We start from the raw sequence: 56044 nt of genomic DNA on the forward strand, positions 1-56044 counted from the left end.
GTGTATAAGCTACAGTGTTGTTTCTGCGCGGGCGGGAGCTGGCCGAGGTCGGCTGAGCCGCCCGCCGCCCGCCGCCCGCCGCCCGCCGCCCGCGTTGCCCACCAGCCGCCGGTGTCACCTGCGCTGGGCCGGCCGGTCCCAGCGCGGAGCTGCCGCGCGCTCGCAGCCCCGGCGGCATGTGGGCCCCTGGGGGCCTGCCCTTCGCCCTCCTCCTCGCCCTCCGCCTTCGTGTCCGCGGCCCCGCCTCCCGTTGTGGGCAGGCCCAACTTCCCTTCCCGACGCGGCCCTCACATCCCTGGGCCCGCCTCCACCTCTGTCTCCTGCCCTGCCTTCCTCTCGTCCTTGGGCCCCGCCCTTGTGCGGGCCGCCTACGCTGTTCCGCTCTCGCCTACGGATCAGAGCCGGTTACCGGCTTCCGACTGCCTGTTCCCACACCCACGCCGCGACGCCCACCCGGTTACGGGCGCCGAGCTTGCGCTGGATGTTGGCGAGATGGTTCTTCACCGTTCCCGGTGAGATGAAGAGCCCGGCGCCGATCTGGGCGTTGGTCGCTCCATCGGCCACCAGCTCAGCGATCTCCCTTTCTCGCTCGGTCAGTTCCTCCACCGGGCCGGCTATCAACGGACCCGGAGTGCCCATCCCGCTCGCGGGACCGGGCGTCGGGGCAGAGCCCGGCAGCGCCATGTGCTGCAGCAGTCGGACGGTGATCTGCGGGCTGATCAACGCATCCCCGGCCATCGCCGCCCGAACGGCCTCGATCAGCAGCACCGGGCCCGAACGCTTCAGCAGGAAGCCAGCCGCACCGTTTCGCAAGGCCGTGTGCACGTATTCGTCCAGGTCGAAGGTGGTCACCACGATCACCTTGCATTGCCCGGCCAGTTGCCGTGTGACCTCCAGGCCGTCGAGTTTCGGCATCCGGATGTCCGCGAGCACCACGTCCGGCCGCAGCCTCTTCGCCTCCTCCACCGCCGCGGCACCGTTCGCCGCCTCAGCCACCACCACCATGTCCGGTTGGACGTCCAGGATCATCCGGAATGCGCTGCGGACATCTGCCTGGTCATCGGCGACCAGGATCCGAATCGGCCCCGCACTACTGCTCATCCGCTCTTCTCCCCTGCACCCGCGCTGGTCCTCATCAAGCCTTCCGGCTGTTCCCGCTCCTCCCGGCCTGCCAACGGCAGCCTCGCCGTCACGCGCCACGCCTCCTCCTCGTACGCACCGGCCTCGAACGTGCCGCCCAGTGCCTCCACTCGCGCGGCCAGCCCCGGCAGTCCGCTGCCACCGCCTCGGCGGGGGCGGCCGGTCGGCCCCGGTGCCCGGCCGTCGTTCGTCACGGTCAGCTCCAGCCATCCGCCGCCGCGGCGTGCCCGGACCTCGATCCGATGGGCGTCCTGAGCGTGCCGGCGGACGTTGGTCAGTGCCTCGACCACGATCCGGTGAACAGTCCCGCCCACTTCCCGCGGTACCGGCTGGTCCGGCAGCTCCAGCCGGACTTCCGCACCGCCCGAGGCCGTGAACCGCTCGACCACCTCGGCGAGTTCCGAGAGACCCGGCTGTGGGCTGCGCCCGCTCCCCTCCTCCGTGCGCAGCAGCTGGACCGTCCGGTCCAGCGATGCCAGGGCCCGTTGCCCGGCCTGCTCTATCCGTTCGAACAGGGCGACGGCTCGGGCCGGGTCGACCGAGGCCAGGTAGGCGCCCGCCTGGGCCTGAGCGACCATCCCGCTCACGTCGTGTGCCACGAAGTCGTGGAGGTCGTGGGCCAGTTCGAGTCGCTGCGCGCGCCTCGCCTCGACCACCGCCTGCTTGCGCCCTTCGTCCAGGCCTCGTAGGTAGAGCCCGATCAGGACCGTCGGCAGCGACAGAGCCGAGCCGAACCCGAAGACCGTGAGCATGTCCCCCGGCCCTTCGACGAACGCGAACCGCGTCAGCCACAGGGCGACCGCTCCGCACGCCGTCCAGGCCGCCGCGGCGCACCGCGGGCCGTCCTCGGTGCGCAGGCTGATGACCACCGACAGCAACAGGGCGGCCAGTTCGATCAGGCCCAGCAGCCCGGCCCAGCGGTCCCCCTCCAGCCAGCGGCCGAGGAACCAGACGGTGACCGTGACCGCGATCGACGCAACCCCGAGGGCCGTGGTCATGGCCGCCACCCCGTAGCGCGATCGCGCCAACCAGGCCGGCAGCGCCAGGACAAGGACCACCCCGGCCAGGATCTGAGTCATCGTCACCGCCTCCTCGACTCTTCGACTGCCGTCACACTACGACGGCGCCCGAGCGGCACACCTGTGCCGATCGGCATATTTCAAAGGCCGGTTGAGCAGGAGGAACAGCCCGATCGGCATCTGCCGCGAGCCCTGGTGGACCTCCAGTCTTGAGACATCGCACCGGCCACGGAGGTCGGAGCCGATGGGAGGCCACCACCATGTCGAAGCTCATGATCAACCCCCGCAGCACCGCCCGCCGGCCGGCCGGCGCTCTCTCCGCCGTCCCGCCCGCGCCGCGCTGGGCCCAGCTCGCCGCCAAGGCCGCCGTCCTCACCACCGTCCCCTCGGGGCTGTGGCGGGTCGCCTTCGGATTCGGCGTTCCGGTCGGCTTCACCGGCGCGACGGCCGCAGCGTACGCCGCCCACCAGCCGGGCTGGGGCACGGTCTACTGCGTGGCGCTGAGCAGCCTGGCCGAAGTCCTGGCCATTCTGACCGTCGGCCTGGTGCGTCCCTGGGGCCAGGTGTTTCCGCGCCGGATCCCGCTGATAGGCGGCCGTCGGATTCCGCCCCTCGCCGTGATCGTCCCGGCCCTGCTGGGATCGGTGGTGCTCACGCTCCTCGGCCTGGAGGGGCTGTTCGGCCGATGGGCCCACAACCTGGCCGAGCCGGACTCGCCGCATGGCGTCGCGGCCATCGTGATGACACTCGCCTACCTGCCCCTGGTCGCCTGGGGCCCGCTGCTGGGCGTGGTCACCGTCGACTACGCCCGCCGGACGCTGCGACGGCGCCGATGACCAGAGCGACGGGTCACACCGGAGTCGGCTCCGGGCTCACCCCCTCCGTATCGGGCGACCTCTCGCCCCCGCCGCTGGCCGGGCGCGGCGCGGGGGCGGTGCGCCGGCCCCATTCGGTCGCGACCAGTACCAGGGCTCCGCCGACCAAGGCGAGCGAGCCCATCCGGTTCCCGGCGAGGGTGATGCCGAAGACGGCGGCCCACAGCGGTTCGGTGCCGAGCAGCAGGCTCACCCGGGACGGAGAGGTGGCCCGGACAGCCCACATTTGGACGAAGAAGGCGAACAGGGTGCAGAACAAGGACAGGTGCAACAGCCAGGCCCACTGGCCGGCTCCGTACGAGAGGGCGACGCTCCACGGAGTGGGCCCGACGGCCAGTGCGACGATCATGAACACGGCGGTGGCAACCGCGAGTTGGACCCAGGTGACGGCGAGCATGTCGGTGTTGCGGACGGCCCGGGTGCGGGCCATGGCGAGGACGTACGCCGAGCGGACCAGGGCGGCGCCCAGCACCAGCAGGTCACCAAGCGTCGGAGGGCGCAGTCCGCCGTCGCCAGTGAGCAGGGCGACGCCGAGGACGGCCAGCCCGGCAGCCGCGAGGAAGGCGCGCGGTGGTGCGGTGCGGCCCAGGGCGCTCTCGCCGAGTGGGGTGAGCACCATGGCGAGGCTGATGATCAGTCCGGCGTTGGTGGCAGAGGTGTGGACGGCGCCATAGGTCTCCAACAGGAAGATCCCACTGAGGACCAGGCCCAGTACGGCGCCACCGAGCCACTCGGCGCGGCCCAGCTTCCGCAGGGCCCGCCAGGCGACCAGGCCGAGCAGCGGCAGCACCAGCCCGAAGCGCAGGACGAGCATCGCCACGACCGTCCCCGGCTCGGCCACCCGCTGGACGGCGAGGAAGCTCGACCCCCACACCACTGCCACGAGCAGGACCGGCAGATCACGAAGAACCGATGAGGACGAGGACGGGGAGGCAGACATGAGGAAGATCCCTCCGAGCGAACGGAACCGGCAGGTGCGAGGACCGTACGGCGTCGGACGGACCCAGAGGCTGGGCGTGTGGCTCAGCGGTGGACGGGGTGAGGGATGGAGCAAAGGTGCGCCATCTTCGCGCACCGGCCCGCCGGTGATCAATGCCCCTGGCCGGTGCCGACGGGTCAGGAGGCGAGCACGCCGTTCGTCTCGGCGATGGCCTCGATGTCGGCTGGGGTGCCGGACATGATGGCTCGGACGTGCTCGGTGACGAGTTCGACCGGCCAGTCCCACCAGGCCGCACGGAGCAGGCGTCCGATGTCGGCATCGTCGAAGCGGCGCCGGATCGGGCGGGCGGGGTTGCCGCCGACGATCGTGTAGGGATCGACGTCGGCGGTGACCACCGCGCCGGCCGCGATGATCGCTCCGTCGCCGATCCGGACGCCGGGCAGGACGGTGGCTCCGAATCCGAACCAGACGTCGTTGCCGACCACGGTGTCGCCACGGCTGGGCAGGCCCGTGACGATGTCGAGGGTCTGCTCGGTCCAGCTACCGCCGAACATCGTGAAGGGGAAGGTGGAGACGCCGATAGCGGGGTGGGCGGCCCCGGCCATCAGGAAGCGGGTTCCGGTGGCGATCGCGCAGTACCTGCCGATCACCAGTCGCTCGGGGCCGTAGGCGTAGAGAACGTTGCGTTCCTCGAAGCGGGTGGCTCCGTCAGGGTCGTCGAAATAGGTGAACTCGCCGACCTCGATCCTCGGATCGGTGACGAGCGGGCGCAGCAGGACCACCCGGTCGTGGCCGGCGAGCGGGTGGAGGACGGTCGGGTCAGGGATGGCGTGGGCGGTCAAGCGAGCTCCTCTCGTAATGCGACGAAAGTCGCATTATGATGAGCATGGCAGAACCGCCACCCCACAGCAAGCACTAATGCGACTGGAGTCGACTTTGAGCGAGGCCGCCCACCCTGATCAGCAACCCCGCACACCGACCCCGCGCCCGGGCGGCCGAAGCGCCCGGGTCCGTGCGGACGTGGTCGCCGCCACGCTCGCCGAGGTCACGGAGAAGGGCTACGACGGACTCACCGCCGAGGCGGTCGCAGTACGCTCCGGCGTCCACAAGGCCACCCTCTACCGGCGGTGGAGAGGGGTTGACGGCCTGATCGCGGACGCCCTGACCGCCTCCGCCGACCAGCTCTGGCCGCTACCCGACACCGGAGACCTCCAGCAGGACCTCCGCCGGATCACCCAGGAGGTGTTCAGCGTCTTCACCGACCCCGAACGGAGCCCCACGCCCATCGCGCTGATCTCCGCCGCCCAGCGCTCCGACACCGGCGCGGCCGCCCTGCGCGACTTCTTCGCGGCCCGCCACCGCCAGGCCGCCGAAGTAGCCGAACGGGCGGTCACCCGGGGCGAGTTGCCCATCGGGACGGACGGCGCCGAGGTGGTGCGGGCCGCCACCGCCCCGCTCTACTACCGACTGTTCGTCACCGGTGAACCCCTGGACGCCCGCACCGCGGAACGGGCCGCCGACGCCGCCGCCCTGGCCGCCCGCGCCGGGCTGTTCGCCTCCACCCCGCCGAACCCCGACACCACCCCGAACACCCCCGCCCCGTAGAGCCCGTACCCCGCCCCGAGCCTCACCCTAAGGCCCACCCGGCGCCGCACCCCGAGGCCCGGCAACCGCCGGATACCCGACCGCGCCCGGCCCCCGGCCCCCGGCAATCCCTCACGCATCCTTACGCGCCCTCACGCACCCTCAAGCCATAGGAGCCCCGACCGCCCCAACCCCTACCGGAGACCCACCCGGCCGTGGATGATGCCTCCATGACAAACATGCCATCCACCACCCCCCGGAAGGCCCGTCACATGAAGCGCAAGCACTGGGCCCTGGTCGCCGCCGCCACCGTCCTCCCGCTCGCGGCGAGCACCGGCACGGCCGTCGCGGCCCCCTCCGCCACCACCACCGCCCTGAGCGCGGCCTGCACCTACACACCGGCCGCCCCGGCCGACAACTTCAAGGGCATCCCGGTCTTCGACGCGCAGAAGGCCGCCAGCCCGTACCACGCGACCCTGCGGACCAACCAGGGCCCGATCACCTTCGAAGCACTGACCGACAAGGCGCCCTGCACCACCTTTTCGTTCCGATTCCTCGCCGAGCACGACTACTTCGACCGCAGCCACTGCCACCGCCTCACCACCCAGCGGATCTACGTCCTGCAGTGCGGCGATCCGACCGGGACGGGCAGCGGCGGTCCGGGCTACTCCTTCCCGGACGAGAACCTCACCGGCGCCACCTACCCGGCCGGCACCGTGGCGATGGCCAACGCCGGTCCGAACACCAACGGCAGCCAGTTCTTCATCGTCTGGAAGGACACCAAGCTCTCCCCCGCCTACACCCCGTTCGGCCGGATCACGGCCGGCCTGGACGTCCTGCAGAAGATCGCGGCCGCCGGCGAGGACGACCAGAACGGCCCCGGCGACGGCTACCCCAACGCCCCCGTGAACATCCGCCATGTGAAGATCAGCAAGCACTGACCTCCGGGGCGGGCCCACCCTGGCGGTCGACCGGCCCAAGCGGCGGACGGGCCCGGCGAACCGTCCGGCCCGCCCCCGTCGCCGCTCCCGTACGGTGGCAGCACCACCGACACCGCAGGGAGCAGCACCGCATGGACAGCCGGATCTGGGAGAGCGTCGACCACCTGGTCGCATGGCTGGACGAGCACAGCACCCAGTCGCCGCAGGAGGAGCGCCTGCTGCGGCTCCTCAAGCTCTCCGAGGAGATCGGCGAGGTCGGCGCGGCGGTGATCGGGGCGACCGGTCAGAACCCGCGCAAGGGTGTCACCCACACCTGGGAGGACGTCCAGCACGAGCTCTGCGACGTCATCTTCAGCGCCCTCGTCGCCCTCCGCACGCTCACCCCCGACGCGGCCCGGGTGTTCACCGAGCGCCTCTCCTACGTCGAGCAGCGCTCCGCAGACTCCCGCTCGGCCGGCTCCCGCTCCGCCGACTCCCGCGCCGCCGACTCCCGCTCGACCGACTCCCGGCCGGCCACCTCGAGCGCGGCCGCCTCCGACCCCGCTGCCTCCCACGACACCGTGGATCGGGAGGCAGCCCCGGAGGCAGCAGCGAAGACCGAACCGGAGGCACACCAAGCACCCGAGGCCCGCTAGGCGCCGCCCGGCGCCCCGCGGCGCGCGACGCCTCCGTCGCTGCCCGGCGCCACCAGCGCCAAGCACCGCCCTCGCCAGGCGCCAAGTACTGCCCCGCCCCCGCTCGACGCCAGCGCCCCCACCCCCGGCGTCAGGCGTTGGGCGCGACCTTCGCCAGCCCGTTGATCAGGCGGTCCATCGCGTCGCCGCCCTGCGGGTCGGTGAGGTTGGCGAGCAGCTTGAGGGTGAAGCGCATCAGCAGCGGCCGGGGCAGGCCGTGCTGGGCGGCGAGCTGCATCACCTTGGGGTTGCCGATGAGCTTCACGAAGGCGCGGCCGAGCGTGTAGTAGCCGCCGTACACGTCCTTGAGGATGCGCGGGTAGGCGTGCAGGGCGCGCTCGCGGCCGCCCTCGGTGACGCGGGCATGGGCCTGGACGATGACGCCGGCGGCGATCTGGCCGGATTCCATCGCGTAGGCGATGCCCTCGCCGTTGAACGGGTTGACCATGCCGCCCGCGTCGCCGACGAGCAGCAGGCCGCGGGTGTAGTGCGGCTGCCGGTTGAAGGCCATCGGCAGGGCGGCGCCGCGGATCGGTTCGGTCATGTTCTCGGGGGTGTACCCCCACTCGGCCGGCATGCCAGCGCACCAGGCCTTGAGCACCTCACGCCAGTCGAGTTCACCGAACGCGGGCGAGGAGTTGAGGATGCCGAGGCCGACGTTGGAGGTGCCGTCGCCCATGCCGAACACCCAGCCGTAGCCGGGCAGCAGCTTGCGCTGGCCGTCGCGGGTGTCCCACAGCTCCAGCCAGGACTCCAGGTAGTCGTCGTCGTGGCGCGGCGAGTTGAAGTAGGTGCGGTAGGCGACGCCCATCGGGCGGTCCTCACGGCGGTGCAGGCCCATGGCGAGGGAGAGCCGGGTGGAGTTGCCGTCGGCGGCGACCACCAGCGGGGCCCGGAAGGTGACGGGGCGCTTCTCCTCGCCGAGCTTGGCGGTGACGCCGACGATCCGGCCGGTGCGGTCGTCCAGGACCGGCCCGCTGACGTTGCAGCGCTCGTAGAGCCGGGCGCCGGCCTTCTCGGCCTGACGGGCGAGCAGTTCGTCGAAGTCGGCGCGCTTGCGGACCAGGCCGTAGTCGGGGAAGGAGGCCAGCTCGGGCCAGTCCAGCTCCAGTCGGACGCCGCCGCCGATGATGCGCAGGCCCTTGTTGTGCAACCAGCCGTTCTCGGTGGAGACGTCGATGCCCATGTCCACCAGCTGCTTGGTGGCGCGCGGGGTGAGGCCGTCGCCGCAGACCTTCTCGCGCGGGAAGGCGGTCTTCTCCAGCAGCAGCACGTCCAGCCCGGCCTGGGCGAGGTAGTAGGCGGTCGTGGCCCCGGCCGGGCCCGCGCCGACCACGATGACGTCGGCGGTGCTCTCGACCGTGCTGTCCGGCTTCGTCAGATCGGCTGCGGTCTCGGACACGTGGACACACTCCTGGAGCTGCGGCGGGGGATGGCGGCTTTTGTCTCCGGCAGTCTAGTTCCGCTCACGCCGCCGGAAGCCCCCGCGGCCCGTCCTGGAACCGCCACCCGCCGACCAGGAACCGCCCCCACCGCACCGCTACACCGCTACGCCACTACGCCGCAAAGCCGCTACGCCTGCTTGTACCCGCGGTGCAGCGCGACGATCCCGCCGGTCAGGTTCCGCCAGGCGACCTTCGACCAGCCGCACTCCTGCATCCGGGCGGCCAGCGCGGGCTGGTCCGGCCAGACCCGGATGGACTCGGCGAGGTAGACGTACGCGTCAGGGTTGCTGCTGACGGCGGTGGCGACCGGGGGCAGGGCGCGCATCAGGTACTCGGTGTAGACCGTCCGGAACGGCGTCCAGGTCGGCGTGGAGAACTCGCAGATCACCAGCTTGCCGCCGGGCTTGGTGACCCGGTGCATCTCGCGCAGCGCCTCGTCGGTCTCCTGGACGTTGCGCAGCGCGAAGGAGATCGTCACCGAGTCGAAGGTGTCGTCCGCGAACGGCAGTCGGGTGGCGTCGCCGGCCGTGAGGGGCAGCTCGGGGTGGCGGCGCTTGCCCTCGGTGAGCATGCCGACCGAGAAGTCGCACGGGACGACCTTGGCCCCGGCCTCGGTGAAGGGCAGCGAGGAGGTGCCGGTGCCGGCCCCGAGGTCGAGCACGAGGTCCCCCGGTCCGGCGGACACCGCCTCGGCCACCGCCCGGCGCCAGGCGCGGGCCTGGCCGAGGGAGAGCACGTCGTTGGTGAGGTCGTACTTGGCCGCGACGTCGTCGAACATGGCGGCGACTTCGTGCGGCTGCTTGTCCAGGGAGGCTCGGGTCACGCCCCCATTGTTCACCCTGGGACGGACACCCCGACCAACGGGGCACGACAACGGGGCACACCAGCCGGCCCCAGGGGCGCGTCTTCACGCGCCTGGGACACGCCCTAGTTGTATTGACCACGAGCGTTGTTGACGGCGGTCGGGCTTGATCATGGCGAGGACCTCCGGTGTGGTGGAGGTGTCTAGGCTCCACACCACGCACGAAGGTCTTCGTGTGCCACCGTAACGCCCGGTTGACCGTGCACGGCAGGCGGCTCCTGGTCGAACGGGTCCAGGCCGGCCGACCGGTCGCGCACGTCACCGCCGAGACGGGCGTCTCCCGGGCCACGGCCCACAAGTGGGTGCGGCGCTGGCGGGCCGAGGGCGAAGCAGGCCTGCTCGACCGCTCCAGCTGCCCGCGCACCACCCCACACCGCACTCGGAGGCAAACCCCCGATCTGCCGCGTGAACAATCCTGCGGGTCAATACACCTAGTGCGTCCCCCGGCGGCCGCCCGCCCGGCGCCGGCGCCGCGAGCGCTTGCCCTGGGTTATCGCGGGCATCCCCTCGGCCAGCGCCCCGGTGGCCATGGCGAGGTTGGCGGCGATCCGGCCCTGCCCGGTGCGGACCGCGACGGCCCGCCGGTGGCGCCGGATGCGCAGGATGCAGATCACGAAGAGCACGACGGCGACCGGCACGCTGAACCGGGCCAGGCCGACGCCGACCGGCTGGGGGTAGGTGTCGCCGCAGATCCGCACCGCGCCGGGGTCGTCGGCGGCGTGTTCCAGGCAGACCGCGTCGCCGACCTTGGCGCCGTCGGAGAGCGGCAGCGCGGCCGCGGTGTGCGGCTGGCCGCTGACCTTGTAGCTGACGGCGCTGTACGTGCCGCCGCCGGTCGGCAGTTGGGTGACGACGCCCTCGACTCTCACCGGGTGGGCCGCGATCCGGTCGGCCTGGTCGGCCTGGCGCCAACCGAGCAGGCACATCCCGACGGCCAGCACGGCGCTGAGCACGGCGGCGAGGTACCAACCACGGCCCAACCGCGGGGAGCGCGGCGGGGAGACGGTCGCGGTTCGCATGGTTCCTGTCCTGGCTTGCCTCCGGGGCCTGGGGCACGGCCCCGCCGCCCGCGGGCACGGGTGGTGGTGTGGTGAGGGTACGGAGTGAGCTGTCCGGGATCGTATCCGCTGGCGGGCCCTCAGGTCACGGCGAAGGGGCAATCACCGCCCTGAGTGGGCACGGCAGTTCGGGTGCACACGAAGGAAGTCCCGTACGTGGCAAGGCAATCCGCTTACTGATGAGTACGTCACATCGGGCCGGTCCCCGACCCCGGCCGGTCCTCACCGCCGCCGGTACACCAACCGTCCGCCCAGCACGGTCGCCAGGCTCCCGCCGGACGCCGGCTCCACACCGGCCGCGCCAGGACCCGCAGCCGCAGCCGAAGCCGAAGCCACACCCACCCCCGCGCTCACCGGGAACACCGGGAACACCGCGAAGTCCGCCCGCCCACCGGCCGCCATCCGCCCGTGCACGGCCCGCATCAACGGCAGCACAGTCAGCGGATCCAGCACAGCCAACGGATCCACAGCCAACGGCTCCAGCACAACCGACGGCTCCGGCAACGCCACCACCCCCGACCGCGCCACCGCCGTCCGCACCGCGGCCCGTTCGAACGGCCCGGCCACCGCCGTCACCCCGAACCCGAGCATCCGCTGCAGCCCGCGCCGCGCGCTGGCCCCGTACCGGGTCTCGTCCGTGCAGCCCACCAGCCCGTCCGCGACCGGTTCGACGCCGGTCTCCTCCCGCGGGTCCGGGTGGTAGTCCCGCTCCAACAGCCGCTGCCCCCAGGGGTTGCGCAGCCCGGGTGTGAGCACGGCGGTGCCCCAGTCCCGGACCCGCGCCGCCGGGTGGGCCGCCGCCAGTTCCGGGTACGGCCCGACGGCCTCGACCAGTTCGCCGCGCACCACCACCGCCCCGTCGGCGAAGGACGGGGCGGTGGGGTCGGCCGGGTCGGGCAGCAGGAACGCCGCCCGGTGGAGGGTCAGCACGGTGGCCGGGCCGCCGGGCTCAGTTGTCCAGGATCTTCAGCTCGGGGTGCGCGGTGCCGCCTTCGATGGCCGTGGAGGCGATGTGGGAGGCGACCCGCGCGTCGACCGGGTCGTTCGCCGGGTCGTCCAGCACCCGCAGGTGCTCGTACGTGGTGGAGCGCTGGGCCGGGACGCGGTCGGCGGCGCGGATGAGGTGGATCAGCTCGGTCAGGTTGGAGCGGTGCTTGGCACCGGCCGCCGAGACGACGTTCTCCTCCAGCATCACCGAGCCGAGGTCGTCCGCGCCGTAGTGCAGCGACAGCTGGCCGGCCTCCTTGCCGGTGGTGAGCCAGGAGCCCTGGATGTGGGCGACGTTGTCGAGGAACAGCCGGGCGATCGCGATCATCCGCAGGTACTCGAAGACGGTGGCCTGGGTCGAGCCCTTGAGGTGGTTGTTCTGCGGCTGGTAGGTGTACGGGATGAAGGCGCGGAAGCCGCCGGTGCGGTCCTGCACGTCGCGGATCATCCGCAGGTGCTCGATCCGCTCGGCGTTGGTCTCGCCGGTGCCCATCAGCATGGTGGAGGTGGACTCCACGCCGAGGCCGTGCGCGGCCTCCATGATCTCCAGCCAGCGCTCGCCGGACTCCTTGAGCGGGGCGATCGCCTTGCGCGGCCGCTCCGGCAGCAGCTCGGCGCCGGCCCCGGCGAAGGAGTCCAGGCCCGCCTTGTGGATCCGGGTGATGGCCTCCTCGATGGAGACGCCCGAGATCCGGGACATGTGCTCGACCTCGGAGGCGCCCAGCGAGTGGATCACCAGCTGCGGGAAGTCGGCCTTGATCGCCGAGAACGCGCGCTCGTAGTACTCCACGCCGTAGTCCGGGTGGTGGCCGCCCTGGAACATGATCTGGGTGCCGCCCAGCTCGACCGTCTCGGCGCAGCGGCGCAGGATCTCGTCGAGCTCGCGGGACCAGCCCTTGTCGCTCTTAGGCGGCACGTAGAAGGCGCAGAACTTGCACGCCGTCACGCACACGTTGGTGTAGTTGATGTTGCGCTCGATGATGTACGTCGCGATGTGTTCGGTACCCGCGTAGCGGCGGCGGCGCACCGCGTCGGCGGCGGAGCCGAGCGCGTGCAGCGGCGCGGAACGGTAGAGCTCCAGCGCCTCCTCCGGGGTGATCCGGCCGCCGGCGGCGGCCCGGTCGAGCACGGCCTGCAGGTCGGTGCTGGACGCATCGAGGGTGGTCGCTGCGAGCTCGGTCACCTGGCGGCCTTCTCTCTCTCAAGTGCTACTCGGGTACGGCCGAACCAGCCTACGCCAGGCGTTTCGGGCGCCCGCGTCAGCCCGCTGAACTGCACCTCGACCCGGCTCGCCCGCTTGACCGACGCCCCCACCTCAACCGCCCCCACCTCAACCGCGCCCACCTCAACCGCGCCCACCTCAACCGCCCGCACCGCCGACCCGGCGCAGCGTGCCGGCCGGGTTGCCGGCGGCCGGGTCGGCGGACGTGAAGCGGATCGTCCCGTCGGACTGCAGGGTGAGCGTCTCGGAGTTCGAGCCGCCGGTGCAGGCGCCGGGAATCGAGGAGCGCACCAGCCGGGACTGGAACACCAGCGTGCTACCGGAGACGGACTTGAGCGTCCAGGCGCCCTCGCAGCTGATCGAGATCAACCCGGAGAGGGCGTTGCGGCTGGTGGTGGCCTCCTGACCGAGCGCCGCCTGGTGGACGGTGATCGTGGTGGTGCCGCCGGGCAGCCCCTTGTCGGTGACCATGTCCCCGCTCCAGGTGCCCAGGAACGCCGCCGGCACCACGTCGCCCCCGCCCGCCCCGGGCACCGGGGAGACTCCCGACGGCGCCCCGGCCGCAGAGCCGGACGGCGACGCCGAAACGGATGCGGACGCGGAAGCGGACGACCCGTCCGGCACGAAGGCCCCGGGCGACGCGATGGCTGCACTCGGGTCGATCGCCGGGACCGGCCCGACGGAGGGCACCGACACCACCGGATCGGGCCGCTGGCTCATCGCGTACAGCCCGTACCCCACGCCCCCGATCAGGGCGACCGCCAGCACCACCGCCCCCGCGGTCACGGCCCGTCGACGCCGGCGCCGGGCAGTCTCCGGGTACGCCCCCGGTACGGGCGGGTAGCCGTGCGGCGGCCGCGGACCCGACCCCTGCCCGTCACCAGAGCCCCCCGAGTCCCCCGAGTCCCCCGAGGCCCCGAGGTTCCCCGGGCCCCCCGAGTAGGCCGAGCCGTCCGAGTACGCCGGGTCGTCCCCCGCCTCCCCCTCCAGGTCCAGCAGCTCCACCGCACTGCGCCCCACCCCCGCCGCCAGCGCCGGCGGCAACCAGTCGCCCCGCGCGAGCCGGCCACCGGCCGCGCCGTCCGGGTCCAGCCAGGCGGTCAGCTGTTGCGGGGTGGGCCGGGCGGCCGGGTCCTTGGCCAGGCAGCGGAGGACGACGGTCCGCAGCGCGTCGGGCACCCCACTGACGTCCGGTTCCTCGTGCAGCACCCGGTAGAGCAGGACGGCCGCGCTGACCCCTTCGCCGAAGGGGTGCACGCCGGTGGCGGCGAACGCCAGGACGGCGCCGAGCGAGAAGACGTCCCCGGCCGGTCCGGCCGGCTGCCCGTTCGCCTGCTCGGGCGACATGAAGCCGGGCGAGCCCACCACATACCCCGAACGGGTGAAACCGCTGGTGGCGTCGAGGGCCCGGGCGATCCCGAAGTCGATCAGCCGGGGCCCGTCCAGGGTGATCAGCACGTTGGAGGGCTTGACGTCGCGGTGCACCAGGCCGAGCCCGTGCACATGGGCGAGGGCTCCGGCGAGCCCGACGCCGAGGGCGCGGACGGCGGCCTCCGGCAGCGGGCCGTGGTCCTGGACGGCGGCGGCGAGCGCGGGGCCGGCGACGTAGCCGGTGGCAACCCAGGGCGGCTCGCCCTCGGTGTCGGCGTCCAGGACGGGTGCGGTCCAGGCGCCGCCGACCCGTCGGGCGGCGGCCACCTCCTGGCGGAACCGGGCCCGGAACTCGGTGTCGTCGGCGAGTTCCGTCCGCACCACCTTGACGGCGACGGCGCGTCCGCCGGCCGTCCGGCCGAGGTAGACCCGGCCCATCCCGCCCGAGCCCAGCCGCCGGAGCAGCCGGTAGGCGCCCACCCGGCGCGGATCGTCCGGTCCCAGTGCCCGCATGCCCCGCACGCTCCCCTCGCACGCGCCCGCGCGGCCCGGGCGGGTGCCCGGCCGCTACGCCGCTCCCGAGCCGCACCCCGCGCAGTACCCCGCCGGACGCGCCTCGGGAGCAGACCGTACCGGGCCGGGCCGACCCTCCGCCCGGCCCCGCCCACCGCGAAAGCCCCCGCCCGGCGGGAGAGCCCCTGCCCTACGGCCCGACCGGCAACTCCGCCGGCTCCAGCAGCCGCACCCTCACATCCGGCGCGAACCCGCTGTCGTGCGCCACCCGGCGGGCGAACTCGGCGACCCCGGCGAGCTGCCGCCCGCCGAGCGAGAAGTCCAGCGCCTCGCTGAAGTACCGCTCCAGCACGTCCGCCCCGAAGGCCTCCCAGCGGGCGGCCTGTTCGGCGACCTTGGCGGCCTCCACCAGCGACAGGTCGCGGGACTCCAGGAAGGCCCGGTGGACGGCCGCGGTCAGCTCGGGGCGGCGCTCGGCGAACTCGCGGCGCACGGCCCAGACCGCGAAGACGAACGGCAGGCCGGTCCACTCCTTCCACATCTCGCCGAGGTCGTGGACGGTCAGCCCGAGGTCTTCGGCCTGTCCGAGGTAGGCGCGCAGCGCCGGGTCGCCGATCAGGACGGCGGCGTCGGCCTCGGCGAGCATCGCGCTGAGGTCGGGCGGGCAGCTGAAGTAGTCGGGGCGGACGCCTTCGCGCTCCTCCAGGAGCAGCCGGGCGAGCCGGACGGAGGTGCGGCTGGTGGAGCCGAGGGCGACCCGGCGGCCGTCGAGGTCGGCGAGCGGGACCTTGCTGACGATCAGGCAGGACATCACCGGGCCGTCGCTGCCGACGGCGATGTCGGGCAGGACGAGCAGGTCGTCGGCGTTGCGCAGGTACTCCACGCAGGTGATCGGCCCGATGTCGAGGGAGCCGCCGACGAGCTGGTCGCTCAGCTTCTCCGGGGTGTCCTTGGTGAGGTCGAGGTCGAGCAGATTGCCGGTTCTGGCGAGGCCCCAGTAGAGGGGGACGCAGTTCAGGAACTGAATATGGCCGACCCTGGGCCTGACCGGGGTGTCCTGGAGTTCGAGCTCCCGCGTTTGTCCGTCCGGTGCTGCCACTGCGCCGCTCCCTTGCTGTTCGTGCGCTTCCCCGCAGCGTATGCCCGGTGTTCGCGGGGGCTCGCACCGGCCACCCGACACGCGCGCGGAGGTCTGCCGTCCGCTCCGGTGCGCGCCCCCAACACGCCTTCCTGCGCCCGTTCCCAGCCCACTCCGGGCCCCGCTCCGGGGGCTCACGACACGAGCTGTCCGGAGGGCGAGTGACCTCTGGTCGTCACAGCGACCGCATGCTAGCGTTGCCCTCAGTTGCAGTTTGATTCCCCTTGCAGTACTTGAAGCCTGCGGAGCATGTAACCGCAGGCTTTTTGTAATTTTTCAGCAATATCGAAAAACTTCGGACTCGTCCGGAGGCAGGGCGATCAGCGCAGCGGACCGGGGACCACACGGTGTGGCCCCCGACACGCATCGCAAGGAGAACGGCATGGCTCAGGGAACCGTCAAGTGGTTCAACGCTGAGAAGGGCTTCGGCTTCATCGCCCAGGAGGGCGGCGGCCCCGACGTCTTCGTCCACTACTCCGCCATCAATGCGAACGGCTTCCGTTCGCTGGAGGAGAACCAGGCGGTCACCTTCGACGTCACCCAGGGTCCGAAGGGCCCGCAGGCGGAGAACGTCACCGCCGTCTGACCATCCTCTGATGTTCTGATCGCTCGGGACCCCAACGGGTCCGCCGGCGGCTCCCGACAGCCGTCACCATGAGCACAAGAGCAGCACCCAAGGGGGCCTGCCCATCACGGGCGGGCCCCCTGCCTTTTCGGGCCGCGCCCTGAGCCCCGAGCCCCTGCAGCCGCACCCGAACAGGCACCGAACAGGCACCGGGAACGCCGGAGGGCCCTCCCCCGTCGCCCGGGGAAGGGCCTCCCGCATGTCCGTCCGGAATCAGGCCGCTGCCGGGACCACGGCCTTCGGCGCGTCCTCCTCGTACAGGTCCCCGGAGGGATTGTTGTACGCGGCCACGTCCAGGATCCGCTCCCGCGCCGCGACCACGACCGGCACGACCACCTGGCCGGCGACGTTCGTAGCTGTACGTTAAGCACCTACGTTGCACACCGTGGTCATTCGCGCTCAGACGGTGGCCATGCCCAAGGCTACGAGGGTCGGCATTTACGCCCGCATCAGCAAGGATCGCAAGGGACAGGAGCTCGGCATCCAGCGCCAGGAGAAGGCGTGCCGGGAACTGTGTGACCGCCTCGGGTGGACGGTCCTCAAGGTCTACCCGGAGAACGACGTCTCGGCGTCCACCACCAGCCGGAAGCCCCGGCCCGTCTACACCGAGATGATGAAGGACGCCCGCTCCGGGGTCATCGACGCCATCGTCGTCTACTCGATCGACCGCCTCACCCGCCGCATCACCGAGCTGACCAGCTTCCTGGACGAGCAGAAGGAGTGCGGCTTCGCCTTCGCCACCACCGAGGGCGAGGACACCTCCAGCGCTTCCGGACGCATGATCCTCACGATCAAGGGTGCGGTCGCACAGCAGGAGACCGAGCGCATGGCGGAGCGGGTCAACTCGGCTCTGCTCCAGCGCCGCGAGAAGGACAAGCCTCACGCCGGCGGACCCCGGGTTTTCGGGTTCGAGGCCGACTCCGGGTTTCAACGCATCGTCCCGGAAGAGGTCGAGTTGATCCGGCTCGGCTACGAGATGCTCATGGACCGCAAGACCCCGGGCGAGGTGGCCCGCGCCTGGAACGACAAGGGAGCCCGGTCGTCAGGCAGCGGAACGTGGTGGACGCCGAACAAGGTCAAGCGTGTGTACCGGTCCGAGCGCATCGGCGGGATCATCACCTACAAGGGCCAGGTGCTCGGCGACAGCATCTACCCTCATCCGCTCGTAGCCGACTTCAACGACCGCGCCCGGGAAGTGCTCGCCGCCTGATCAACAAAAGGAATCGGGCCCTCTCCCAGGCCAGGGAGAGGGCCCTCTCATTGAAAAGCCGCAGCAGCAACTGTGCGTCTAACGTCGGCGCCCTGCCCCCGCAGCACGGACCGCCAGCAACCTGTCACCTGGCATTATCCCGATCTCCTGCAGGCTGCGCGCGTCCTTATGATTTCTCCCTTGAGCCTGCGTTCCGATTTCCATGAAGGTTTGGCCGGTAGACGGGTCTCTAAGCACCCACTGTCGCCCATAGGCGTAGGCATCTACGTAGTCGTGAATTGCAAGGTAGATCGCGTCGAGCAAATTGGCGACAGTCAGTTGCCCTGCAGGAAAATCCAGGGTTTGACCACTCAGGCTCGAATCGATACCGCTGAGGTCAACCGTCACGGATCGGCTTTCAAGGTCCCGACGAGCGGCGCGGACAGCCTGCTCGATCACGACGTCGGCATCAGGCTTGGACCCTGGCGGGAGTCGAGGAATCACTACCCTCTCGACCGCCGCCCGCACCGCAGCCTCGACATTTTGCCGGTTCCCGGCGGCGGCCGATGACAACGCCGCTACGTAGGCCTCCATGCTGGGCGGGTTTGGATAATCCTTAGGGGCATACAGCACGAATGGCCGAGTAACCAGGATGCGAAAGAACGCAACGGCAACTGCGGAAGGAAACAGAACCGAGAAGATGGCGAAAATTCCTTGAATCCATCCCTTCGCCTGAGTCGCCGCTACTCCTACCGTGATCTCGGCCAAGCCAAGGAATAGTGAGATGATCCACATAGGGTTCAAGACTCGTTCTTCTGAACCCCTGACAGAACGGTCCGTGCCCTCAGCCACTCCAGCCCCCTCCAGAAGTCAGGCCGTCCACCCGACTGACTCGCGTCCACGATAGCGAGAGCACTGCGGGCGTTGTACTCATCAGCAAAACTAGGGCGGCTCTCGCCGGGCGACCATGCGCAACTCTCCTCGCCCACCCCGGGGATCCGCCCTTGCTTCCAACCAAACGAGCCCTCCCCCGCTTGAAGGGGGAGGGCTCGTCCAAGCTGTTTGCCTATGCGGCAGCAGCAGCCTTCACCGAGGCCGGTGCCGGGATGGCGGCCGGCTCGTCCAGCAGGTCACCGCTCGGGTTGTTGTAGGCCTCGCGGTCGAGGATGCCTTCGCGGGCAGCCACGACGATCGGCGTTACAACTTGACCGGCGACGTTGGTGGCGGTGCGCATCATGTCCAGGATCGGGTCGATGGCCAGCAGCAGGCCGACGCCCTCCAGCGGCAGGCCCAGGGTGGACAGGGTCAGCGTCAGCATGATGATCGCGCCGGTGAGACCGGCGGTCGCGGCCGAGCCGACGACCGAGACGAAGGCGATCAGGATGTAGTCCTTGATGCCCAGTTCGATGTTGTAGACCTGGGCGACGAAGATCGCGGCGACGGCCGGGTAGATCGAGGCGCAGCCGTCCATCTTGGTGGTGGCGGCGAACGGCACCGAGAACGACGCGTACTCGCTCGGGACGCCGAGGCGCTCGGTGACGCGGCGGGTGACCGGCAGGGTGCCGACCGAGGAGCGCGAGACGAAGGCCAGCTGGATGGCGGGCCAGGCGCCCTTGAAGAAGTGCACCGGGTTGAGGCCCGCGGCGAAGCGCAGCACCAGCGAGTAGACGACGAACAGCACCAGCGCGCAGCCGACGTAGATGTCGAGGGTCAGCGTGGCGAAGGGCTTGAGCAGGTCCCAGCCGTACTTGGCGACGGACTTGCCGATCAGGCCGAGGGTGCCGAGCGGGGAGAGCCGGATGACCCACCAGAGGGCGGTCTGGGTCAGCTCCAGCACGGACTCGCTGATCTTGAGGACCGGCTCGGCCTTGGCGCCGAGCTTGATGATCGCGGCGCCGACCACGACCGCCATGAAGACGATCTGCAGCACGTTCACCTTGACGAAGGCGTCGACGATGTTGGTCGGGAAGATCCCGGTCAGGAAGTCGATCCAGGTGCCCTTGGAGTCGAGCGCCTTGAGGCCCTCGGTCTTCAGGTTGGTGCCCTGGCCGGGGTTGGTCAGCAGACCCAGGCCCAGGCCGATGCCGACCGCGATCAGCGAGGTGATCATGAACCAGAGCAGCGTGCGGGTGGCCAGGCGGGCCGCGTTGGTGACGTTGCGCAGGTTGGCGACGCTCACCACGATCGCGGTGAACACCAGCGGCGGCACGGCCAGCTTGAGCAGCTGGACGAAGATCTTGCCGATGGTCTCCAGGGTGGTGGCGAGCCAGGAGATGTCGGCGGCGCGGGCCAGGTAGCCGAGGCCGATGCCGAACACGAGGCCGGCGACGATCTGCACCCAGAACGGCGTCTTGCGGATGCGGGTGAGCACGGACGGCGACGAGGTCGCCTCGGGCGCTGTGGACATGGGGGTGCGGCTCCGGGGGAGGGCGTTGCTGACGGTGGGAAGTGGAGCAGAGGAGGCGGCACGGCGCGGAGCCGGACGGGAGAGGGTCACCGACCCCGTTTCAGGGGCGTGCCGCCGCGATACAGCTCATGGCTGCACAGCTCATGGCGCGACAACGGCGCGGGCTGTCCACAGCACCGGTCAGAGCACCCGGGCGGGCGGCGCCGGGCAGCTGGCCCGGGCCGTGCATCCGCAGTGCTTCTGAAGTGGTCACGGCCGACACGTTAGCAGCAAAGGTTTGAGATGTTCAAAGTACTTGTTTGAGATCAGGCCACTCCGGACCCGCATCCAGGAGTGGGACAGGAGTGGGATCCGGACACGAACGAAGCTGACGCCCCATCAGATCCACCTTCCGGCCAGATTGACCGGCCGGCAGTTATACGTATAACTTTGACAGCGCCCCGCCCTCCCCTGCCTTGACCGGAGAAGACCACCGATGGGCTACCTCGCCCTGCTTCGCGCCCCGCACGTCACCCGACTCCTGCTCGGCACCCTGCTCGGCCGCCTGCCCGCCGGTATGACCGCCCTGGTGATCGCCCTCGCCCTGCGCGAGGCCGGCGTCCCCTACGGCCGGATCGGCCTGGCCACCTCCGTTTACGCGCTCGCCGCCGCCGTCGGCGGCCCGGTGCTCGGCCGGATCGTCGACCGCACCGGCCAGCCGCGCGTCCTGCTCGCCTCCGCCGTGGTGGCCGGCGGCGGGTACGCCTTGCTCGCCCTCACCCCCGGTTCCGCGCTCGCCGCCCCCCTGGGCGCCGCTGTCGCCGGCCTGGCGATGCCCCCGCTGGAACCCTGCCTGCGCTCGCTCTGGCCGGCCGTGGTCGACGAGGACCAGCTCGACACCGCGTACGCCTTCGACTCCGCCTCCCAGCAGATCCTCTACGTCGCCGGACCGCTGGCCGTCGCCGGCATCGCCGGACTCTTCAGCCCGGTCGCCGCGCTCTGGGTGGCTGCCGGACTCGGCCTGGTCGGTGCGCTGGTCGTGGCCACCGCGGCGCCCGCCCGGACCTGGCGCGCCCCCGCCCGCGAGCAGTCCGCCGGACTCCTCGGCCCGCTGCGCTCCCCCGGCCTGGTGCTGCTGCTGATCGGACTGGCCGGGGCCGGCTGGGCGGTAGGCGCCCAGAACGTGCTGTTCATCGCCTACGCCGAACAGCACTCCGGCACGCTGCCCGGCGGCGGGGGCACCCTGCTGGCGCTGGCCGCGCTCGGCGGACTGCTCGGCGCGCTGGCCTACGGCATGGTCGACTGGCGGCAGAGCACCGCGACCCGCACCTGGATGATGGCCCTCGCGATGGCCGCCTCCTACCTGCCGCTGGTCACGCTGCCCGGCCCGTACCCGATGGCCGCGCTGGCCTTCCTCTCCGGCATCCTGCTCGCCCCGCTGCTGGCCGCCGCCTTCGTCCTGGTCGCCGAACTGGCCCCGACCGGGACGGTCACCGAGGCCTTCGCCTGGCTGGTCACCCTGTTCGCCACCGGCAACTCGCTCGGCTACGCCGTCTCCGGCCACCTCGCCGAGGGCTCGCTGCGCTCGGTCGCGGTCTGCGCGGCGGGCGGGATCGCGCTCGGCGCACTGGTGCTGTTCGGCGCCCGGCGCTGGTTCCGCGGCGCACCGGTCGCGCCGCTCGCCGAACCCGTCCCGGTGGGCTGACCGCCCACCCCCACAGACGACTGCGCCCGCCGGGGTCTGGCCGGCGGGCGCAGTCATGTCCTTCCACTCATCCGGAGCGATCGCCCGAGCGATCAGCTGTGGCGGCCCCGACGACCCCAGGCGATCACGGTGAACAGCACACCGCTGCCCAGCACACCGGCCGCCAGCAGCACCGGCACCAGCCCGGACCCACCGGTGCCGGGCAGCTCACCGCCCCCGTGGCTCCGGGACGGCGACGGGCTGTGCGTCGGACTGTGCGACGGGCTGTGCGTCGGGCTCGGCGAGGGCGACCCGGACGACGTCGGGGACGGCGACGACGTGGGCGAGGGCGAACTCGTCGGAGACGGCGACGAGGTCGGAGAAGGGGACGACGTCGGAGACGGCGACGACGTGGGCGAGGGCGAACTCGTCGGAGACGGCGACGAGGTCGGAGAAGGGGACGAGGTCGGAGAGGGGGAGGAGGTCGGAGAGGGGGAGGAGGTCGGCGAAGGCGAAGGCGACCCCGCCAGCACCAGCCCCATGTCCAGGTTCAGGTCCCGCTGCCCGCCCGACAGCCGCACCGTCTGGGTGGTCCCCGTGACCGGGTCGGCGTCCGAGTCCAGCGCCGGATCCGTCCCGGCGTGCCGCACGGTGACCTTGGCCCCGGACGGAATGGTCGTCAGGTCGAAGCGCACCGTGTACTCCCCGTCCGGCAGCTTGTCGAACAGGTAGTGCCCGGTGGCGTCGGTGACCGTCGTGACCGGCTTGCCCATCTTGTCGCGGACCGGCTGCCCGGCGCCGTCCAGCAGTTCGACCCGGACGCCCGGTACGCCGGCCACGCCGGGCTGCTGGATGCCGCTGCCGTCGCGGTCGGCCCAGACGAGGTCGCCGAGCGCGTTGTTCGGCGGGACTGGCGCCTGGACGCCGACGCCGACCTTGGCGGGTTCGGCGGGCAGCAGCGGGCTGCCGCTGGAGTCGGTGGCGGTGTAGGCGAAGCTGTTCCAGGCGAAGTCGGCGTTGCCGGCGTCCACTGAGGCGACCATCGGCCAGGTCAGGGTGAAGAGGGCGCCGGGCGCCAGGGTGCCGGGCCGGCGGACCCGGAACCAGGTGGTGGTGCCGGGGCCGGGGAAGGTGCTGCTCCACCGGGCGTTGGCGTCGCACGGGCCGGGCACCGTGATCGCTCCGGAGACGCACGGGGTGGGCGAGGTGGTGTACTCGATCACCACGGTCGGGTCACTGGAGGTCAGCGGCTGGGTGAGCGAGGGCGTCCAGGCGGAGCCGCGCTGGATGTCGGGCCGCAGCACGTAGGAGTCACCCGGGGTGGGCAGCTTGTCGTACGCGATGAACTCGGTGACCGGGTCGGGCGAGTCGTTGCGGACGGTCAGCCGGTAGGAGATGCCGCCGCCGGGGGTGGTGGTGCCGGTGGTGGCGTAGTCCTTGTCGAGGTCGCCCTTGACCTCCTTGAAGGACCGCAGCACGGCCGGGACCTGCACCTCGACCTGCGAGGAGGCGTGGCACATGGTCTCGGTGGTGTTGCCGTCGCCGTTGAGGTCGAGGGTGTCCGGCACCCCGCTGTCGGTGCCGAAGTAGGAGCAGCGGACGGGGGCGGTGGCGCCCTCGGTGGTGACGTACACGTCGTTGGTGAGGGTGCCGGGCTGGGCGCTGCCGGCGACCTGGGCGTCGATCAGGGTGCGGTACGCCTTGCCGTCGTTCTGGTACATCATGTCGGGCGCACCGGCCGGCCAGGTCATCTTGAGCAGCTGGCGGCCGTCGGGGCCGGGCAGCACCTGGACGGACTGGGGGGCGACGGAGTCCGGGTAGGCGGGGTTGCGGCGGGCACTGCCGTCGACGTAGACCAGGCCGGGCGGCAGCAGGTCGTAGAGGACGAGCGGGGTGTCGAGGGTGCGGCCGGTGCGGTTGTACGGGACCACCTCGAACGTGGCGGTACCGCCGGGGGCGAGGACGGCGCCGGCGGTGGTGGTCTTGGCGGCGCCGAGGTTGACGGCGGCGGTGACCGTGGTGTCGGCACAGGCGGCGGCCGCGGAGGTGTCGCCGGCCGCGTCGGTGCCGGTGACGTCCACGCAGTTGTGCAGCGGGGTGGGCGCCGGGCGGCCGTCGTGGCCGGGGGTGACGACCTGGGCGTGGACCTGAACGGCGTCGCCGGGGCTCCAGCCGGTCGGGATCGGGCCGTTCCACTCGAAGCGCAGCCCGTCCAGCCAGCGGCCCGCCGGGATGCCGATCACGTCGTAGTCGGGGTTGCCGGCGCCGGTGGCGAAGGTGATCCAGCCGGGCCTGGAGCCGTTGAACGGTTTGGTGGGGGTGAAGGTCTGCCAGGTCGGGTCGCCGTTCAGCCGGTACTGCAGGGTGAGGACGATGCTGGTGGGGGTCCACGTCGACCACTGGACGGCCTGGGGGATCAGCCAGTCGTAGAGGCCGGGGGTGGTGCCCGAGCCGGGGTCGGTCATCACCAGGCTGGTGGCGGGCCCGGCGGCGTTGCCGGGACGAATCCCGAAGGAGGCGATGTCACCGGAGTCGACCTGGTTCCGCCAGACCTTGGAGGCGGTGACCTGGATGCCCGTGGCGGGCGGCTGGAAGGTCGGGGTCTGCGCGGTGTCGGTGGACAGGTCGCGCATCGGCTCGGGGCCGAGCGGGTCGCCCTGCAGGACCACGGAGTTGGTGGAGGTGGTGCCGCTGGGGAAGGGCGGGTCGGGATAGTTGACGACCAGCACGCCGGGGATGCGGCAGCCGGCCTGGCCGTTGCCGGCCCGGAACTCTCCGATGTCGTAGATCCAGCGGTCCGGGTCGGCCGGGTCCTGGGCCCAGCCGGGCGAGCGCCCGGTGTCGACGACCGCGCCCGGCGGCAGGGTGTCGACCAGCCGGGCGGCGTCCAGGTCGACGTTGGGGACGCCGGCGGTGGAGCAGGCACTGAACTGGTAGGTGACCGAGCGGCCGTCCTGGCTGCTGGCCTGGACGCCCTTGGTGACCTTGTAGTCGGGCTGGACGTGCGCGGTGGTGGAGGCGGAGCCGGTCTCCGGGGGCTCGCCGTCGGCGGTCAGGGTGGCCGAGTTGACGGTCCGGGTGTTGTTCGGGGTGGTGAAGTTCGGGAACTTGAGCACGACCTTGACGGTCGCGGTGGTCCCGGGGGTGAGGGTGAGCAGCTTGATGTCGAGGGCGCCGGCGACGGTGCCCGCGGCCGGGACGGTGGAGCCGGCCACGTCGACGGTGCTGGCGTCCGGGACCCAGCCGACGAACTCCATCCCGGCGGGCAGTGAGTCGGTGATGTGCCCGCTGGTGCAGTCACTCACCGAGCAGGTGTAGCGCAGGGTGTAGGTGACGTTCTCGCCGGGCACCACGGTGGCCTTGTCGACCGTCTTGGTGAAGGTGACGGCCGCCTCGGCGGGCGGGGCGGTGAGGGTTCCGGTGAGCAGGGTGCCCGCGAACAGGCCGAAGGCAGTGGCCAGTCGGGCAGCTCTGGACAGGCGTGGGGATCGTGGTCGGGGCGTCCGCATAGGCGGAATCTCACCGTCCGATTAAACGTCCGAGGCCACGGCGCGAGAGGAAAAGATCCGGATTCACCTGATCGGATTAGTACGAACGGGCACCCCGTCGGACACCGGCCCGCCGGGGCCGGCTCGCCGAAGGCCCGTCAGTCCGAGCTCGGAGCCGGGTCCGAAGCAGGGGCAGGGGCTGAGGCAGGGGCCGTCGAGGAGCGCCGCACCAGCGAGGTGGCCAGCGGCGCGAGCGGCTCCACCGGCTCCCCGCGCAGCAGTCCGGCGAGCGCGGCCGCCCCTGCCCGACCCAGGTCCTCACCGGGCAGGTCGACGGTGGTCAGCGGCGGGGCGAGCAGCCCGGAGACCGCGATGTTGTCCATGCCGACCACCGACAGGTCCTCCGGCACCCGCAACCCCCGCTCGGCGGCGGCCTGGTAGACGCCGGAGGCGACCACGTCGTCGTCGCAGATCACCGCCCGCGGACGGTCCGCCCGCTCCAGCAGCTCCCCCGCCACGATCCTCGCGGCCGCATAGCCCTCGTTCAGGCTCACGCCCAGCTCCACGACCTCCAGGCCGAGTTCGCGGACGGCCTGCTCGAAGGCGGCCTGCCGGACCCGGAAGGTGTAGGCGGCGTGGGTGGAGCGCAGGTGCCCGATCCGGCGGTGCCCGAGGGCGGCCAGGTGCTCGACGGCCGCCCGCATCCCGCCGGCCACGTCGAGTTCGACGGTCGGGCGGGCCCGGTCGGTGCCGGGGTCGGCGTCCAGGAAGACGGCGGGGGTGTCCGGCGGCAGCTCGCCCAGCTGGCTGTCGTCCGGGGAGCAGATCAGCAGGCCGTCGAAGCGGCCCGCGGTGGCGGCCTCGGCGAGGGTGGCGCTGCCCCAGCCGGAGCTGACCACGACCGCCAGCCCGTGCCGGCCGGCCTCGTGGTGGACACCCTCCAGCACCCGGCCGAAGAACGGGCCCTGGAGGTTCGGCACGGCCAGCATGATCATCCCGCTGCGGCCCAGCCGCAGCTGCCGGCCGGCCGCCTGCGGGCGGTAGCCGAGGCTGCGGGCCGCCTCGCGGACCCGCTCCCTGGTCGCCTCGGAGACCCGGCGGCCCGCCTCGGCCCCGGAGAACACCAGCGAGACGGTGGCCTGGGAGACCCCGGCGAGCCGGGCCACGTCCCGCCCGGTGGGCCGGCGCACGGGGGTCGGCCACGTCCCGGCGGGCCGTTCGGCCCCGGCGCCGGTCCCGGTCCCGGCCTCGGCTCCGGCTCCGGACTCGACGTCCGGGCGGGGGTGCGGCTCAGCGGGCACGGCGGGCACGGCGGGCTCAGCGGGCACGCGGGTTGCGCCCGGGATCAGTTCTGCCGGGAGGCGGCCGCGCGGACGGCGTCGTCCACGGCGTCCTCCTCGGCGTTCTGCGCGGCGATCCGCTCGGCGGTACGGTTGCGCATCCCGACGACCTTGCTGTTGATCTGGGAGGACATCTCGTCGCGCTGCTTGCTCAGCAGCACGTAGCTGAGCGGCGCGGAGGCGATCGCGGCCAGCAGGACCAGGAAGATCACCCCGGCCTCACCGCTCACCGGGATGATCCCGAAGTGCCCGAGCAGCAGGGCCACCAGCAGGCAGCCGAGGAAGATGCTGGCCCGCATGGAGGTGTAGCGGAGCGTGGCGTGCGACTTCTGCGGGCCGTTGCTGCTCACTGGGACACATCCTTCTGGTCGAGCCGGGGCGGGTCTTCCAGTCAAGCATGCCTGACACCCGGCGCGGGCCAGGGGGCACCGGTCACCTCTCCGGGGCGGGATCAGCGCAGGTCGAGCCACATGGTGATGTCGTCGCGGTCGTCCCCGGGGGCGACCCGGATCGCGGCCGGCACCCGGCCGACCTCGCGGTAGCCGCAGCGCTCGTAGAAGCGCTCCAGGCCCAGGCCGCCGCGGGCGGTGAGCCGCAGTGACTCCAGGCCCCAGGCGCGGGCCACCCGCTCGGCCTCGGCGAGCAGTTCGGCGCCGTACCCGAGGCCCTGGAAGTCGGGGTGCACCATGACCCGCTTGAGCAGCCGCCAGTGCTCCATCGGCTCGAACCGCATCGACGCGAAGAACAGCACCCCGACCAGCCGGCCGGTCGCGCCGTCGTGCGCGACCAGCAGCCGGTCGGGGCCGTCCGGGGCGAGCCCGGCGAACTGCTCGTCGGCGGTGTCCCAGACCTCGTCCTCGGCGACCGGGGCCACGAAGCCGACCGCGCCGCCGGCGTTGGTCACGTCCGTCCAGAGCCGCACCACGGCGCCGCGCAGGTCGGGGTCGGGCTTCGGGTCGAGGGTGAAGGTGAGCGCCATGAAGCGGAGCCTAATCCTCCGCTCGGACACCGCCCCGAGAACACCGGGAGCCTCAGGACAGGGCGGGCACCACCCGGTCCGTCGGCCGTCCGGTGCGCAGCGCCAGGCAGAGACCGACCGCGACCGCGCACAGCGCGCCGGCGCCGTACCAGGTGAGGTCGTAGTTGCCGAGCGCGTCGCGGGCCAGGCCGGCCAGCCCGGCGACCACGGCGGCGCCGATCTGGTGGGCGGCGAGCACCCAGCCGAAGACGATCGGGGCGTCGTCGCCGAAGTGCCGGCGGCACAGGGCGACGGTCGGCGGCACGGTGGCCACCCAGTCCAGGCCGTAGAAGATGACGAAGGCGAGGATCGGCGGCTGCAGCGAGCCGGCCAGTAGCTGGGGCAGCAGGAGCAGGGAGAGGCCGCGCAGCCCGTAGTAGACGGTGAGCAGCAGCCGGGAGTCGACCCGGTCGGTGAGCCAGCCGCTGAACACGGTGCCGACCACGTCGAACAGGCCGATCAGGGCGAGCAGGCTCGCGGCGGTGGTGACGGGCATGCCGTGGTCGTGCGCGGCCGGGATGAAGTGGGTGCCGACCAGGCCGGCGGTGGTGGCGCCGCAGATCGCGAAGGAGCTCGCTAGCAGCCAGAACGGCCGGGTGCGGGCGGCGTCGCGCAGCACCCGCAGGGTGCGGGCCAGGGCGCGGGCGTCCCGCACCGGCGCGGGCGGAGCCTCGGTGGCGCCGTACGGGAGCAGGCCGAGGTCGGCGGGGCGCTCGCGCATCAGCAGCAGGACGGGCACCGCGACGGCGCTGGCGGCGAGCGAGACCACCACCACGGCCGAGCGCCAGCCGTGCTGTTCGACCAGCCAGGCGCCGACCGGCAGGAAGACCAGGTTCCCGGCGGCGCCGGCGGCGGTGAGCACCCCGGTGACCAGGCCCTGGCGGGCCTGGAACCAGCGGCCGGTGATGGTGGTGGCGAACGCCCCGGCCATCGAGCCGCTGCCGAGGCCGACCAGCACGCCCCAGCAGAGGACCAGCTGCCAGGGCTGGCGCATCAGCATGGTGAGGCCGGCGCCGACCGAGATGGTGAGCAGCGCGCAGACCACCACCAGGCGCACGCCGAAACGGTCCATCAGGGCGGCGGCGAAGGGGGCGGTGAGGCCGTAGAGGGTGAGGTTGACGGAGGTGGCGCTGGAGATCGTCGCGAGCAACCAGCCGAACTCGTTGTGCAGGGCGTCCATCATCAGGCTGGGCGTGGAGCGGAAGCCGGCCGATCCGAGCAGGACGAGCAGGGCGACGGCGGCCACCACCCAGGCGTAGTGCACCCGGGGGCGCCGGCCGGGGCCGGGTATCGAGGTGGTGGGGGGCGTCGTGGAGGCGGCGAGGGCACTGCGTTCGGTCACATGGACGAGTCTCCCGAGCGGGCGCGGTCCGGACGAGTGGCCCGAATGACAGCTTTCGCAAGAATCGGGCCACGCCCGGCGCGTACCCTGGCCCGGACCCGCCCCACGGGGAACCACCGGGGGAACCACCGGGGGCCGCTGGGGAACCACCGGGGATGGATCGGGGACGGGAAGGAACGGCATGGCGCACCTGGTCGCGGTACTCGCCCTGGAGGGCGTGATCGCCTTCGAACTCGGCATCCCCGCAAGGATCTTCGGCAACGCCCGGGACGACGCCGGCCGCCCGCTCTACCGGGTGGCCACCTGCACCCTGGACGGCGGGCCGGTCGCCACCAGCGCCGACTTCCGGATCACCGTCGACCACGGGCCCGAACTGCTGGAGCGGGCCGACACGGTGGTGGTCCCGGCCTCCCACGACGCCACCCCGGACGACGTGGACGCCGCCTTCACCCCCGAACTGGCCGCCGCGCTGGGGCGGATCCGGCCCGGCGCCCGGCTGATGTCGATCTGCACCGGCTCCTTCCTGCTGGCCTCGGCCGGCCTGCTGGACGGCCGCCCGGCCACCACCCACTGGCGCTACACCGAGCGCTTCGCCCGGGCGTTCCCGAAGGTCCTGCTGGATCCGGACGTGCTCTACACCGACGACGGCGACGTCCTCACCTCCGGCGGGGTGGCCGCCGGGGTGGACCTGTGCCTGCACGTGGTGCGCCGCGACCACGGCAGCGCGGTGGCCAACGCGGTGGCCCGCAACTGCCTGGTGCCGCCTTGGCGCGACGGCGGCCAGAAGCAGTACGTGGAGGCGCCCAGCCCGGTGGACTCCGGCGGCTCCGGCACCGCCGCCGTACGCGCCTGGGCGCTGGAGCACCTGGACGGGCCGCTGCCGCTGAGCCGGCTCGCCGACCGGGCGGGGATGAGCGTACGGACCTTCACCCGGCGCTTCCGCGAGGAGACCGGCGCCAGCCCCGGCCGGTGGATCACCACCCAGCGCACCGAGCGGGCCCGGCAGTTGCTGGAGCGCACCGACCTGAGCATCGACCAGGTCGCCCGGGAGTCCGGTTTCGGAACGGCCGCCTCGCTGCGGCTGCAGCTGCGCGACCGGCTGGACGTGGCACCGTCCACCTACCGTCGCACCTTCCGGACCACCCCGGCGCAGGCCGGCTCCCAGGAGCGGAACCCGGCCCGGTCCCGCGTCCCGGCCGAAGCCGAGTAGAGCCGAGTGAAGCCAAGTGAGGCCGAGTGAAGGCAGGTGAGGCCGAGTGAAGGCAGGTGACGGCGGGCAGGGCCGAGTGAATCCCGGGAAAGGGCGGGCCGCCGGCCGGAATCCGCCTCACCGGGGCCGGCGCACCGGACGGCGGCCGACCGCGTACGCGCCGAGCGCAACGTGGCGGGCCGCCGTCCGAGCACGGCGCACGGGCCCTGAACCCGCGCCACGGCCTCCGCACTCGCCGAGGAGTGGGCCGCGCCCGGCAGTCCACGATCCCCCCTGCTGACGCGATCCCCCTGGACAGCAGCACCGTGGCGGCGGACGGACGTCCCCTCGGCGTCCCCTCGCAACGGGAGCCGCACCCAAGCGTGATCAGTCGGATACGTCACGTCAATGGGTAGTCCGAAATTCGGAATGGTTGCGTCAGCTTTCGGCCGGTGATCGACACCGGCCGTGCCGGAAGCCGTTATTGCGCCAGAGCCGCCCAGTCCATCCCGGCCAGGGGATCCGCCGGGCGGGCCTCGGCGCCGATCTCGCACCAGACCCGCTTGCCCGAGCCGTCCGGGTACCAGCCCCAGCGCTCGCAGAGCAGCTCGACCAGCTCCAGGCCGCGCCCGTTGGTGGCGTCCTCGTCCGCGCCGGCGTGCCGGGGGGCCGGGGCGGCCTGGCTGGCGTCGGCCACCTCGACCCGCAGCGGGCCGGGCGGACCGGCCGGCGCCGCACCCTCGGCCACCGGCAGACAGAGTCTCAGCACGGCCGGACAGCCGGTGTGCACCACGGCGTTGGTGACCAGCTCCGAGACCACCAGCACCACCGTCTCGGCCATCGGCGCGTCCGGGTCGACCCCGTGGTTCAGCAGCCGCGAGCGCACCCACCGGCGGGCCCGGCCGACCTCGGCGGGGTCCGCCTGCACCGCAAGCTGTACCTGAAGAACCTGCACCGCTCCACCACCCGCACTCGCAGTTCGGCCAACGTCCCGATCGGGCCGGATCAGCCGGCCGGCGGGGCCCTCGCACTTCGCCCGGTGCCACCCGGCTCGCCCGGGCGTTCGCCGACCCGTTCGCCCGCGCCACTCGCCCGCGTCAACTCGTCGGTCGCGCACCGGCCACGACACGAATACGCCTCAGGATGCGTGGGCGGACGGACCGCAGCAAGCGCTTCGGGCATATTCCGGCGATCGGGGGACAGGGCAGTGCATACTGTCCCGCTCACTCTCACGAGCCTCGCACCGGTACTCGTCCGGCCCGGGCCGACGCCGGTCCCGCAGGGCGTGTCGGACACGCCCTGGGCGGGAACCTACCGCCGGACACCCCCGTCGCCCCGCCCGCCACTCGCGAACCACCCGTGCGACATATGTCCAGCGGTTCTCGAACAGCGCCATCGGTGGACCGTCCCACACGGGACGAGCCGCTCCGGTGCCGACCCGCCGTCCGCCGGGCCGCCGTTCGCCGGCCCGGCTCCACGGATCCGAACCACGAGGCGGGGTTCCGTTCTTGGCGGATTCCCCTCCGCCGCCGACCGGCCAGGGGATACCGTTGGGTAACGCCAACGAGCCGGGCAGGAGGGTTGGTTCTCGATGGCCACCCCGGACCGGATCCCGCGTTGGGACGAGCAGTTGCAGCGACGCCTCGCCCGCGGCGAGGAGACCGCGCTCGGCGAACTCTACGACCGGCTCGCCCCGATGGTGCACGGCCTGGCCGGGCGGATACTCGCCGACCAGGCCGCCGCCGCCCAGCTCACCCGGGAGGTCTTCGCCCACGTCTGGGAGCACCCGGAGGACTTCGACCCCGCCCAGGGCTCGCTGCGCTCCTGGCTCGGCTCGCTCACCCACCGCCGCGCGGTCGAACGGCTGCGGGCCCGGCGCGCCGCCGGACCGGACGCGGGCCGCGGCACCGGCGCGGGCGCGGGCGAGGAGGAGATCCGCGCCGTGGCCACCGCCGCGCGGATGCAGTACGTGGTCGACTCCCTGCCCCAACCCCTGCGTGAGACCATCGCGGTGACGTACTACGACGGTCGCACCTACCAGGAGACGGCCCGGCTGCTCGGCATCAGCGAGCAGGCCGCCAAGCAGCGGATGCGGCTCGGACTGGAGCTGCTGGCCACCGAACTGGCCGACGAACGCGCCCGCCAGGAGCACACCGAGGGGGACGGGGGCAGGTGAGCGTGCGCGAGCGAATCGTCGAGAGGTGCGCGGGCGGATGAGCGAGGAGCGGCACGACGCCCTGCGCTCGCTGCTCGGCGCGTGGTCCCTCGGTGCCTGCCCGCCGCGCGAGGCCGCCGAGTTGGAGCAGCACCTGCGGGACTGTCCGGAGTGTGCCGAGGAGGCGGCCCGGCTGCGCGAGGCGGCGGGCTGGCTCTCCCTGGACGAGCCGCTGGACCAGCCGGGTTCGCTGCGCCGGCAGGTGCTGGACTGGTGCCTGGCCCGCCGCCCGGCGGAACTGCCCGTCCCCGCCTGGGGGATGCCGTACACCGCGGAGACCGCCAAGCTCGACGCGCTGCTGCGCGACCTCGGTCCGGAGGAGTGGCAGGAGGTGGCCGAACTGCCGTGGTACGGCGGCACCGAGCGGCTGCACCCGGCCGAGGTGCTGGGCCGGCTGACCGCCGTGGACGGCTTCCTGGCGCTCGCCCTCGGTCTGCCCGACCCGGTGCCGGCCGCCGCTGTGGCCGGGCCCGGGCCGGCCGTGGAGCGGAGGGTGCCGCCGCAGGAGGCCTTCGTCCCGGCGCCGCGGGTGCCACGGGTGCCGCCGCAGGGCGGACCGTACGCGGCGGTCGGCGCGCGCACCGCCCGGCTGCTCGCCGACCAGGCCGGTCTGCCGCCGCAGTCGGTGCGGGCGCGCTGGCGCCAGCAGACCCACGACCTGGTGCGCAGCGCCGCGCTGGCCCCGCAGGGCAGTACCCCGGTCGACCTCGGCTTCGCGGTGCTGCCGCTGCGCGACGCCTTCGTGGACCGCGCCCTGGAGTGCTTCGTGCACGGCGAGGACGTGGCCCGCGCCGTCGCCTATCCGTACGCCCCGCCGTCGCCGCAGCACCTGCGGCAGATGGTGGAGCTGGTGGTGCGGCTGCTGCCGCGGGCACTGGCCGGGCTGCGCGCGGCGCACCCGGAACCCGCCGGGGCGCCGGACGCGCCCGCGGCCGCCCCGGGCGGCCGGCGGCTGCGGCTGGTGGTGGACGGTCCGGCGGCCGGCGAGTGGCTGGTGCCGCTGGACGGCGGGCCGACGGAGGCTCCCGGCGGGGAGCCGGTGGCCTCGATGGTGCTGGACGGCCTGGAGCTGTGCCAGTTGGCGGCCGCGCACCGCGACCCGGACCGGCTGCCGGTGGGCGAGCACGGTGACCGCGCCGCGGTGCGCGAGGTGCTGCACGCGCTGCCGCTGCTCTCCCGGCGCTGACGGCCGCGCGGCTTCCGCCGCAACGCAACGGCCGCGGCCGGACCGCGGGCCTCAGCCGAAGACGACCGTCCGGGTGCCGTCGAGCAGCACCCGGTGCTCGCTGTGCCACTTGACCGCGCGGGCCAGCGCCTGGCACTCGACGTCCCGGCCGAGCGCGACCAGCTGGTCCGGGCTGACGTCGTGGGTGACCCGGGCCACCTCCTGCTCGATGATCGGGCCCTCGTCGAGGTCGGCGGTGACGTAGTGCGCGGTGGCGCCGATCAGCTTCACGCCGCGGGCGTGCGCCTGGTGGTAGGGCTTGGCGCCCTTGAAGCTCGGCAGGAAGGAGTGGTGGATGTTGATCACGCGGCCGGACAGCTCGGTGCACAGCCGGTCGGAGAGCACCTGCATGTAGCGGGCCAGCACGACCAGTTCGACGTTCTCCTTCTCGACCAGGTCGAGCAGCTGCCGCTCGGCGTCGGCCTTGGTGTCCCGGGTGACCGGGATGTGGTGGAAGGGGACGCCGTAGCTCTCGGTGAGGTCCCGCAGGTCGGTGTGGTTGGAGACCACCGCGGCGATCTCCACCGGCAGGGCGCCGATCCTGGTGCGGTAGAGCAGGTCGTTCAGGCAGTGCCCGAACTTGCTGACCATGAGGACGATCCGCATCCGCTGCTCGGTCGGGTGGATCTGCCAGTCCATCCCGAAGGAGGCGCCGATCGCGGCGAAGCTGGCCCGCAGCTTGTCGGCGGTGACCGGCTCGGGGGCGGAGAAGTGCACCCGCATGAAGAACAGTCCGGTGTCCCCGTCGCCGAACTGCTGGCTGTCGATGATGTTGCAGCCGGTCATGAAGAGGTAGCTGGAGACAGCGTGGACGATGCCCTGCTTGTCGGGGCAGGACAGCGTGAGGACGTACTGGGCGCTGGCCGGCTGCTGTTCCACTGCGGGTATCCCGTTCTGAGCTCGTACGAATGCGTCACGCGCGTGCGTGAATGGTCCAGCGTGTCACATCGTGGACGGTCGCCGCCCCGCTGCCCGTACTGCGGGACGGCGCCGACCGGCGGGCGGCCTCAGACCTGGGTCAGGATGCGCAGCACGTCCAGCGACCTGGGGGTGGCGTCCGGGTCGTCCCCGTCGCCGGTGGCCAGGGCGACGTGGGCCTCGCGGGCGGCCCGGACGGTCTCCGGCCAGCCGGGGTGGCCGAGGTAGGCGGAGGCCGGGGCGTCGGCGCCGACCTCGTGCAGCAGCTGCACCGCGCGCAGCACCGCGACGTCGACCAGGGCGGCCTCGGCGGAGTCGCGGAACATGGTGCCCACGTACTTCTCGGCGGACCAGCGGTCCAGCCAGGTGTCCTCGACGAGCCGGTAGACGGCGTCGGTGACGTCCCCGTAGCCCTCCCGGCCGGTCAGCCAGGCCTCGTGCTGGAAACCGGGGTCGGACAGCATGTGCAGCGCCGAGCGCAGTCGGGCTCGCCAGCGCCACCAGGGCAGGTCGTTGAGCGGCATGCCGCCCATCGTGCTGGAGCGGTGGCCCGGACGAGAAGGGTTTCGGGCGGACCGGTGCGAAGAATCTGTGCTGGCGGACATGGTGAACGATCGTACGTTCCCCGTCTGTTCGTACTCCACTCGCGATCTACACGCGTACCGACCCGGATTTCGGCGGCCGTTTGCCGGGCGTTCGCGTTTCTGCCCTCTCGGCTTGCGGCGCCGGGGCTTGGCTTGTTCCCCGGTGCGCCGGATGGCGCCCCAGAGAGGGAAGACCGATGACCAGCCGAAGGGACTCCTCCCGGGCCCGGCCCACGATCAGCGGACGCCGCCCGCGGCGCCCGATCGCCGCCGCGGTGACCGCCGCGGTGCTGTTCCCCACCCTCTTCTCGGCCTCCGCGTGCGGCGGACCGGCCGATGCCTCCACCAACGCCGACGACCTGACCGTGATGACCTGGTCGCCGTCCGGCACCGGCTCCGCGGACCGCCCCGGCATGACCGCGCTCGCCGAGTCGATCGGCCGCGACGTCAACGTCAAGGGCGGGCTGAACGGTCACCGGCTGCACGTGATCACGTGCAACGAGCACAACACCGCGGACGGCGCCAAGGCCTGCGCCCAGCAGGCGGTGGACGCCAAAGCGGTCGCCGTGCTCGGCTCCTACAGCCAGTGGGGCGACGCCTTCATGCCGGTGCTGGAGCGCGCCGGCATCCCGCTGATCGGCGGGTACGGCCTGTCCCAGCCCGAGTTCTCCAGCCCGCTGTCCTACCCGGTGGACGGCGGCATGCCCGCGCTGATCGCCGGCAGCGGCCGCCAGTTGGTCGACGCCGGCTGCAAGGCCGTCTCGCTGATCCGCCCGGACACCCCGGCCGGCGACAACCTGCTCGGCTACCTGGGCAACGCGCTCAAGCCGGCCGGGATCAAGCTGCTGGACGTCAAGGCGCCCGAGCAGTCCTCGGACTACGGCCAGGTGGTCCGCAAGGCGATCGGCAAGGACGAGCCGGGCAACTGCGTCACCAGCGCCCTGGCCGCCGAGCCGACGGGCAACCTGCTGGACGCCTACCGGCGGCAGAACGCGAAGAACACCCGGATCGCCTCGGTGATCGGCAGCGTCCAGCAGTCGGTGGTCGACTCCACCGGCGGCGACTCCGGCCCGCTGGCCGGCGCGTTCGTCACCAGCTGGTACCCGCCGGAGTCGGCCAAGACCTGGGACGCGCTGCGCGCGGTGGTGCGCTCCCAGGCCACCGACGGGCACAGCATCGACGTCGCCGACCCGGGCGTGGAGACCACCTGGGTCGCCTACGAGGTGTTCCGGGTGGTCACCGAGAAGCTGGCGGCGGCCGGCAAGGCGGTCACCGCGAAGACCATCGCCGCCCTGCTGGACAGCGGTGAGGGCATCGACGTCGGGCTCACCCCTCCGCTGAACTGGGGCACCACCAACATGCTGCCGAGCACCGAGTCCCCGCGGCTGGTGAACACCTGGGTCACCTACCAGGTGGTCAGGACCGGCCGGATGACGCTGCAGCAGCCGGGCTTCGTGGACGTCCGCTGGGTGCTCACCGGGGCCCGTTCCCCGAGCTGACCGGGCACGGCACCGAGGGCGGGCCCGGCGCGGGCCCGCCCTTCCGCACTGCTAGAGGCCGTTCCGCACTGCTAGAGGTCGCCGTCGCTGCGGCTGGGCAGCCCGGTCTGGGTGGCGATCGCGTTCCACAGGGTGGAGGCCTGCTTCTTGGCGGTGGTCGCCGTGCCGCTGGCCTGCACCGCGTTCTTGTAGTGCTGGTTGCCGGTGTCCGGCTTCTTCGGGTCGCAGGAGGCCTGGGCGTCGGTCGCCCAGGCCGCGTACTCGTCGTCGGCCTGGGCCGAGGCCGTCCAGGCGGCGTTGAGCTGCTCGACCAGCTGCTGGGCGCCGGGCAGCTTGTCGGTCTTCAGCTGGCCGAGCTTGGTCTGCAGCTCGCGCCGCTTGCCGGCCGCGCCGGACAGCGCCTGCTGCGAGTCGGGCAGCTTGTCGCACTTCTGCACCGAGGCGACCGCTGAGACCACCGCGCTGCGGCTGTCGCTGGCGGTGCCCAGCAGGTCGGACAGCGGCTGGGCCTGGGCCTTGACCTCCGGGTCGGCCGCCGCGCCGGAGCCGCTCGCGCTCGCCCCGCCGGGGGCGCTGCTGCCGGTGGCGGCGACCGGGGCGGTCTTCTGGTCGGACTTGGTGGTGGTGTCGTCGCCGTTCATCAGCACGGCGACCAGCACGCCGGCCACCGCGAAGCCGGCCACCACGCCGCCGATGACCAGCTTGTTGGACGAACGGCCGCCGCGGCCCGAGCGGCCCGCCTGGGTGGCGTCCCGCTCCGGCCCGTAGCCCTCCTGCTGCCCGTAGCCGTCCTGCTGTGGGTAGCCGTCCTGGGCGTAACCGCCCTGCTGGGGGTACCCGTGGCCCGGGTACCCCGGCTGCTGCTGCGGCACGGCCTGCGGGTAGCCCTGGTGCCCCTGGTAGCCGGGCGCGGTCTGCGGCGGGACGCCGTAGCCGGGCTGCGGCGCGGGGTAGCCGCCCTGCGGGTCGCCGGCCGGGTACGGCGGCAGGTGCTGGGTCTCCGGGGCGGCCTCGGCCTGCGGCGGGACGCCGTAACCGGGCTGCGGCGCGGCGCCCCACGGGGGCTGCTGGGCGGGCGGGGCCTGGGTCGGCAGCGCGTGCGCGCCCTCGCCCAGGTACTCGGGCTGCCCGGACGGCTGGCCCACCGGCGGCACGGCCGTGGGGCCCTGCGGCTGGCCCGGCTGGCCCTGGGGCTGGCCGGGCTCGGGGCGGAACAGGTCGTCCAGGTTGAAGTCACCCGAGTTGGGATACGAGCGGCGCTGACTCAACGCGATTCCTCACCTGTGCAGGACCGCGCACTGGCGGCGGACCACATCTCGTCGGTTCTTGGGAGCATCACAGTTCCTTGGACGTCGCGCCCACGCTACCGGTTCGCCTCACCGGGTGACCACGTGGGCGGGACGATCCCACACGCTCCCTGCACAGACGATCGGACGGTCCTCAGGCCGCCTCCGCGTCCGCCCTGGCGTGGAACTCTCGCACCACCCGCTGTTCCCGGTAGGGCTCCAGCCGGCGCCGGAACTCGTCCAGGTACTCCACGCCCCGGTTGGAGCGCAGCCCGCTCAGCAGCCGCACCGCCTGGGTGCCCGTCTCGCAGGCGCGTTCCAGGTCGCGCTGCTGGAGTTGGGCGGTGGCGAGCAGCACCAGGTCCACCGCGCGGCGGCGGACCCGGGTCGGCGGGTGGAGGTCGAGCGCCCGGCGGGCGTAGTGCTCGGCCGGCCCGGCCTGTTCCAGGTCCCGGTGGCAGTGGGCGAGTTCGTCGGCGAGGTAGGCGTCGTCGAAGTGGACGATCCAGTCCGGGTCGTCCTCCGGGCGGCGCTTCTCCATCATCTCCAGCGCCTTGGCCGACACCGCCTCGCAGGAGCGGGCGTCGCCGAGCAGGGCGTGGCCGCGGGCCTCGGCGGCGTAGAACATCGCCATCGCCGTCGGGGTGGCCACCGTCCGGGCGCCCTCCTGGGCGGCGCGGGCGAGTTGGGCGATCTCCCGCGGGTTGCCGAGGGTGGCCGCCAGGTGGCTCATCGAGGCGGCCAGCACATAGCCGCCGTAGCCGCGGTCGTCGGCGGCCTGGGCGAGCCGCAGGGCCTGGATGTAGTAGCGCTGGGCGAGCCCGGGCTGCCCGGTGTCCACCGCCATGTAGCCGGCCAGTTCGGTCAACCTGGCCACCGCGGCGAACAGATGGCGGCCGGTCTCCTCCCGGTAGGCGCCGCCGAGCAGGCCGGAGACCACCGAGTTGAGGTAGTGCACCACGACCGGGCGGACGTGACCGCTGCCGAAGCGGTGGTCCAGGTCGACCAGCATCGCGGTGGTCGCCTTGATCGCGGCAACGTCGGTGGGGCCGACCCGGGGGCCGCCGGTGCGGGCCACCACCGGGTCGGGCGGGGTGATCAGCCAGTCCCGGCTGGGCTCCACCAGCGCGGAGGCGGCGACCGTCGCACCGGTCAGGAAGTCCCGCCGGCCGACGTCACTGCGCCACAGCTCGCACACCTGCTCCAGGGCCGCGTTCAGGGTCGGCGCGAACTGCAGCCCGATGCCGGAGCTGAGGTTCTTGCCGTCGGCCATGCCGATCTCCTCGACCGACACGCTGCGGCCGAGCTTGCGCCCGAGCGCCTCGGCGATCACGGCCGGCGCCTGCCCGCGCGGCTGCTGCCCGCGCAGCCAGCGGGCGACGGAGGTCTTGTCGTAGCGCAGGTCCAGTCCGTGCTCCGCGCCGCACAGGTTGACCCTGCGGGCCAGACCGGCGTTGGAGCAGCTGGCCTCCTGGATCAGTTGCTGCAGGCGCTCGTTGGGCTGTCGTGCGACGAGTGGTCTCGCGGCCATTGGGCTTCGCCTCCCCACACCCTCCGGTCCCGGCCGGCGGGCGACGATGTGCTGATCTGTTGCCGACTGTCCGACCGTCCAAGGAATCTGACCCCAGGTTAGCGATCAGCAACGCCAGCGGGATACCCACGGTGACGAACCGCACCCCCCGCGCGCCCTGGGGAATGCTTCCGTGCGCCCCCGCTGCGCCTGCCTCCGCCCGCCCCAACTCGCTTGAGTCACCGGTTCGGGTGACATTGCCGGGATGCGGCCGACCGGGGCCCGCCGGGCCGTAACCAGCCTCACACACGGTAGTTGAGCAGCCCGTGGAAGACATCCCCGACGCCCCCGGCCAGGACAAGAACGCCGGCCTGCCCCCGCTGCTGATCGAAGCCGTCGGCTACGCCGAGAACCGCCACTGGGAGGTGGCCCCGGGCGCCTGGCTGATCGACGGCGACGGCCCCGCCCGCTGCTCCTGCGGCGACCAGCGCTGCACCCAGCCGGGCGCCCACCCGCTGGACGCGGACTGGGCCCGCAAGGCGAGCGCCGGGCCGGGTGCGGTGCGGCGCTGGTGGACGGAGCGGCCCAAGGCCTCGATCCTGCTGCCCACCGGCCGGTCCTTCGACGTCCTGGACGTGCCGGAGACGGCCGGGTGCCTCGCGCTGGCCCGGATGGAGCGGATGGACCTCCAGCTCGGCCCGGTCGTGGTGCTGCCCACCTCGCCCGGCCGGGTGGGGCGGCGGCTGCACTTCCTGGTGCTGCCCGGGGTCGCGGCCAAGCTGCCGGAGATGCTCCGCAAGCTCGGCTGGCCGCCCGGGCGACTGGACCTGGTCGCCCGCGGCGAGGGGGACTGGACGGTCGCCCCGCCGTCCCGGATCGGCTCCACCGGATACGCCCAGTGGGCCCGCTCCCCCTCCGAGTCCAACCGCTGGCTGCCGGACGCCGCCGAGCTGATCAGCCCGCTCGCGTACGCCTGCGGCCGCGAGGCGCCCGCGCAGCCCGTCCCGGCCGTCCAGCCGGCGGGCGTCTGACCGGACCACGCCCCGCCGCGGGCCCGAGGTCCGGTCCGGGCCGAAGCCTGCCGCCCTGCGCCGATCGGGTGAGGGTGCGCACCGCGCGACACAACGCGCGCGAGTGACGGGCCTTGTCTCCCACCGGAGACGAGGCCCGTCATACGCATGTGCGGATAAGACCTCGGTCTACCCGCTGGTCAACCGGGAAAGCCCCCCGTACGAGTGACTGCGCTCAAGGATTGCCAAGATCGGCCGAGGGGAGGAATGGCGGTGTGGGGGTCGCCGGAAGGGTCGCTCGGACGGGGAAGCCGGGCGAGGCGGTGGAGGGGAGCGGGAGGGAGCCGGGGAGGACGAGAAGGGCCCGCTGCACGGGGAGCAGCGGGCCCTGATCGTCGGTACGGAGCGGGCGGCCCCGGCCGACCGGGGTCGGGCGGCGAGGCGGGGCACCAGGTCGCGTCGGGTCGGACGGTGGGGTCAGGCGGTGGGCTCAGGCGGTGGGGCGGTGGCTCAGGCCTGGGCGACGAAGACGTGCTGGGCGATGTCCTTGCCCAGTTCCGCCGCGTTCTCCCCGGTGCCGACCAGCACACCGCCGACGCCGGCGCCCATGGTCACCTTCACCGTGGAGCCCGGCCGGATGCCGGCCCGGCGCAGGGTGCTCATCAGCGCGCTGTCGGTCTGGATCGGCTCGCCGATCCGGCGGACCACCACGTCGGCCCCGGCCTCGCCCGGCTTGACGGAGTCCAGCGGGACGAGCGCGGCGTCGAAGCCCTCACCCTCCGCCTTGGTGTCGCCCAGCTCGTCCAGGCCCGGGATCGGGTTGCCGTACGGGGACTGGGTCGGGTGGCCGAGCATGGCGAGCACCTTGCGCTCGACCGTCTCGCTCATCACGTGCTCCCAGCGGCAGGCCTCCTCGTGCACCTGCTCCCACTCCAGGCCGATCACGTCGACCAGCAGGCACTCGGCGATGCGGTGCTTGCGCATGACGCGCACCGCGAGCCGGCGGCCCTCCTCGGTGAGTTCGAGGTGGCGGTCCCCGGCGACCTGGAGCAGCCCGTCGCGCTCCATCCGGCCGACCGTCTGGCTGACCGTGGGTCCGCTCTGCTCCAGCCGCTCCGCGATCCGGGCACGCATCGGGACGATGCCCTCTTCCTCCAGCTCCAGGATGGTGCGAAGGTACATCTCTGTGGTGTCGATCAGCCCAGACATCGCCGCTGGCTCCGTTCTTCGGTGTCCTCACCGCCAATTCTGACGTACCGCACCGACAACCGAGCCCGCCCCGGGGTTTCCGGGACCGGTTTTCGTTCCTGTTGACAGCGGTGCCGCCGGGGCGCGACCGTGCTCGCCGTAGCTTTCTCCACTGGCGGTCCGGGCCATCCCGACCGCCCCACCCGGCCGGCGCCCCCCACCGGCAGAGAGCGAAGGCACCCGATGAACGACCTGGTCGGCAGGTACTTCGACGCCGCGATCGCCCACCTGAACCGGGTCCGCGAGGAGGAGTCCGACACCATCGAGGCGGCGGCGGCCCTACTGGCCGAGGCGGTCTCCGAGGGGCGGCGGGTGTTCGCCTTCGGCGCCGGGCACTCCTCGCTGCCGGCCCAGGACGTGGTCTACCGGGCGGGCGGACTGGTCCCGATGAACCTGCTGAACGTGCCCGGGATGGCCGGGGTGACGATGATGCCCGCGCCGCTGTCCAGCGCGCTGGAGCGGGTCTCCGGGCTCGCCACCGCGACCCTGGACCTGACCCCGGCGACCAGCGGGGACCTGCTCTTCCTCATCTCACTGTCCGGCCGCCAGGTGATGCCGGTCGAGCTGGCCCGGTACGCCCGGGACCGCGGCCTGAAGGTGATCGGGGTGACCTCGCTGGCCTACCCCGGCGAGGTCCCCTCGGCCCACCCCTCCGGCACCTACCTGAAGGACCACTGCGACGTGGTGCTGGACAGCAAGGTCGCGGTCGGCGACGGCGAGCTGAGCCACCCGGGCGCCGAGACCTCCTTCGGCCCGGTCTCCACCATCGTCACCAGCGCGCTGATGCAGGCCGTGGTCGCCTCGGCGGTCGGCCGGCTGGCCGACCGGGCGGCCGCCGGGGACGCGCCCGCGCCGCCGCTGTTCCGCTCCGGCAACGTGCCGGGGGGCACCGAGTGGAACGCCAAGCAGATGGCCGAGAACGCCGAGCGCATCCTCTACACCTACTGAATACCGGCAGGACCGCCGGATCCCGGTCGGCCCGCCTCCCCGGCACGCCCGCTGACGGCGAGTGCCGGTGCGACTACGGGGCGTACCGGACAATCCAGCGGACCTTCCCGGCCATTGCGGACCGCTCCGGCCACCGCCAGGCGTACCGGGAAGCCGCCCGGGGCAGGAGAGCCGAGGGACCTGAGCGACGGGTGGGGGCCGAGCATGGCGTCTGGTGCGGGACCGACCGGGTGGGTGCGCGAACAGGAGCTGCTGCCCGAGTTCTTCTGGGCCGCCGACGCGGCCTCGCTGCGCGGCCAGCGCCGCGCGGTGCTGCTCTCCGCCGGGGAGCTGGCCCTGCTGCTGCTCGCCGCCGCGACCGGCTCGGCCGACGGCGAGCCGTGGGCCTGGTCGGCCGCCGCCGCGTACCTGGGCGCGGTGGCGTTGGCGGTGGTGATCGGCCGGCAGAACCCGCAGGGCCTCTGGTACGAGGGCCGGGCGGCCGCCGAGTCGGTGAAGACACTGGCCTGGAAGTTCGCCGTCCGGGCGGACGCCTACCGACCGCCGCCGCGCAGCCTGCCGGACGCCGAGGGGCTGTACCGCTTCCAGCTCACCAGGGTGCTGGGCGCCTTCCGGAACAGCCCGGTGCCCGTGCCGGCGAGCGGGGTCGAGGTCACCGAGGCGATGCGCGACCTGCGCGGCCAGCCGCTGGCGGTGCGCCGCGAGGTGTACCTGAACGAGCGGATCCGGGTGCAGCACGACTGGTACCGCCGCAAGGCCCGCTACTGCGCCCGCGCCGGGTACTGGACCGGCGTGCTGGGCGTGCTGCTGCCGGCGCTGGGTCTGGCGCTGGCGGTGCTGCGGGCGCTCGGCGCGTTCACCTACGACGCGCTGGGCACGGTCTCGGCGGTGGCCGCCTCGGTCACCGCCTGGGCGCAGCTGCGCCAGTACCGCCCGCTGGCCGCCGCGTACGCGCTGGCGGCCGAGGAGTTGGAGCTGATCCGCCTCCAACTCGCCCGGCTGGACCTGGAGTCGGTGGACGCCGAGGAGCTCTGGGCCCGGTTGGCCCGGGACGCCGAGGACGCGGTGTCCCGCGAGCACACCACCTGGCAGGCCCGCCGGGAGGTGCGCACCACCACCGACCCGGAGTACTAGGAGGAACGCGTGGCGTTACGGATGGTCAAAACGGCGGACGGCCGCGCCCTCGCCGTCGAGTCCCTCGGCGACCCGCGCGGCCGTCCGGTGTTCCTGCTGCACGGCATGCCGGGCAGCAGGGTGGGGCCGCACCCGCGCAGCACCGTGCTGTACCGGCTGGGGGTGCGGCTGATCTCCTACGACCGGCCCGGCTACGGCGACTCGACCCGGCTGTTCGGCCGCCGGGTCGCCCACGCGGCGGCCGATGTGCGCACCATCGCCGACGAGTTGGGGCTGGACGGCTTCGCGGTGCTGGGCCGTTCCGGCGGCGGCCCGCACGCGCTGGCCTGCGCGGCGCTGCTGCCGGAGCGGGTCAGCCGGGTGGCGGTGCTGGTGGGACTGGCCCCGCGCGCCGCGACCGGCCTGGACTGGTACGCGGGGATGACCCCGTCCAACGTCCGCGCCTACCGGGAGGCGGAGCGCGGGCACGGCCGGATCGCGGACGCGATGGAGTTCCGCTCCCGGCAGATCAAGGACGACCCGGTCCGGCTGCTGAACGGGCTGCGCACCGAACTCTCCCCCGCCGACCGGGAGGTGGTGGGGGACAGCGGGCTGCGCCGGATGCTGCAGAGCAACTACCGGGAGGCGTTCCGGCACGGCGCGGACGGCTGGATCGACGACGTGCTGGCCTTCACCGCGGAGTGGGGCTTCGAGGTCGGGTCGATCGGGGTGCCGACCTGGCTGTGGCACGGCGCGGACGACCAGTTCTCGCCGGTCGACCACTCCCGCTGGCTGGCCGACCACATCCCGGGCTCCGAGCTCTTCCTGGAGCCCGGCGCGGCGCACTTCGGGGCGTTCCGGGTGATGACCACGGCCCTGGCCTGGGCGGCGGGTTAACTCCGGATCGGGGTAAGCGGCCCGGAACCGTCCAGCACCGCCAGGATGTTGTCCACCGCGAGGTCGCCCATCGCCTGCCGGGTGCGCACGGTGGCGCTGCCCAGGTGCGGGACGAGCACCGCGCGCTCCTGGGCGAGCAGCGCGGACGGGACGGCGGGCTCGTGCTCGAAGTTGTCCACGGCGGCGGCGAACAGCGCGCCGGACTCCAGGGCGGCGGCCAGCGCCTCCTCGTCCACCACGCCGGCCGTCATGCTGACCACCACCGCCCCGGGCGGCAGCATGGCCAGCCGGCGGGCGTCCAGCAGGTGCCGGGTCTCCTCGGTGCAGGGGCAGGTGACGACCAGCACGGTGGAGGTGGCGAGCAGGTCCTCCAGCGGCTTCCACTCGGCGCCGGCGGCCTGCTCGGGCGGCAGTTCGCGGCGGTTGTGGTAGCTGACCGGCATGTCGAAGGCGGCGGCCCGGCGGGCCACCGACTGCCCGATCCGGCCCATGCCGAGCACACCGAGCGGGGTGCCGGCCAGCTCCAGGCCGAGCAGGAAGTTCGGGCTCCAGGTCCAGGGCGTGCCGGAGCGCAGCAGGCGCTCTCCCTCGCCGAGCCGGCGGGTGGCGGCCAGCAGCAGGGCCCAGGCGGTCTCGGAGGTGGCGTTGGTGAGCACCCCGGGGGTGTTGGTGACGACCACGCCGCGTTCGGCGCAGGCCGCGAGGTCGACGTTGTGGTAGCCGACGGCGTGGTTGGCGACGATCTCCAGCTGCGGGCCGGCGGCGTCCAGGAACTCGGCGTCCACCCGGTCGTTGAGGGTGGTGAGCACGGCCCGGCGGCCGCGGACGGCGTCGAGCAGTTCGGCCCGGTCGAGCTCCCGGTCGGTCTCGCCGCAGGTGACGGCGTACCGGTCGGTGAGCCGTTCCAGGACGCCGGGCGCGGGGTGCCGGGTGACCAGGACCGGGGGCGGGGTGGTCGGGTCCGTGGCCCGCTCGCTGCTCTCGCTCATGGCTCGGCAGCGTACCCCGCCCCCTTCCCCGGCTACACCGGCTGCGGCTCCAGGTCGCGGTTGATCCGCTTCCAGCCGCGCGCGGAGACCGTGTTGGGGTGTTCCTCGCCGAACTGCCGGATCAGCTCGGAGATCGCCCGGGCGCGCAGTTCGGCGGCCTGGGTGTGCCGGCCGGCCGCGCGCAGGGTGATCGCCAGGTTGGCCTCGCAGGCGACGGCGTCCGGGTGCTGCGGGGTGTAGCGCCCGCACAGGCCGGCGTAGGCGGACCGGCCGAGCTGTTCGGCGAGGTCGGTCTGCCCGTCGTCGCCGTAGGCGTTGGCCAGGTTGATCACCGCGTTGAGGGTGTACGGGTGCTCCGCGCCGACGGAGCGGGTCAGCCCGTCGACGGTGAGCCGGCCGCGTTCGATGGCGCCCTGGACGTCGCCGCTGCCGCGCAGGTAGATGCCGAGGTTGTTGGCGCAGGCCAGGGTGAACGGGTGCTCGTCGCCGAACAGCCGCCGGTGGCCCTCGAAGACGGTGGAGCAGAGGTCTCGGGCGGCCTCCTTGTCGCCGGAGGCGCTGTGGTCGGCGGCCAGGTTGAGCGCGCAGGCGAGGGCGTCGGGGGCGTCGGCGCCGTAGCGCTCCAGGTAGCGCTCGTAGGTCTCCTTGGTGATCCGGCGGGCCTCGGCGAGCTGGCCGATCCGGCGGAGCGAGACGGCGAGCGACTTGGCGTTGCGCAGGTTCTCCGGGAGGTCCGGGTCCAGCACGTCGCCGAGGTCGGAGGTGACTTCCTGGAGGAGGTCCACCGAGCCGCGGTAGTCGCCGAGTTCGCGCAGGTCGCGGGCCAGGTTGGACTTGGTGGACAGGGTGTAGGGGTGCTTGGGGCCGAGGACGGCGGTGCGCCGGTCGAGGGTCTCCTGGTCGAGTTCGCGGGCGGCCTCGCTGTTGCCGACCAGCCGGTAGTCGATGGCCAGGTTGTTGGCCATCGACAGGGTGCGCGGGTTGTCGTCGCCGAAGAGTTCGCGGAACTGCTCCAGGATCTCCTGGTCCAGGTCGAGCGCGGCCTGGAAGCGGCCGAGTGCCCGCCGGTCGGCGCCGAGCGAGCCGGCCGTCATCAGGGTGTACGGGTGGTGTTCGCCGAGCAGCACCCGCTGGCGCTCCAGGGTGGCCTCGTCGAGGGCGAGCGCCTCGGCGTAGTTGCCCTGGGAGCGCAGCACGTTGGCGAGCTGGAAGCGCAGCAGCAGGGTCTGCCGGTCGTCGTCGCCGAGCTTGCTGGTCCATTCGGCGTCGAGGGCGTGGCCGAGGTCGCGGGCGCGGTCGAGTTCGCCGCGCTTCCACAGGTAGCGGACCCGGTCGATGAGCAGTTGGCGGGTGTCGGCCTCGTCGCAGTTGTGCGCCTTGGAGGGCGACAGGTGGGGCCAGATCTCGTCGAAGGCGGGCCAGTTGGCGGGGTCGTCGGTGTCGCCGAGGACGGGCCGGGCGCCGGTGAGGATGCGGTGCACCTCGTGGACGGCGATCTCCTGCTCGTCGTCGGTCATCCCGGCCCGGATCACCGCCTGGACGAGCCGGTGCACCTGGAAGCTGTTGCTGCCGGCGTCGACCTTGGCGAGGGCGTACCGGCCGATCGCCTGGATGACCTTGCCCAGCATGAACTTGTCGCTGAGGTCGGCGTCGTAGCGCACCAGCGCGCGGATCATCTGGTCGCTGTAGAAGAGGTTCATCGAGATCGGCTCGGGCGCGAAGAAGGCGCACAGCTGGAGCAGCCGGACGGCCGCCGGGGACTGCTGGCGCAACCGTCCGATCGAGACGTTCCAGGTCGCGGCGACCGGGGTGGGGTAGTCGGTGGGGTGGTCGACGGCGAGGGCGCGGGCGGCCTCGGCGTGCAGCTGGTTGACGTAGGTGTCGACCGGGGTGCCGGTGGTGTCCAGCCAGGCGGCGGCCACCTCGACGGCCAGCGGGAGGTCCCCGACGGCCTCGGCGACCCGGTCGGCGTCCGGGCGGGAGAGGCTGCGGGCGCGCCGGCACAGGTGCTCGACGCTCTCGCCGCGGGTGAAGACGTCGACCTCCAGCGCCTCGGCGTGCCCGGTCCAGGCCTGGTTGCGGGAGGTGACCAGGATGTGGCCGGAGCCGCCGGGGAAGAACCGGCGGATCTCGGAGGGCTCGTCGGCGTTGTCGAAGATCAGCAGCCAGCGCGAGGTGGGCACGCCGCGGCGCAGCGCCTCCCGGGCGGCCTCGGCGGCCTCGGTGACCGAGTCGCCGACCCGCAGGCCGAGCCGGCGGGCGAGTTCGGCCAGTGCCGGGGCGACCAGTTCGGTCTGCTCGGCGTCGATCCACCAGACCAGGTCGTAGTCGGACATGAAGCGGTGGGCGTACTCCAGCGCCACCTGGGTCTTGCCGACGCCGCCGAGCCCGTACAGGGTCTGCGGGGTGGGCAGGACGGCCGCCATGCCGCCGCGCAGCTGGTTGCGCAGCTGCTCCAGGACGGCGGCGCGACCGGTGAAGGAGGGGTTGCGCGGCGGGACGTCCCAGACCGAGGGCTTGCTGCCGGGGAAGCGCGGGCCGCCGGTGGGGGCGTCGCCGAGCACCGCGTCGCCGCGGCCGAGGGCGCGCAGCAGGCTCTGGATGGACTGGGTCTCGTCGCGGCCGACCAGGTCGACGGGGTTGCGGTTGCTGAACGGCGCGGTGAGCCGGACGTCGCCGACGCGCACCGGCAGCAGCTGGCGCCGGGTGCCGGAGGGGTCGGAGTTGACCACCGACTCCCACAGCGCCCGGGCCTGCGGGGAGCGCTGGTAGGCGGGCGAGAGCACGGCGACCGTGCGGTAGGCGGAGTCGATGCCGCGCTCGGTCTCCTCGCGCGGGTCGGTGCCGGCGCTGAGGTCGCGCGGCAGCACCCGGAAGCCGGCCCTGGTGAGCACGGACTCGATCCAGTCCGCCCACATCCGGTCCTCGGGCACGTAGGACAGGTAGAGGTCGGCGGGGACGGACGGGCGGCGGCGGGTGAAGGCGTCGACGTAGCGCAGCCGCACCTCCTCGTCGATCGCCGGCAGCCCGCTGACCCGCCCCTCGGTGATCATCGAGGTGAGCCGTTCGCAGGCGGCCAGCATCGAGGTGGGGGTACCGGTCTGGTCGCCGAAGGTGGCGAGGATCTCCTCGTAGGCGTAGAACGGCCGGTACGGGATCTCCACCGAGCCCCAGTAGCCGGCGAGTTCCTCGCCGCCCAGACCGGCGGGCAGGCCGTCGAAGCGGACCCGGGCGAGGGCGCGGCCGGCGTCCGCCTTCTCCTTCTCGCCCTCGTCGATGCGCATCGGGACGGGCAGGATGCGGATGCCGCGGTCGCGGTAGCGGTCGTGGATGTGCTGGGCGATCCGGGAGGCGCCGTCGATGGACTGGTCGCTGAGGGTGAAGCAGACCACCAGGTCGTCGGGCATCTGGACGGTGCAGATCTCGGCGATGTCGGACAGGCCGGTGCGGGAGTCGATCAGCACGTAGTCGTAGCGCTTGGCCATGTCGGCCTTGAGCGCGTCGAAGAACTGCCCGCCGTCGAAGCGGTCGTAGAAGATGTCCCAGTCGAGGTGGGTGACGGCCTCGGAGTAGTCGCGGTTGAACTGGCCCGCGGAGAGGAAGTCCAGGCTGCCGCCGGCCGGGAAGTACGGCCAGGAGAGCGAGAGCGCGTGCGGGTGCACCCGGGCGAAGTCCAGGTGCCAGCCCTCGGCGTGCTCGACCGGGCGCAGCGCCTCCTCGCGGTACTCGGCGATGAGGTCCATCATCCCGGTGGTGCCGGCCAGCGAGGCCGGGTCCAGGAAGGGGTGGAAGAACTTGGCGAGGCCGGGGGCTTCGAGGTCCCAGTCGACGGTGAGCACCCGGAAGCCGTTGGCGGCCAGGATCCAGGCGGTGTTGGCGAGGGCCATGGTGCGGCCGGTGCCGCCCTTGTAGGAGTAGAAGGTGATGATCCGGCCGTTGCGGTCCTGTTCCGCGGCCCGCCGGGCGGCCTCGCGGGCGGCGGCCATCTCGGCGGCGCCGAGGCGGAGGTTCCTGGTGGTGTTGTCGCTCATCGGTTCGGTCCTCCCAAGGGCGCCATCCCAGCATCGGGGTCATCGCCGTCGTCACGGTCGTAGCGGTGGTCGCGATCGTTCTCACGGGCGGTGCGGTGGTTGCGGTCGGTGGTGCGGTCGGTGGTGCGGCCGGTGGTGCGATCGGTCGTGCGATCGGTCGTGCGATCTACTCGGTCGGTGTTGCGGTCGAGCGGGGTGCTGCGGCCGGGGGGATCGTTCCGGGCGATGGGGCCGTCCCGGTCGGGGCCGTGGTCGGGGTCGTGGTCCCGGTCGAAGGGTTCCGGTCCGTAGGGTTCGGTCCGGTGCCCGCCGAAGCCGTCCGGCCCGTACCCTCCGGGACCGCGGCGGAAGGCCTCGCGCAGGCTGGGCCGGGGCGTCGGCGGCTCCTCCGGTTCGGCCCTGGTGCGGCTCTCGAAGGCGTACTTGGCCTTCATCGCGGCCCGGGGCAGCGCGTCGTCGAAGTCCTCCAGGCTGTTCAGCCCGGTCGGGCCGGTGACGCCGAGGAAGCTGGGGCGGCCCGCGCGCCGGGTCTTGCGCAGGGTCTGGTCGGAGAGCCCGCTGAACTCGCCGTCCCGTTCGAGGCATTCGCGGTCGTCGGTGTTCCACGGCTCCAGCACGCTGACCCAGGTGGCGTCGGAGCGGTCGAAGCGGCGGACGAGTTCGCGGCGGCGCGGGTCGCGCAGTGACCAGCGGTCGAGCAGCAGCAGCCCGGGGGCCTCGGCGTTGCCCTCGATGATCGACTCCACCTCGTCGTCGAACTCGTGCACGGTCGGCTGGAACCCCAACTGCCGGGCCAGGCGCACGGCGTGCTGGGCGATGGGGGATCCGGCCGGGCGGTACGGGTGCCAGTCGGTGCGCCGGGCGCCGTAGAAGTCGGGGTTGCGGTCCCGAGGCAACTCGCCCTGGTGGTAGGTGAGTACGGAGATCCGCAGCTGCTTGGTGGGGGCGGAGACGTTGAACGCGCTCGGCAGGCCGTTGAATTCGAGCCGCCGCCCGACCGGGATCACCGTCTCCTCCGCCACTTGGACGATCCGCGCCGCCAGCCGGTGCACTGCCAGCTCGTACGCGGCCCGGAAGTAGCTGAGCTTCATCAGCGCGTACAGGCCCTCGGTGGCGTAGTCGGGCCCGAACCCCGCGTGGTTGAACTGCAGTTCGCTGGCCACCTTGGGCAGCCGGTAGCGGCTCATCGGCGCCCACAGCACCGGGACGATGCCGCTGGTGCGCTCCACCTCCATGGTCGCCGGGTAGACCGGACGGCGGGTGAAGGCGTGCCACTCCTGGCCGCACGGCACGCTGTTGAAGTACCGGGGCGAGTACAGCGGCACGAACACCCGGCAGGTCGCCAGTTCCTCGGACAGCCGCTCGGCCCACAACTCGCCCTGGTGCATGGACTCGTCCATGAACCCGACGGGCACCCCGGCCGGGACCGTGGTGAGTTGGAGCACCGCCTCGCAGAGGTCGCGGTACAGCTGGCGCACCCAGTGGTTCGGGTCGCCGGCGCCACGCGCACCGGACTTCGGCGTGTGCGCGTAGGAGAGGAAGAAGTACGGCCGGGCCTCGTCCTCGTCCCAGCCCCGGTCAGTCACACGTGCCTCCCCCGGGCCCGTCGGCAACCTGCCTCCCGCAGCCCCCGTGCGGCGGGGTCTCAGTGTAGGAACGACTGACACCCCAATGGAATAGCACAACGGGTCGTACGAATTGACATGACCGAAACGATGCCGCTGCCCTCTTGCGTGGAGCAGTACCCTCGTTGCGGCCGACGTGAACGATCAGCCGCGGTGAACGATCGGAAGGGGCCCTCATGGACCAGCTCAACTGGCAGCGGTCGAGTTTCAGCGCCGGCGAGGCCCAGTACCTGGAGATCGCCTCCGCCGGGGACCTCGTCTACATCCGTCAGTCCGACAACCCCGACCTGGTCGTCACCACCACCCGGGTCAAGCTCAACGCCTGGATCCTGGGCGCCAAGGACGGCGAGTTCGACCACTTCGTCGGCCTCTGACCCGCTGCCCCGCTGCCCCACCGACCCGCCGACCCGCCGACCCTGCCCCGCTGCCCCGCTACTGCCGGTAGCGGGCCGCCAGCGTCCGGACCGTCCCGGCGATCCGCTCGCGCAGCTCGGCCGGTTCGAGCACCTCGACCTCGGCGCCGAGGCGCAGGAACTCCCCGTGCGCGTGGTCGACCGACTCGATCGGGACCAGGACCTCCGTCCAGTCGCCCTCCCCCGGCGTCACCCCGAGGCGGCGGGCGCCCTCCGGGGTGAGCCGCACCAGCGCCTGCCCGGTGTGCAGCCGGGCGTGGAAGTCCGCCAGGTACGTCCGCCAGTACGCGGGCAGGTCGAAGCCCTCCGGCACGGCGAACTCGCCCCCTGGATCGCTGAGTTCGATGATCTGGTCGACCCGGTAGGTGCGCGTCCCGGACGGCCCGCCGGCCACCAGGTACCAGCGGCCCGCCTTGAGCACCAGCCCGTACGGCTCCACCCGGCGCTCGATCTCCTCCGGCGCCCGCCACCGCCGGTAGCGCAGCAGCACTGCCCGGCGCGCCCACACCGCCGAGGCGACGGCCGCCAGGTGCGGGGTCTCGTCGGCGTGGCCGTACCAGCCGGGGGCGTCCAGCAGGAAGCGCTCCTGGATCCGCCCGGCGTGCTCGCGCAGTTCGGCGGGCAGCGCGGCCCGCAGCTTGAGCTGGGCGGCGGCGAGCGCCTCGCCGAGGCCCAGGTCGGCGGCGGTGCCGGGGAGGGCGGCGAGGAAGGCGGCCTGCGCCTCGTCGGCCGTCAGCCCGGTGAGCCGGGTGCGGTAGCCGTCGACCAGCCGGTAGCCGCCCGCGTGCCCGGCCTCGCCGTACAGCGGGACGCCTGCGGCGGCGAGCGCCTCGACGTCCCGGTAGACGGTGCGGACGGAGACCTCGAGTTCTCCGGCCAGTTGCCGGGCGGTCATCCGGTCCCGGTTCTGGAGGAGCAGCAGCAGGTTGACCAGTCGGCTCGCGCGCATGCCGCCCAGTGTTCCCGTCTCCACTGACAGTGGGTGTCAGTGGAGTGCCCCTAGCCTGCGGCGCATGAACGACTTCGACTTCTTTCACGGCTCCTGGAACGTGGCCAACCGCCGCCTCACCGCACCGCTCACCGGTGGCGGCACCTGGGAGGAGTTCCCCGGCCACACGGCGTGCCGGCCGCTGTTCGGGGGCGCGGGCAACATCGAGGAGCTCGTCTTCCCCACCCTCGACCGCCGGGGCGTGACCCTGCGGCTGTTCGACCGCGCGACCGAACAGTGGTCGATCCACTGGTCCGACAGCCGGACCGGGCGGCTCGACCCCCCGGTGGTCGGCGGCTTCACCGGAGAGCGCGGCGACTTCCACGGCGACGACGTCCTCGACGGCCGCCCGATCCGGGTGCACTTCGCCTGGCACCGCCTCGGCCCGGACACCGCCCGCTGGGAGCAGGAGTTCTCCGCCGACGGGGGCCGCAGCTGGGAGCTGAACTGGACGATGGACTTCACCCGCACCGGTCCCGCGTTCGAGGGGCTGGCTGCGTGAGCGTCATCGTCGAACTGCGCCAGTACACCCTGCGCCCCGGCGCCCGGGAGACCCTCATCGAGCTGTTCGAGCGGGAGCTCGTGACCGGGCAGGAGGCCGTCGGCATCACCCTCGGCGGCCGGTTCCGCGACCTGGACGACCCGGACCGCTTCGTCTGGCTGCGCGCCTTCCCCTCGATGGCCGAGCGCCGCCACTCACTGGAGGCCTTCTACTACGGGCCGGTCTGGCGGGAGCACCGCGACGCGGCCAACGCCACCATGGTCGACAGCGACGACGTCCTGCTGCTGCGCGGGCCCGGCTTCCTGCCGCCGCCCGGGGCCCGCGAGGTGCTGGCGACCGTCTACCACCCGGCCGACACCGCCGCCTTCGACGGCTACGCCGTCCGGCACCTCGGCCCCGGCCACGCGCTGCACCGCACCGAGCACGCCGAGAACGACTTCCCCGTCCTGCCCGTCCGCACCGGCGAGGACGTCCGGGTGTGGTTCGGCCCGGCCGAGGCACCACCGGTGCCGGCGTCGCCGATGCGTCGGCTCCGGCTGGAGCCCGTGACCGCCTGACCGTCCGGGTGCCCCGGCCCCTCGTCGGGGCACCCGGATATCCGGTGGCAGGCCCGGCGTCCGGCGGCGAGGATCACCGCATGCACCCCTTCCTGGAGACCGAACGGCTCGTGTTGCGCCCGTTCACCGACGCCGACGCCGACGCCCTCCACGCGCTGGACGACGACCCCGAGGTCATGCGCTTCATCAACGGCGGTGAGCCGACCAGCCCGGAGACCGTCCGGGCGAAGGTCCTGCCCCGACTCCTGCACGACTACCCGTGCTTCGGCACCCGCGGCTTCTGGGCCGCCGAGGAGACGGCCACCGGCACCTTCCTGGGCTGGTTCGAGTTCCGCCCCCTCGACGAGCACAGCCCCGCCGTGGTGGAGCTCGGCTACCGGCTCAACCAGGCCTCCTGGGGCCGGGGTTACGCCACCGAGGGCTCCCGGGCGCTGATCCGCAAGGGGTTCACCGAGCTGGGCGTGGAGCGGGTCACCGCGAACACCATGGCCGTCAACTCCCGCTCCCGGCGGGTGATGGAGAAGTCCGGGCTGTCCTTCCTGCGGAACTTCACCGGCGACTGGCCCGACGCGATCCCCGGCTCCGAGCACGGCGAGGTCGAGTACGAGCTGACCCGGTCGGTCTGGCGGCAGGAGACCTGACGCCTGCATGCACGCTCACACGGGAAGTCGGCCGGGCCGACTTCCCGTGCACCGGCGTCCGCGCGGGTCAGGACCCGCTGGGCGGCAGCGCGGCGACCTCCGCCAGCACCCGGGCCGCCGGGGCCGGGTCGACCAGCCACTTCAGGTGGCTGCTCACGAGCGTCCGGACGTCGTACGGGTTGTCCGGCGTCAGGGCGTCGCCCTCACGGATCATCCGGTCCTGCATGGCGGGCGGGATGCTGGTGTCCTCGGCCAGTCGGACGTACGACCGGGGGATCCGGCCCCAACTGTCGGCCTGCGCCCTGTCGTCGGGGCCGCCGGCGTCGAGGTTCTCGTCGGGCTGGAAGGCGTTGAGGAAGACCAGGAACTCCTCGTCCGTCCCGTCGGCCAGGAAGGCCGCCTTGAAGGACGCCAGGACGGCCGGGTCCGCGGTGCGGAAGTTGCAACGCAGCAGCCCGAGTTCGGCCGGGCTGCCGACCATCGCCGCGGCCAGTCCGGCGGCGTCGACGGTGGCCATCTCGGGCTCGGCGTAGTAGGCGCCGACCGCGAGGTCGACGGGCGCCCAGGCGGAGACGTAGACGATCCGGCCGATCAGGTCGGGCCGCCGGTTGGCCGCGACGGTGGCCGTCAGCCCGCCGCGGCTGTGCGAGACCAGGATGACCGGCCCGTTCTCCTTGGCCCGCTCCAGGATGCCGATCAGGTGCGCGACGTTGTCGGCGAGCGTGACGCCCTTGATCGCCCCGGCCGCGGTGGCGAGTTCGGCGAGGTCCTGCGGCGCCTGGTAGGCCCGCGGGAACGTGGCGGCGAACCCGTGGCCCGGGAGGTCGACGGCCACCGATCGGTGCCCGAGCAGGCCGAGTTCGGCCTGTAGCGGCGCGAACGAGAAGGAGTTCGCGAAGGCTCCGTGTACCAGTACGAACGTCGGCTGCATCTGTCCACACTCCCTGTCCCCCGGGGCCGCACACGAACGGCCGCCCCCGTACGGTGGTCCACCCTAGTCGGCGAAGATCATCCGCACTACGGTCCGCCTACGCGCTCGCCCGGGGCAGCCAGTCGTCGATCGGTACTCGGCAGGAGTTGAGGATGCCGGCGACCGTCGTGTACGTCCCGACCAGGATCAGGAGCTCCGGCACCTCGGCTTCCGGGTGCCGTTCGGTCAGGGACCGCCAGGTGGCCGACGAGAGCCGGCGCAGCGAGTTCGACCACCTCACCGCCTGAACCACCGCTTCCGCGCCCCCGGCCCTTCGCCGGGGGCGCGGACGTTCCTACTCCGCGCTCGTCACGCCCGCTCGGACCTTCGACGGCCAAGGGCTGAGCTGCCGCCGGGCCTGCAGCGGCAACTGCGCCAGCGGGACGTCCCCCTCCGGCAGCGGCGCCTCCGCGAAGAACCCGACCCGCCGTGGTGCCGCCTGCCCCTGCGATGCCCCTGGCGCGACCGCCATCGCCAGGCCGGTGGCCGCCAGCGCCCCGATCAGCGCCACGTACCGAACCATGGTTCCTCCGCCTCCGAAGACACGCGCCAAATGCCCAGAGTATCGACGTCTCCACGCTGCGTATCGCGGCCCGGCTCCCGCCACGACGCGCCTGCGCAGGAAGTCGGTGGGACCGACTTCCTGCGCGCCAGGGCCTCGACGGCCGGGCAGCAGCGCGGGTCAGCAGAAGACGGCCTTGATCAGCCGGTCCAGGGCCTTCGGGAACTCGACCGCCGGGTTCTTGTCCGAGTCGCCGGTGGTCAGTCCGGCGGTCAGGGTACGGCTGCCGTCCGGGGTGGCGATCATCAGGGCGCCGTAGCCGCCGGGGGCGCCGCCGTTGTGG

51 protein-coding genes and 2 pseudogenes (1 of these 53 cut by a window edge) are annotated in these 56044 nt (G+C 72.8%); 20 read left to right on the forward strand and 33 right to left on the reverse strand.

Features of this window, described 5'->3' with window-relative positions; genetic code table 11:
* Positions 1–405: 405 nt before the first annotated feature.
* Entirely contained in the window at positions 406–1101 is a 696-nt protein-coding gene (locus ACFWIS_RS20325; protein ID WP_380455133.1) for a response regulator, read from the reverse strand.
* On the reverse strand, positions 1098–2219 hold the full coding sequence (locus ACFWIS_RS20330; protein WP_380455135.1) for a sensor histidine kinase: 1122 nt from the start codon (positions 2217–2219) through the stop codon (positions 1098–1100). Before ACFWIS_RS20330 ends, ACFWIS_RS20325 begins: the two co-directional genes overlap by 4 nt.
* Positions 2220–2419: 200 nt before the next feature.
* Between ACFWIS_RS20330 and ACFWIS_RS20335 the strand changes: the two genes are divergently transcribed.
* Positions 2420–2995: a hypothetical protein gene (locus tag ACFWIS_RS20335; RefSeq protein ID WP_380455136.1), complete on the forward strand. Its 576-nt coding sequence runs from the start codon at positions 2420–2422 to the stop codon at positions 2993–2995.
* 13 nt (positions 2996–3008) lie between these two features.
* Here the strand turns inward: ACFWIS_RS20335 and ACFWIS_RS20340 are convergent, their stop codons facing one another.
* Both ACFWIS_RS20340 and ACFWIS_RS20345 read right to left on the reverse strand, forming a co-directional pair.
* Complete coding sequence (locus ACFWIS_RS20340; protein ID WP_380455138.1) at positions 3009–3974, reverse strand: DMT family transporter; 966 nt, start codon at positions 3972–3974, stop codon at positions 3009–3011.
* Positions 3975–4150: 176 nt separating this feature from the next.
* Complete coding sequence (locus ACFWIS_RS20345) at positions 4151–4816, reverse strand: CatB-related O-acetyltransferase (protein ID WP_380455140.1); 666 nt, start codon at positions 4814–4816, stop codon at positions 4151–4153.
* A gap of 178 nt (positions 4817–4994) precedes the next feature.
* Here ACFWIS_RS20345 and ACFWIS_RS20350 point away from each other — a divergent pair, with 178 nt between their 5' ends.
* The 3 genes from ACFWIS_RS20350 (at position 4995) to ACFWIS_RS20360 (ending at position 7134) form a co-directional block, all read left to right on the forward strand.
* Positions 4995–5579 carry a TetR/AcrR family transcriptional regulator gene (locus ACFWIS_RS20350; protein ID WP_380455142.1) on the forward strand — a complete coding sequence of 195 codons (585 nt, stop codon included), beginning with the start codon at positions 4995–4997 and terminating at the stop codon, positions 5577–5579.
* Positions 5580–5788: 209 nt separating this feature from the next.
* Positions 5789–6499: a peptidylprolyl isomerase gene (locus ACFWIS_RS20355; RefSeq protein WP_380455144.1), complete on the forward strand. Its 711-nt coding sequence runs from the start codon at positions 5789–5791 to the stop codon at positions 6497–6499.
* A 131-nt stretch (positions 6500–6630) separates the two neighbouring features.
* Complete coding sequence (locus ACFWIS_RS20360; protein ID WP_380455146.1) at positions 6631–7134, forward strand: MazG-like family protein; 504 nt, start codon at positions 6631–6633, stop codon at positions 7132–7134.
* Between the two features lie 130 nt (positions 7135–7264).
* On the opposite strand, the gene ACFWIS_RS20365 is transcribed toward ACFWIS_RS20360, so the two are convergent.
* Together ACFWIS_RS20365 and ACFWIS_RS20370 are read right to left on the reverse strand one after the other, a co-directional pair.
* Positions 7265–8554, reverse strand: a complete 1290-nt coding sequence (locus tag ACFWIS_RS20365; protein WP_380455251.1) for a geranylgeranyl reductase family protein — start codon at positions 8552–8554, stop codon at positions 7265–7267.
* A gap of 191 nt (positions 8555–8745) precedes the next feature.
* Entirely contained in the window at positions 8746–9441 is a 696-nt protein-coding gene (locus ACFWIS_RS20370; protein WP_380455148.1) for a demethylmenaquinone methyltransferase, read from the reverse strand.
* A 212-nt stretch (positions 9442–9653) separates the two neighbouring features.
* Here ACFWIS_RS20370 and ACFWIS_RS20375 point away from each other — a divergent pair.
* Positions 9654–9860 (forward strand): annotated as a pseudogene (locus ACFWIS_RS20375) (leucine zipper domain-containing protein); the annotation flags it as partial.
* 51 nt (positions 9861–9911) lie between these two features.
* Here ACFWIS_RS20375 and ACFWIS_RS20380 read toward each other — a convergent pair.
* The 5 genes from ACFWIS_RS20380 to ACFWIS_RS20400 form a co-directional block, all read right to left on the reverse strand.
* Positions 9912–10499 carry a hypothetical protein gene (locus ACFWIS_RS20380; RefSeq protein WP_380455263.1) on the reverse strand — a complete coding sequence of 196 codons (588 nt, stop codon included), beginning with the start codon at positions 10497–10499 and terminating at the stop codon, positions 9912–9914.
* Positions 10500–10760: 261 nt separating this feature from the next.
* Positions 10761–11468, reverse strand: a complete 708-nt coding sequence (locus tag ACFWIS_RS20385; RefSeq protein WP_380455150.1) for a hypothetical protein — start codon at positions 11466–11468, stop codon at positions 10761–10763.
* A gap of 19 nt (positions 11469–11487) precedes the next feature.
* Positions 11488–12708, reverse strand: coding sequence for a cyclic dehypoxanthinyl futalosine synthase (gene mqnC, locus ACFWIS_RS20390; RefSeq protein ID WP_380455152.1), 1221 nt, complete (start codon positions 12706–12708; stop codon positions 11488–11490).
* A gap of 177 nt (positions 12709–12885) precedes the next feature.
* Positions 12886–14631 (reverse strand): serine/threonine-protein kinase, encoded by a 1746-nt coding sequence (locus ACFWIS_RS20395; protein WP_380455154.1) that lies wholly within the window; start codon positions 14629–14631, stop codon positions 12886–12888.
* Positions 14632–14821: 190 nt separating this feature from the next.
* Positions 14822–15730, reverse strand: a complete 909-nt coding sequence (locus ACFWIS_RS20400) for a menaquinone biosynthetic enzyme MqnA/MqnD family protein (RefSeq protein ID WP_380455156.1) — start codon at positions 15728–15730, stop codon at positions 14822–14824.
* Positions 15731–16151: 421 nt separating this feature from the next.
* On the opposite strand from ACFWIS_RS20400, the gene ACFWIS_RS20405 reads away from it, so the two are divergent.
* Entirely contained in the window at positions 16152–16355 is a 204-nt protein-coding gene (locus tag ACFWIS_RS20405; protein ID WP_030287184.1) for a cold-shock protein, read from the forward strand.
* 252 nt (positions 16356–16607) lie between these two features.
* On the opposite strand, the pseudogene ACFWIS_RS20410 reads toward ACFWIS_RS20405, so the two are convergent.
* Positions 16608–16757, reverse strand: a pseudogene (locus ACFWIS_RS20410) (dicarboxylate/amino acid:cation symporter); the annotation flags it as partial.
* 22 nt (positions 16758–16779) lie between these two features.
* Here ACFWIS_RS20410 and ACFWIS_RS20415 point away from each other — a divergent pair.
* Positions 16780–17604, forward strand: a complete 825-nt coding sequence (locus ACFWIS_RS20415; RefSeq protein ID WP_380455253.1) for a recombinase family protein — start codon at positions 16780–16782, stop codon at positions 17602–17604.
* A gap of 78 nt (positions 17605–17682) precedes the next feature.
* Here ACFWIS_RS20415 and ACFWIS_RS20420 read toward each other — a convergent pair whose 3' ends face one another.
* Both ACFWIS_RS20420 and ACFWIS_RS20425 read right to left on the reverse strand, forming a co-directional pair.
* Positions 17683–18351 carry a hypothetical protein gene (locus ACFWIS_RS20420; protein WP_380455158.1) on the reverse strand — a complete coding sequence of 223 codons (669 nt, stop codon included), beginning with the start codon at positions 18349–18351 and terminating at the stop codon, positions 17683–17685.
* Between the two features lie 298 nt (positions 18352–18649).
* A complete protein-coding gene (locus tag ACFWIS_RS20425; protein ID WP_380455160.1) occupies positions 18650–19990 on the reverse strand; it encodes a dicarboxylate/amino acid:cation symporter in 1341 nt (446 codons plus the stop codon).
* A gap of 475 nt (positions 19991–20465) precedes the next feature.
* On the opposite strand from ACFWIS_RS20425, the gene ACFWIS_RS20430 reads away from it, so the two are divergent.
* Positions 20466–21674, forward strand: a complete 1209-nt coding sequence (locus ACFWIS_RS20430) for an MFS transporter (protein WP_380455162.1) — start codon at positions 20466–20468, stop codon at positions 21672–21674.
* Positions 21675–21766: 92 nt separating this feature from the next.
* Here ACFWIS_RS20430 and ACFWIS_RS20435 read toward each other — a convergent pair whose 3' ends face one another.
* The 5 genes from ACFWIS_RS20435 to ACFWIS_RS20455 form a co-directional block, all read right to left on the reverse strand.
* On the reverse strand, positions 21767–25162 hold the full coding sequence (locus tag ACFWIS_RS20435; RefSeq protein WP_380455164.1) for an SdrD B-like domain-containing protein: 3396 nt from the start codon (positions 25160–25162) through the stop codon (positions 21767–21769).
* Between the two features lie 137 nt (positions 25163–25299).
* Complete coding sequence (locus tag ACFWIS_RS20440) at positions 25300–26469, reverse strand: LacI family DNA-binding transcriptional regulator (RefSeq protein ID WP_380455166.1); 1170 nt, start codon at positions 26467–26469, stop codon at positions 25300–25302.
* A 17-nt stretch (positions 26470–26486) separates the two neighbouring features.
* A complete protein-coding gene (locus ACFWIS_RS20445; RefSeq protein ID WP_380455168.1) occupies positions 26487–26831 on the reverse strand; it encodes a DUF4229 domain-containing protein in 345 nt (114 codons plus the stop codon).
* A 101-nt stretch (positions 26832–26932) separates the two neighbouring features.
* Positions 26933–27460: a GNAT family N-acetyltransferase gene (locus ACFWIS_RS20450; protein WP_380455170.1), complete on the reverse strand. Its 528-nt coding sequence runs from the start codon at positions 27458–27460 to the stop codon at positions 26933–26935.
* 52 nt (positions 27461–27512) lie between these two features.
* Positions 27513–28841 carry an MFS transporter gene (locus tag ACFWIS_RS20455; RefSeq protein ID WP_380455172.1) on the reverse strand — a complete coding sequence of 443 codons (1329 nt, stop codon included), beginning with the start codon at positions 28839–28841 and terminating at the stop codon, positions 27513–27515.
* A gap of 181 nt (positions 28842–29022) precedes the next feature.
* Between ACFWIS_RS20455 and ACFWIS_RS20460 the strand changes: the two genes are divergently transcribed.
* Complete coding sequence (locus ACFWIS_RS20460) at positions 29023–30051, forward strand: GlxA family transcriptional regulator (RefSeq protein ID WP_380455174.1); 1029 nt, start codon at positions 29023–29025, stop codon at positions 30049–30051.
* A gap of 460 nt (positions 30052–30511) precedes the next feature.
* On the opposite strand, the gene ACFWIS_RS20465 is transcribed toward ACFWIS_RS20460, so the two are convergent.
* Entirely contained in the window at positions 30512–30985 is a 474-nt protein-coding gene (locus tag ACFWIS_RS20465; RefSeq protein WP_380455176.1) for an ATP-binding protein, read from the reverse strand.
* Positions 30986–31621: 636 nt separating this feature from the next.
* Here ACFWIS_RS20465 and ACFWIS_RS20470 point away from each other — a divergent pair.
* Together ACFWIS_RS20470 and ACFWIS_RS20475 are read left to right on the forward strand one after the other, a co-directional pair.
* A complete protein-coding gene (locus tag ACFWIS_RS20470; RefSeq protein ID WP_380455178.1) occupies positions 31622–32206 on the forward strand; it encodes a sigma-70 family RNA polymerase sigma factor in 585 nt (194 codons plus the stop codon).
* A gap of 37 nt (positions 32207–32243) precedes the next feature.
* Positions 32244–33431, forward strand: coding sequence for a zf-HC2 domain-containing protein (locus tag ACFWIS_RS20475; protein WP_380455180.1), 1188 nt, complete (start codon positions 32244–32246; stop codon positions 33429–33431).
* A gap of 51 nt (positions 33432–33482) precedes the next feature.
* Here ACFWIS_RS20475 and purU read toward each other — a convergent pair whose 3' ends face one another.
* Both purU and ACFWIS_RS20485 read right to left on the reverse strand, forming a co-directional pair.
* The gene (gene purU / locus ACFWIS_RS20480) at positions 33483–34349 is read right to left on the reverse strand and encodes a formyltetrahydrofolate deformylase (protein WP_380455182.1); all 867 of its coding nucleotides are present in this window, start codon (positions 34347–34349) and stop codon (positions 33483–33485) included.
* 128 nt (positions 34350–34477) lie between these two features.
* Positions 34478–34912: a hypothetical protein gene (locus ACFWIS_RS20485; protein ID WP_380455184.1), complete on the reverse strand. Its 435-nt coding sequence runs from the start codon at positions 34910–34912 to the stop codon at positions 34478–34480.
* 257 nt (positions 34913–35169) lie between these two features.
* On the opposite strand from ACFWIS_RS20485, the gene ACFWIS_RS20490 reads away from it, so the two are divergent.
* A complete protein-coding gene (locus tag ACFWIS_RS20490) occupies positions 35170–36471 on the forward strand; it encodes an ABC transporter substrate-binding protein (RefSeq protein ID WP_380455186.1) in 1302 nt (433 codons plus the stop codon).
* 71 nt (positions 36472–36542) lie between these two features.
* Here the strand turns inward: ACFWIS_RS20490 and ACFWIS_RS20495 are convergent, their stop codons facing one another.
* Both ACFWIS_RS20495 and ACFWIS_RS20500 read right to left on the reverse strand, forming a co-directional pair.
* Positions 36543–37739, reverse strand: coding sequence for a hypothetical protein (locus ACFWIS_RS20495; protein ID WP_380455188.1), 1197 nt, complete (start codon positions 37737–37739; stop codon positions 36543–36545).
* Positions 37740–37911: 172 nt separating this feature from the next.
* Positions 37912–39288 (reverse strand): transcriptional regulator, encoded by a 1377-nt coding sequence (locus ACFWIS_RS20500; RefSeq protein WP_380455190.1) that lies wholly within the window; start codon positions 39286–39288, stop codon positions 37912–37914.
* Between the two features lie 305 nt (positions 39289–39593).
* Here ACFWIS_RS20500 and ACFWIS_RS20505 point away from each other — a divergent pair, with 305 nt between their 5' ends.
* Positions 39594–40298 carry a bifunctional DNA primase/polymerase gene (locus tag ACFWIS_RS20505; RefSeq protein WP_380455192.1) on the forward strand — a complete coding sequence of 235 codons (705 nt, stop codon included), beginning with the start codon at positions 39594–39596 and terminating at the stop codon, positions 40296–40298.
* A gap of 489 nt (positions 40299–40787) precedes the next feature.
* On the opposite strand, the gene ACFWIS_RS20510 is transcribed toward ACFWIS_RS20505, so the two are convergent.
* Positions 40788–41486 carry a metal-dependent transcriptional regulator gene (locus tag ACFWIS_RS20510; protein WP_380455193.1) on the reverse strand — a complete coding sequence of 233 codons (699 nt, stop codon included), beginning with the start codon at positions 41484–41486 and terminating at the stop codon, positions 40788–40790.
* 222 nt (positions 41487–41708) lie between these two features.
* On the opposite strand from ACFWIS_RS20510, the gene ACFWIS_RS20515 reads away from it, so the two are divergent.
* The 3 genes from ACFWIS_RS20515 (at position 41709) to ACFWIS_RS20525 (ending at position 44483) form a co-directional block, all read left to right on the forward strand.
* Positions 41709–42473: an SIS domain-containing protein gene (locus tag ACFWIS_RS20515; protein ID WP_380455195.1), complete on the forward strand. Its 765-nt coding sequence runs from the start codon at positions 41709–41711 to the stop codon at positions 42471–42473.
* Positions 42474–42707: 234 nt separating this feature from the next.
* Positions 42708–43607, forward strand: a complete 900-nt coding sequence (locus ACFWIS_RS20520; RefSeq protein ID WP_380455197.1) for a DUF4231 domain-containing protein — start codon at positions 42708–42710, stop codon at positions 43605–43607.
* Positions 43608–43628: 21 nt separating this feature from the next.
* Positions 43629–44483, forward strand: a complete 855-nt coding sequence (locus ACFWIS_RS20525) for an alpha/beta fold hydrolase (RefSeq protein WP_380455255.1) — start codon at positions 43629–43631, stop codon at positions 44481–44483.
* Here ACFWIS_RS20525 and ACFWIS_RS20530 read toward each other — a convergent pair.
* Genes ACFWIS_RS20530 through ACFWIS_RS20540 form a run of 3 tightly spaced genes read right to left on the reverse strand, consistent with a single transcriptional unit; the run spans position 44480 to position 51089 of the window.
* The gene (locus tag ACFWIS_RS20530) at positions 44480–45472 is read right to left on the reverse strand and encodes a 2-hydroxyacid dehydrogenase (protein ID WP_380455199.1); all 993 of its coding nucleotides are present in this window, start codon (positions 45470–45472) and stop codon (positions 44480–44482) included. The genes ACFWIS_RS20525 and ACFWIS_RS20530 overlap by 4 nt on opposite strands.
* A gap of 32 nt (positions 45473–45504) precedes the next feature.
* Positions 45505–49458, reverse strand: coding sequence for an FxSxx-COOH system tetratricopeptide repeat protein (gene fxsT, locus ACFWIS_RS20535; RefSeq protein ID WP_380455257.1), 3954 nt, complete (start codon positions 49456–49458; stop codon positions 45505–45507).
* A gap of 41 nt (positions 49459–49499) precedes the next feature.
* The gene (locus ACFWIS_RS20540) at positions 49500–51089 is read right to left on the reverse strand and encodes a TIR-like protein FxsC (protein WP_380455201.1); all 1590 of its coding nucleotides are present in this window, start codon (positions 51087–51089) and stop codon (positions 49500–49502) included.
* A 215-nt stretch (positions 51090–51304) separates the two neighbouring features.
* On the opposite strand from ACFWIS_RS20540, the gene ACFWIS_RS20545 reads away from it, so the two are divergent.
* Complete coding sequence (locus tag ACFWIS_RS20545; RefSeq protein WP_380455203.1) at positions 51305–51502, forward strand: DUF397 domain-containing protein; 198 nt, start codon at positions 51305–51307, stop codon at positions 51500–51502.
* Between the two features lie 58 nt (positions 51503–51560).
* Here ACFWIS_RS20545 and ACFWIS_RS20550 read toward each other — a convergent pair whose 3' ends face one another.
* Positions 51561–52490 (reverse strand): helix-turn-helix transcriptional regulator, encoded by a 930-nt coding sequence (locus ACFWIS_RS20550; RefSeq protein WP_380455205.1) that lies wholly within the window; start codon positions 52488–52490, stop codon positions 51561–51563.
* 64 nt (positions 52491–52554) lie between these two features.
* Between ACFWIS_RS20550 and ACFWIS_RS20555 the strand changes: the two genes are divergently transcribed.
* From ACFWIS_RS20555 to ACFWIS_RS20565, 3 genes are all read left to right on the forward strand, one after another.
* Positions 52555–53031 (forward strand): hypothetical protein, encoded by a 477-nt coding sequence (locus ACFWIS_RS20555; protein ID WP_380455207.1) that lies wholly within the window; start codon positions 52555–52557, stop codon positions 53029–53031.
* Entirely contained in the window at positions 53028–53588 is a 561-nt protein-coding gene (locus tag ACFWIS_RS20560; protein ID WP_380455209.1) for an NIPSNAP family protein, read from the forward strand. Before ACFWIS_RS20555 ends, ACFWIS_RS20560 begins: the two co-directional genes overlap by 4 nt.
* 80 nt (positions 53589–53668) lie before the next feature.
* Entirely contained in the window at positions 53669–54229 is a 561-nt protein-coding gene (locus tag ACFWIS_RS20565; RefSeq protein ID WP_380455211.1) for a GNAT family N-acetyltransferase, read from the forward strand.
* A gap of 67 nt (positions 54230–54296) precedes the next feature.
* On the opposite strand, the gene ACFWIS_RS20570 is transcribed toward ACFWIS_RS20565, so the two are convergent.
* The 4 genes from ACFWIS_RS20570 to ACFWIS_RS20585 all read right to left on the reverse strand — a co-directional run.
* Positions 54297–55160 carry an alpha/beta fold hydrolase gene (locus ACFWIS_RS20570; RefSeq protein ID WP_380455213.1) on the reverse strand — a complete coding sequence of 288 codons (864 nt, stop codon included), beginning with the start codon at positions 55158–55160 and terminating at the stop codon, positions 54297–54299.
* Positions 55161–55257: 97 nt separating this feature from the next.
* On the reverse strand, positions 55258–55440 hold the full coding sequence (locus ACFWIS_RS20575) for a hypothetical protein (RefSeq protein ID WP_380455215.1): 183 nt from the start codon (positions 55438–55440) through the stop codon (positions 55258–55260).
* A 54-nt stretch (positions 55441–55494) separates the two neighbouring features.
* Complete coding sequence (locus ACFWIS_RS20580) at positions 55495–55722, reverse strand: hypothetical protein (RefSeq protein ID WP_380455216.1); 228 nt, start codon at positions 55720–55722, stop codon at positions 55495–55497.
* A 159-nt stretch (positions 55723–55881) separates the two neighbouring features.
* Positions 55882–56044 carry the 3' end of a serine hydrolase domain-containing protein gene (locus ACFWIS_RS20585; RefSeq protein ID WP_380455218.1) on the reverse strand. Its footprint extends 917 nt past the window's final position, so the window shows 163 of its 1080 coding nt (coding positions 918–1080); the start codon falls outside the window, past its right edge — the gene reads right to left on this strand; it ends in the stop codon at positions 55882–55884.

Source organism: Kitasatospora sp. NPDC127060 (genome assembly GCF_042724935.1).
Classification (GTDB): domain Bacteria; phylum Actinomycetota; class Actinomycetes; order Streptomycetales; family Streptomycetaceae; genus Kitasatospora.

Coding starts and splice junctions, on each gene's coding strand:
- ACFWIS_RS20550 (WP_380455205.1), bottom strand. CDS start 52,490: ATGCGCGCGAGCCGACTGGTCAACCTGCTGCTGCTCCTCCAGAACCGG.
- ACFWIS_RS20325 (WP_380455133.1), bottom strand. CDS start 1,101: ATGAGCAGTAGTGCGGGGCCGATTCGGATCCTGGTCGCCGATGACCAG.
- ACFWIS_RS20555 (WP_380455207.1), top strand. CDS start 52,555: ATGAACGACTTCGACTTCTTTCACGGCTCCTGGAACGTGGCCAACCGC.
- ACFWIS_RS20485 (WP_380455184.1), bottom strand. CDS start 34,912: ATGCCGCTCAACGACCTGCCCTGGTGGCGCTGGCGAGCCCGACTGCGC.
- fxsT (WP_380455257.1), bottom strand. CDS start 49,458: ATGGCCGCCGCCCGCGAGGCCGCCCGGCGGGCCGCGGAACAGGACCGC.
- ACFWIS_RS20530 (WP_380455199.1), bottom strand. CDS start 45,472: ATGAGCGAGAGCAGCGAGCGGGCCACGGACCCGACCACCCCGCCCCCG.
- ACFWIS_RS20470 (WP_380455178.1), top strand. CDS start 31,622: ATGGCCACCCCGGACCGGATCCCGCGTTGGGACGAGCAGTTGCAGCGA.
- ACFWIS_RS20450 (WP_380455170.1), bottom strand. CDS start 27,460: ATGGCGCTCACCTTCACCCTCGACCCGAAGCCCGACCCCGACCTGCGC.
- ACFWIS_RS20425 (WP_380455160.1), bottom strand. CDS start 19,990: ATGTCCACAGCGCCCGAGGCGACCTCGTCGCCGTCCGTGCTCACCCGC.
- ACFWIS_RS20405 (WP_030287184.1), top strand. CDS start 16,152: ATGGCTCAGGGAACCGTCAAGTGGTTCAACGCTGAGAAGGGCTTCGGC.
- ACFWIS_RS20510 (WP_380455193.1), bottom strand. CDS start 41,486: ATGTCTGGGCTGATCGACACCACAGAGATGTACCTTCGCACCATCCTG.
- ACFWIS_RS20335 (WP_380455136.1), top strand. CDS start 2,420: ATGTCGAAGCTCATGATCAACCCCCGCAGCACCGCCCGCCGGCCGGCC.
- ACFWIS_RS20490 (WP_380455186.1), top strand. CDS start 35,170: ATGACCAGCCGAAGGGACTCCTCCCGGGCCCGGCCCACGATCAGCGGA.
- ACFWIS_RS20580 (WP_380455216.1), bottom strand. CDS start 55,722: ATGGTTCGGTACGTGGCGCTGATCGGGGCGCTGGCGGCCACCGGCCTG.
- ACFWIS_RS20565 (WP_380455211.1), top strand. CDS start 53,669: ATGCACCCCTTCCTGGAGACCGAACGGCTCGTGTTGCGCCCGTTCACC.
- ACFWIS_RS20430 (WP_380455162.1), top strand. CDS start 20,466: ATGGGCTACCTCGCCCTGCTTCGCGCCCCGCACGTCACCCGACTCCTG.
- ACFWIS_RS20330 (WP_380455135.1), bottom strand. CDS start 2,219: ATGACTCAGATCCTGGCCGGGGTGGTCCTTGTCCTGGCGCTGCCGGCC.
- ACFWIS_RS20570 (WP_380455213.1), bottom strand. CDS start 55,160: ATGCAGCCGACGTTCGTACTGGTACACGGAGCCTTCGCGAACTCCTTC.
- ACFWIS_RS20435 (WP_380455164.1), bottom strand. CDS start 25,162: ATGCGGACGCCCCGACCACGATCCCCACGCCTGTCCAGAGCTGCCCGA.
- ACFWIS_RS20380 (WP_380455263.1), bottom strand. CDS start 10,499: ATGCGAACCGCGACCGTCTCCCCGCCGCGCTCCCCGCGGTTGGGCCGT.
- ACFWIS_RS20360 (WP_380455146.1), top strand. CDS start 6,631: ATGGACAGCCGGATCTGGGAGAGCGTCGACCACCTGGTCGCATGGCTG.
- ACFWIS_RS20340 (WP_380455138.1), bottom strand. CDS start 3,974: ATGTCTGCCTCCCCGTCCTCGTCCTCATCGGTTCTTCGTGATCTGCCG.
- ACFWIS_RS20460 (WP_380455174.1), top strand. CDS start 29,023: ATGGCGCACCTGGTCGCGGTACTCGCCCTGGAGGGCGTGATCGCCTTC.
- ACFWIS_RS20500 (WP_380455190.1), bottom strand. CDS start 39,288: ATGGCCGCGAGACCACTCGTCGCACGACAGCCCAACGAGCGCCTGCAG.
- ACFWIS_RS20515 (WP_380455195.1), top strand. CDS start 41,709: ATGAACGACCTGGTCGGCAGGTACTTCGACGCCGCGATCGCCCACCTG.
- ACFWIS_RS20525 (WP_380455255.1), top strand. CDS start 43,629: ATGGTCAAAACGGCGGACGGCCGCGCCCTCGCCGTCGAGTCCCTCGGC.
- ACFWIS_RS20355 (WP_380455144.1), top strand. CDS start 5,789: ATGACAAACATGCCATCCACCACCCCCCGGAAGGCCCGTCACATGAAG.
- ACFWIS_RS20545 (WP_380455203.1), top strand. CDS start 51,305: ATGGACCAGCTCAACTGGCAGCGGTCGAGTTTCAGCGCCGGCGAGGCC.
- ACFWIS_RS20475 (WP_380455180.1), top strand. CDS start 32,244: ATGAGCGAGGAGCGGCACGACGCCCTGCGCTCGCTGCTCGGCGCGTGG.
- ACFWIS_RS20395 (WP_380455154.1), bottom strand. CDS start 14,631: ATGCGGGCACTGGGACCGGACGATCCGCGCCGGGTGGGCGCCTACCGG.